This window comes from Limnothrix sp. FACHB-881 (assembly GCF_014698135.1).
Lineage (GTDB): Bacteria > Cyanobacteriota > Cyanobacteriia > CACIAM-69d > CACIAM-69d > CACIAM-69d.
In genome coordinates this window covers 170,825-228,495 of the sequence record NZ_JACJSN010000003.1, presented here as the reverse complement: position 1 = coordinate 228,495, position 57,671 = coordinate 170,825, and the positions used below count along the sequence as shown (strand labels likewise).

Here is a 57,671-nt window from a genome sequence, read left to right as displayed (position 1 = left end):
GCAAAATCCAGAACTGATGGCCCTGTTGCAAGAGCGCAAGACGGATCGATCGCGCTTGAGTTTGGCGGATGCTTACGATCGCCTGGGTCTAGAACAGCCCGAGTCATAAGCTGAGATTCATGAATGATTTTCTAAGGCGGCGCGATCGGTATATGCGTGATAGTTTGGCGGTGCGTTTAGGTGGCATTGCGGCAAATTTGGCGCGGGTCAAATCCTTTGGCAAAAATCCTGATAACGGGCAGCTCATTTCCAGTTTGCTGCGGGAAAGTGGTTGGTTCATTGAATGGGCAGCCCCCGAGACCGATTTACCGGTGGCGATCGAGCTGGTGGCAATTCAGCGGCAGATTGTTCAGTGGTTAGCCGATTGGCCGGTGCTGTGGCCAAATGCCGATCGCCGTCAGGTGGTGTTGGAGCGATCGAGCCTGTGGAGCGAATGGATTCTGGCGCGATCGGGCCTGTTGGACTAGGGGAACGGTCACCAAGCTGAACGATGGTTTTGAGCGATCGGCGGCCGAGCGTTCCGTGAGACTTCGTAAAGGTTCGTTGCAACTCGGGCCAGCAAAACCTAAAAACTTGTCAACAAATCTAACCAAAATAAGGGGATCAACCTAGCGTAAAAACAGAACGCCATTCCTGCGAGGTGCGTTATGACCGTTACCAACGATCGCGAACTCGAAGCCCTAATTGCGCGGGTCAAAGCCGCACAGCGCACCTATGCCACCTTCAGCCAAGAGCAGGTGGATTTGATCTTCAAAAAAGCAGCCTTGGCGGCCAACGCGGCCCGCATCCCCCTGGCCAAGCTGGCGGTAACCGAAACGAGAATGGGGACGATCGAGGACAAAGTGATCAAAAATCACTTCGCCTCGGAATTCATCTACAACAAATATAAAGCCGAGAAAACCTGTGGGGTGATCGAAGAGGACAAGGCCTTTGGCATCCAGCGAATTGCCGAACCCGTGGGGATTTTGGCGGGAATTGTGCCCACCACGAACCCCACTTCGACGGCGATTTTTAAGGCCTTGATTGCCCTGAAAACCCGCAACGCGATTATCTTTTCGCCCCACCCCCGGGCCAAGGACTGCACGATTGAGGCGGCGCGGGTGATTTTGCAAGCGGCCGTGGAAGCCGGGGCCCCGCCGGACATCATTGGCTGGATTGATCAGCCCACCGTGCCCCTGTCGCAGCAGTTGATGCAGCACCCGGATGTGAACCTGATTTTGGCCACGGGCGGGCCGGGCATGGTGCGGGCGGCCTACTCGTCCGGTCACCCGTCCTTGGGTGTGGGCGCGGGGAACACGCCGGCCCTGATTGACGAAACGGCGCACCTGAAAATGGCCGTGTCGTCGATTATTCTCAGCAAAACCTTTGACAACGGCATGATCTGCGCCAGCGAGCAATCGGTGGTGGTGGTGGATGCGGTCTATGAACAGGTGAAGCAGGAATTTCGCGATCGGGGGGCCTATTTCCTGGATCCCGAAGAGAAAGTCCGCATGGGCGCGCAAATCCTGATTGATGGGCGGCTGAACCCGAACATCGTCGGCCAATCGGTGGAACAGATCGCGGCGATGGCGGAGATTCAACTGCCACCGGGCACGCGCCTGATCGTCGGGGAGGCGAGCGTGGTGGGGCCAGAGGAACCGTTCTCCTACGAGAAGCTGTCGCCGGTGCTAGCCATGTATCGGGCGGCGGATTTTGCCCAGGCGGTGGAACTGAGTGAGTCGTTGGTGATGTTTGCCGGGCGGGGTCACACGGCGGTGCTCTACACGTCGCCGGACAACCGCGATCGAATCAAGCAGTTTGAGGATCAGGTGCAAACGGCGCGGGTGCTGATCAACACGCCCTCGTCTCAAGGGGCGATCGGGGATATCTATAACTTCCGGCTTGATCCGTCCCTCACCCTCGGTTGCGGCACTTGGGGCGGCAACTCGATCAGTGAGAACGTGGAACCGCGCCACCTGCTGAACATCAAAACCGTGGCGGAACGGCGGGAAAATATGCTCTGGTTCCGGATTCCGCCGAAAATCTACTTCAAATATGGCTCGCTGCCGGTGGCGCTGCGGGAGCTGGCCGGGCGCGATCGGGCGTTCATCATCACCGACAAACCCCTTTACAACCTGGGGATCACGGCGGGCCTGGAAAGCGTCCTGGATGATATTGGCCTGAAGTACGACACCTTTTACGATGTGGAGCCGGATCCTTGTCTGGGAACGGTGAACCGGATTTTGGAACAGATGCGATCGTTCAATCCGGACACGATCATCGCGATCGGGGGCGGTTCCCCGATGGACGCGGCCAAGATCGCCTGGTTGCTGTACGAGCATCCCGAAATTGAATTCGAGGGGCTGTCGATGCGGTTCATGGACATCCGCAAGCGGGTGTATGAGTTGCCGCCTTTGGGCCAAAAGGCAATCCTGGTGGCGATTCCCACCACCTCGGGCACGGGGTCGGAGGTTACGCCCTTCGCGGTGGTGACGGACGAGCGCACGGGGATCAAGTACCCCCTGGCGGACTATGCCCTTACGCCGACGATGGCCATTTGCGATCCGCAATTGGTGCTGGATATGCCCAAGTCCCTGACGGCCTTTGGGGGCGTTGATGCCTTGACCCACGCCCTGGAGTCCTACGTGTCGGTGTTGGCTTCGGAGTTCACAAACGGCGAGGCTCTGGAGGCGATTCGGCTGATTTTCAAATATCTGCCCTCGGCCTATGAGCATGGGGCGGCGGATCCGAAGGCGCGGGAAAAGATGCACTACGCGGCGACGATGGCGGGGATGGCCTTTGCCAATGGTTTCTTGGGCATTTGCCACTCGATCGCCCACCAAATTGGCGGCGCGTTCCACATTCCCCACGGCCTGGCCAATGCGCTGTTGATTTCCCACGTGATTCGCTACAACGCGACGGATGCGCCCTTTAAGCAGGCGGCGTTCCCGCAATACAAGTATCCGAATGCCAAGTGGCGCTACGCCCGGATTGCGGACTATTTGAATTTGGGGGGCACGACGGAGGACGAGAAGATCGATCGACTGATTGGGGCGATCGAGGCGCTGAAGCAGCAGGTGGGGATTCCTCGATCGATTCGGGAAGCCACGTCAATTAGCGAGGCGGAGTTTTTGGCGAAGTTGGATGATGTGGCCGATCGCGCCTTTGACGATCAATGCACGGTGTCGAATCCCCGTTACCCGATGATCAGCGAGCTGAAAACGCTGTTGTTGCGGGCCTATCACGGAGATTCGCCGCTGTTGTCGGCTCCGGAAGCGCCGGAACCGGTGACGACTCCCTAGGGCCTGGTTAAGCCGTCGCTCGCGAGTGGTTCGATCGGGGCTTGATCGTCCCGATCGTCCTGTCACTGCAACGAAAATCCATATCTCAATCAAGCACCATAAATTGATCTTTAGTCCAATCTGGTTTACAAAAAACCAATTTATTGACTGTATTGGCTACATCTGCTAATGTAGCAACATGGTCAAAAAAGGAAGTCTTTAGGCATGAAATTAGATGCAGTTAGTGAGGTAGCCGCATTATTCGATTCTCAGCCGGGAATGTCAGAACTTAGAGAAGTATCTGCTGAAGCATTTCGAGAGGCTGTGTCATCTGCTTACAAGAAAGTCGCCAATTATGCTGATGGCCGAAAAACAGAGAGCTTTGCCCGAACTGTTAACATGGAGTTGCAAGAGAACGTCTCAGTACTTATCCATCAAGAAAAGTTACAAGAACGTTTTGGCATAGAGATCGAGCGAGAAATGAGGGCCTCCAATCATTGCTATGTAAAAGTAATTCTGGGGAGATTCTGTGCTACGTACCATAAATCACCTGGAAGAAGAAAACTACCTTTATTTGCGAAATACCGAATTGATCTCAGTAAAAATAATCCTCCACTACCTGTGCAGCTAGATTTTCTGAGTCCAGCATTTAATCCGTGGGAGAATAATCAGCGCTGGTCTAAGTTTATCAATGGGAATACTCCGATCTTTGTGCCATTTTCGTACGGGCTAGACTTTCATTTCAGAATGGTATATTTGGAACATCATCTCCCATGCTTCCAGTATAAAAAATCAATCGTTTCTCGTGATATACCCCTGTACAATCCCTTTGAGACCGAGTATATTGACCATCCGGTTAGCCGACTGAAGGATCAAGATACTCAAACTCAGCACATCTCTCCCCCCAAGCCAAGCCGAAAACAACAGCGCCAAGCAGAAGATGCTTAAGATGGCAATTCTATGGTGATGAAAAGAAGAATATTTCAAGGAGAAAAATTGAAGGCTGCTCGTAATATGCGAGGAGTCACTGCCGCTCAGCTTTCTGATTTGATTGGGGTTAGCCGACAGTCTATTTATAAATACGAAAGAGGAGGACAGGAACCCACTCCAGAGACACTTGAGAGGATATGTGTGGCTCTTGAAATCCCAGCTTCCTTCCTACTGAGTGCATGGCTCTATCCGCCAGGAAACAGCGAGATCACCTTCTTCAGATCTTTTAATTCAGCGACTAAGAAGAAGCGAGACATGGCTAGCGAAAAGGCCAACATTCTCAGAGAGATTTATATTTACCTTGACAGCTTCATTGACTTTCCTCCCCTAAATTTGCCAAGTCTTGATGAAATTATTCCTCAGAATTTTGACAATTGGCTAGCTCTTCCAAACGAAGAAGCAAACGCTAGGATTGAGAAGGCTGCAAACGAAACGCGAAGATTCTGGGGGCTAGGGTATGGCCCTATCAGCAATGTCACTTGGCTACTAGAGAATCAGGGAATTCTTATTGGACGTTGCTCCCTTGACTCGAAAGCAGTGGATGCGTATTCCATAATCTGTAAGCTACGACCCTTCATAATCTTAGGGAGTGATAAAGGGTCGTGCGCACGTTCAAGATTTGACTTGGGGCATGAACTAGGTCATATCCTGCTTCACGCAGAAGCTAGGGATCAACATCTGTCAGATGAAGATGTTTTGAATAAGATTGAGCGTCAAGCTGATCTCTTTTCGTCATTTTTCCTGTTTCCTCAGTATGCATTTCTAAATGAAGTCAATCGACCTTCATTGGAGCTTTTCAGGATGTTGAAAGGGAAATGGAAAGTTTCTATTGCCATGATGATTTATAGGTGCAAGAGCCTTGGAGTTCTAACTGATGCTGAGATCGATTCCATGTGGCGCAATTACTCTCGTAGGGGATGGCGTAGGGCAGAACCGTTTGACAACGAAATTCCCTTAGAATCACCCCGTCTTCTGAGTTCAGCGATAGAGATGCTAGTGGAAGAATCAGTGAGCTATCGCTCCAGTATTCCTAGCTACTTGAATCTCTATTCATCTGATATTGAAGAAATTTGTTGTTTATCCGAGGGGTATCTAGAGGATTTACCAGATAAGGTTATTAGCTTGGTAAAGGCTAATAATGATCAGCTTTCCATTAATCTTGATGAAAACCTTGTCAATGCACCAAGTCCTAATCCAAAAGTAACCAGACTATTCGGATAATCCTAGGAGTAGGGTATCTGGGCTTTTGTCCCTGACATGCAGCTAATTGCCTGAACGAAGTTGAATTTTGAGCGAAAATTCTCATGATTGCGAAACCTCACAGTCATCTTCATGGGAGGTAAGCGCTGTCTGAGTAGCTGGTTGGGCTGGATCGGCGATCGCGAGTCGAACCGGTAACTTCAGCGTAAACGTCGTTCCCCAATCGCCCGATTCACAATCGATCGTGCCGCCGTGCTTTTCCACAATCACCTGCTGGGCGATCGCCAGACCCATGCCCGAGCCTTTGCCCACGGGTTTGGTTGTGTAAAACAACTCAAAAATCCGCGATTGTTCACTGACGGGAATGCCCAAGCCGCTGTCGGTGACCGCCAAGCTGACCGAATCCGGGTCAAGGGTGCGGGTGGTGAGCTTCAGGGTCAAGAGCCGATCGGGCTGTTGGCGGAAGGCCTCATCCAGCGCATCGATCGCGTTCGTCAAAATGTGCATTAACACCTGATTGAGCTGACCTGCATAGCACTCGATCAGGGGCAAAGATCCGTAGTCCAACTGCACCACAATGGCCGGGCGGTGAGCTTGGGCACAGAGGCGCGATCCCAAAATGGTGAGCACGCTGTCCAGGCTTTGGGGCAGGTCGATCGCCTTCACCTCCGCCTCATCCAAACGGGCAAACAACCGCAACGACAGAACGATCGCCCGGATGCGTTCCGCGCCCGATCGCATGGAAGCCATCAGTTGCGGCAAATCTTCCCGCACAAACTCCAAATCCAACTGTTCCACGAGCGATCGAATCTCTGGACTGTGGGGGCCATGGCCCGCCTCATACAGCGTCAGCAACTCCAGCAGATGGCTCACCCCCTCCGTGACATGGATTAGGTTGCCGTAGATAAAACTGGTGGGGTTATTGATTTCGTGGGCCACCCCGGCCACCACCTGCCCCAGGAGCGACATCTTTTCCGTTTGGATCAGTTGCGCTTGGGTGCGGCGCAAATCCATCAGGGTTCTGTAGAGGGTGCGGGCTTGGGAGCTGGCAAAATCCGCCGCGTCCGCCAATTCCTGATTGCGTTCGGCCACCCGCTCAATCAACGTATCAAGAGCCTGGGCCAAGGATCCCACTTCGTCTTGGCTGGTGATGCCCACCCGTTGGCTGAAGTCGCCGGTTTCCGCCACCCCTTGGGCCACCGTGGCCGCCCGCACCAGGGGATTGACGATCGCCCGCGTGACTCGCATCGCAATCACCCCCGCCACCGCCGCCGACAGCAACAGGCTCAGGATCACAACGCCTTTTTCCAGACCTTGGGCCTCTTCGAGCAAAACTTCCGCCTGTTCCGCTTGCCCATGGGCCATAATCACCAGCCGGGACAGGGCGCGATCGGCCCCGGCCAGCGCTTTCCACTCCAGGGCCTCCGCTGCCTCTTTGGCTTCCTTTTGGGCGGCCGATTGATTGGCCTCGTCCGCCTGCTGCATCAGCATTTGCTGATTGGCATATTCCTGAAGATCCGCCACGCTTTGATTGGCCAAGTGCAACAGGCGATCGGGGCGATCGGCCAGCCATTGGGGATTTTGCTTGAGATAGGCGGTGAGTTCGTTGGCTAAGTCGCGGGCTGTTTGGATGGCCGCGATCGCGTCCTGCTGGAACAGTTGCCGTTGTGCGACGGGAATTTCATCATCCCCCGCTTCATCAATGGCGAGGCGAGCCGCCTGCAAGTTGCTGCGTAAATCACTGAGTAATTGAACTTGTGTGGTTGCGTCGTGCAATTGGGCCACCCCGCGCCCTTGGAAATGATCCGCCAGGGCGATGCCGGCCAAGGAGCCAACGGCCCCCGTGGCGATCGCCAGGATATAGCCCAACGCAATCTTTTGGCTGAAGTGCCAATTGCTGATGCGTTGTTGCCAATGGCCGAGCCAGCGCGATCGCCCCTTGATCTGGATCTTCATCGTGGAGTGGGACATCGCTGCCGTCGAGTGAGGAGAGGGCAGTGGAAAATTCATTGATTACGAATTTTAGGGCAGCTCCAACCGCAACAGCCCTACGCCGTGGGCTGATTATGCTTGGTTGTAACCTCAATGGATTGATGCAAACCCTGAAAGATGGATAAATTTAACGATTCATGAGGGATGAAACGTGAATTCACTATCTTTTTTGTGTAGTTTTGGAAGGCTAAGGCAGCCGTCAAAGTCGATCCCAATCTATCAGGTGCTTCCTTGAAATGGCGTTAAGAAATGCAATCAAGAATCAACAATATAATCCATCAGTTGATTGCCTAATTGGGTGCGATCGGCAACATGATCAGTATCCAAATGTCCGTATTTGAAGACCTTAAAAGTCGCAAAGTTTACCAAACCCTGACCCTAAAAACCGCAATTCTGGTGACGCTGAATGGGTCATGGCTGCCGCAACTGAAATGTTTCGTCCCAATCGCCCAGTTCGCCAACCGATTCCCGGGGAGTGTGGCGCTGGGTGGAGTCTGGGGCCTGAGCCAAAACCTGAGCCAAAATATATTCCCCAATGCTTCGGTTGGGGTTCGGTGGCCCCACCCCCCCGCGTCTCGGTCGGTAGGCAGTAGGATTAAAAATGATTTTGTAATCGATGCAATACAACCTTGAAGCTTTCAGGCCGCCCAACCGTGCTAAACGCTCTCATTGCTGACTTTCGCATCATCTTCGATCGTGACCCCGCCGCCCGCAATTGGCTAGAGGTGCTTTTTTGCTATCCGGGGTTGCAAGCGTTGATGCTCCATCGGCTGGCCCATTGGCTGCAACAGCACCAATTACCCTTTGTGCCTCGGCTGATTTCCCACATTGGACGACTACTGACCGGGATTGAAATTCACCCGGGCGCAACGATCGGGCAAGGTGTGTTTATCGATCACGGCATGGGCGTTGTGATTGGTGAAACGGCGATTGTGGGCGACTATTGCTTGATTTACCAGGGCGTGACCCTGGGGGGCACGGGCAAGGAAAGCGGCAAGCGCCACCCCACCTTGGGTGACAACGTGGTGGTGGGAGCTGGGGCTAAGGTGCTCGGCAATCTGAATATTGGCGAAAATGTGCGCATTGGGGCTGGTTCCGTGGTTTTGCGGGATGTGCCTGCCGATTGCACGGTGGTAGGTGTGCCTGGTCGTGTGGTCTATCGATCGGGTGTGCGGGTAGATCCACTGGAGCATGGCAAGCTGCCGGACTCGGAAGCCCAGGCGATTCGGGCCCTGCTCGATCGCATCGAAGCCCTGGAGCGGCGGATTGAGGAAATGGAAGCGGAACGGGCCCAAGTGCCGGTGGCCGTGGGTGCGCCGGAGCGCCCTTGCGAAGACTTGACCCTTTGCGATTGGGAACGGATTGCCAAGGTGGCCGCGGAGGTGACGGCGGCCCAACGCCAACTGGGCCAGCTCAATCTTGTGAGTGGTGATGACCCGGCGGGAAAGCGTTGCCGGTTGAGCGATCGGGCCCTGGAAGAGTTCTTTGATGGGGCTGGGATTTAGGGCGAATGATCGGTCTGAGCACTTGGACTGGTTATTGGACTGGTCATCGGGCTGATCATTCGTCTGAATCGTCAGCCTAAATCATTGGGCTAGATCACCAGAAATCTTGCTGTTGTTGGGTTTCGTACCTCAACCCAACCTACAAGACTGGGCCGGTTACTGGGCTGATGTCGATCGCGTTGGGGCCGGATGCCGTCCGGCTGGCGGTCTTGCGCCTTGCTGATTTGCGCCTTGCCTAGGGGATCTGGTGGGGCGGCGGGGCCAGCAGGGGAAGTTCGATCGTGAAGCAACTGCCCACTCCCACTTCGCTGACCACATCCACACAGCCCTGGTGCAGTTCCACAATTTGCTTCACTAGCGCCAAACCCAATCCTGTGCCGTCATATTGGCGATTCAAGGCCCCGTCCACTTGGATGAAGGGCTGAAAGAGCTTGGGTAAATTTTCGGCGGCAATGCCAATCCCGGTGTCGGCTACGGCAATGCGCACGAAGGTTGTGGGTTGGTTGGCGGGCGCGGTGGGGGCTGGGGGCTGCTGCACCAGGCCCTGGAGATGCATTTTGGACAAAGCGCGCGATCGCACGAATTCCGAGGCGGCGGTTAACGATTCGCTGGTCACGGCGATCGAAAGGGTAATTTTGCCCCCTTCCGGCGTGAACTTCACCGCATTGCTCAGCAAATTAATCAACACCTGGCGCAATCGTCGTTCATCGACCCACAGATTAGGCAAGTTTTCTGGGCTGTTGAGGCGCAGTTCAATCCGTTTTTTCGTGGCCTGCTGTTGAATGAAAACCAGGCTCGATCGACACATGGGCACCAAGTCCGTGATTGACCAATCCAACTCCATTTGGCCGGACTCAATCTTGGCCATGTCCAAAATGTCGTTAATGAGTTCCAGCAGGTGTGTGCCGCTTTGGTCGATCGTCCTGAGCGCATAGTCTTGCTGGGGCGTAATTGGCCCAAAAATTTCCTCTTGCAGACTTTCGGTCATCCCCAAAATGGCATTCAGCGGCGTGCGCAATTCGTGGCTCATATTGGCCATGAACTCATCTTTCAAGCGCGTTGCTCGCAACAGTTGTTGATTCGTTCGCTGCAACTGTAATTCCGCCGCTTGGCGATCGGTAATGTCTTGATAGATGCCCAAAACCCCAATCACCGTTCCTGACGAATCCCGGAGCGGAACCTTGTTGGTTTCAATCTGGATCAGGGAGCCATCCAGTTGTTTTTGGGACTCAATGAGATGTAGCTTGGCCATGCCAGACTCAATCACTTCCCGATCGTCCGCTCGGTATAGCTCGGCTTCGCTGACTCCCCAGGGCAAATCGTAATCCGTCTTGCCCACGATCGCCTCCGGTGAAGGCAGCCCCGCCGCCGCCGCAAAGTTTTGGTTGCACCCCAGGTAAACCGAATTGCGATCTTTCCAAAACACAAAGAGCGGAAATGTATTTAAAACCGTTTGCAAAAATTGCTGCGATTCCTGAAGTGCTTTGCGGGTTTGTTTGCCCTCAGTCACATTCCGAAACATGCTGCGAATGGCGATCGGTTTCCCCTCTTGAAAATCGCAGTTGGCATTTCCTTCCAACAAAATTTCTTGGCCATCTTTGCTGAGAAAGCGAGTTTCAATGTCTAAAGAAGCTTCCCCGGCGCAAAGGCGATCTAAATATTGGCGGTAGTCTTCTAAGTCCGCAGGATGGACAACCTGAAAGATCGACAAATCATTTAAATCTTCATCGCCATAGCCCAAGGTTTCTTTCCAAACCCGGTTGACCAACAAGATTTGCCCTTGGGGATCAATTCGTTGAATTAAATCCGTTGCATTGTCAAACAAATCCCTCAGTTGCGCTTCTTGAGCTTGCAGTTCCAAGGTGCGCTGCAACACCCTCGCTTCCAAGTCTTGGTTCAGTTGCTCCAAGGCATCGTTGGCCTGTTTGCGCTGAAGTTCGGCCCCTGCCCGGGAGGCCAACACCCGCAAAAGGGCCATGGCTTGTTGGTGTTTTTCTTCAGAAAAGGGTTGTTGATCTAGGATGCAAAGACTGCCGATCGCTTGTCCTTGATCATCCTGTAAAGCAACGCCCAACAGCCCATTCACTGCCCCAGGAAAGAGGGAACGGGAAATGGAAAAACAGGACTGTCCGCCGGTTTCACAATAGAGTTCGCCATGTTCCAAAATGTAGGAACAGGGTGTGTTTTCTAAGTCCAAATTGGAATTGTCGCCCAGTTGACCATCAACCCAAACACCAAGGGTTTGTAATCGATCACCCCGTAATTCCGTGGCTACCACATAATCCACATTCAGGGCTTCCGCAATATGCCGCACCAAGTTGGGGAAAAACTGTGCTCCGGTTACCGTGGCCGTGCCTTCAATCACTTGATGCAAAGCTTTTTCGGCCTGTTCTCGGGCCATTTCTGCCAAATGTTGATCGGTAACATCCTGCACCGTGCCTTGGGAATAAAGGGGCGTGCCATCCTCGTCATAGGTTGTTTCGCATTGCTCATGGACATATTTAATCCGCCCATCTGCCAACAGCAACCGATGGGTGACGGAATAGGGTTCATGATTGACTAAGTGGCGCTCATAGGCTCGGTCGACCATTTCTCGATCGTCAGGATGAATGGCGGCCATCAAGGCTTCATAGGATGCATCAAATTGCTGTGCATCCACTTCAAAAATCTCAAAAACTTGCTCAGACCAATAGAGCTTGTTGCTTCGTAAATCTATTTGCCAATTGCCGAGCTTGGCAATCCGCTGGGACTCTTGCAGACGATCGCTCAGTTGGCGCAGGTTCTGTTCCGCAGCCTTGCGATCGCTGATATCCGTGACGAATCCCTCTAAAAACAGAAATTTTCCTTCATCGGAATAAACACCGCTACCCCGCTCCCAAACCCACTTTTCTTGAGCAAACTTGGTGAGAATGCGATATTCGCACTCATAGGGTTCTTGCTTTTGAATGGCGGCTTGGACAATTTCCCAAACGCGATCGGCATCTTCGGGGTGAATTTCTTGACCGCAACTGGTGGTGCGATCGACTAAATATTCATGAGTTTCATAGCCCGTGATGGCCGTTACCCCATCGCTAACAAAAAGCGCGGAGTATTCAGGATTATTAGCCACTCGATAAACATAGCCGGGCAAATTGGCCACCAGGGTCGAAAGACTTTTTTCCTGTTCCGCCAGGGCCAGTTCCACTTGTTTGCGAGCCGTAATATCAACCCCTACGCCCAAAACGCCATATTCACCCTTGGCGGGCAGAAAAATCGGTGACTTGTGCCATTGCAGCCATTGAATGTCTGGATTGGTTCCAAATGGATCATCAACTTGGCCGTTGCAGGAATCTGCCCCAGAGGAACCACCAGCCCCCGATAAATTGATTTCCAAGGCAGTTCCTAGGGTGTTGGTTCCTAAGTCAGATTCTGGGGAAGCATCGAGGAGGGCACCATCCTGCTCCACTGAGGCGATCGAGTCTGGCTGAACATCTGACTGAGCAATTTTGCGGCGAATCACCATTTCCTCAGGCAAGAAGAGTTCCTGGCGATTTTCAATGACGAAGCGATTTTCGCTCAAAAACCGAGCATTGGCTTCCGAGGGCCCTAGTAATTCTTCGTCAGTTTTATTCAGCAGTTCATCAACGGTGGTTCCGTAATAATCCGCCATGGCTTGATTGGCGAGCACATACCGACCCTCCCAATCTTTGACGAAAATTAAATTGGGATTGTTGTCAATAACAGATCGTAAAAAGACCTGTTGACGATTAATAAAATCGCGACTGAGGCGCAGCGAAATTTTTGATTTAATACGTTCTTGGTTTTCGCGATGTAACTCCCCGATCGCCTCCTGAAGCTGATTGGTTCGAGATTGAATAATGCTATTTAAGCTGCTTTGAACATTGTGAATTGAAGACTGTACTTCCTTCAGGAAATGCACATTTTTCAGCACGCCCACCCGAATGGCTTGGCAACCATCATCAATAAAGGTTTCCGAGAGCAACATGCTGAGGGCTGGCCGATCGGGCTGCTGGATGGCTAATTCCACATCCCGGCGGTGATAGGGTTGCTGTAGATCGGAGGCGATCGGGGCCTGTTGTTGCACCCAACGGGTCAAAGCGGGCTGGCCCAGGGTGGTGATGGGTTGCCCTTGTAGGTTTTGCTGCTCGATCGCGCAAATTGCTTTTAGCGCGTCATTGGTAAACAGTAATTGCCCACCGGCATCGGCCACATACACACCATCGGGTAAACTTTGAACCGTATGATTCAGCCACTGTAATTGGCGTTGTTGCTGATAGGTTTGCCAGCTTTTTTGTAAGGTAATTGGCAATAGCTTGAGATAGGCTCCAGCGGCATCTTTCACCACATAATCGGCAGCGCCCTGTTGCACCAGTGCCAAGGCCACATCTGCGGCATCCGCTGGAACCATCACCAGCCAGAGAACCGCCTGGGCTTCCATGAGCTGCAAGAGTTCCCGAAAGCTGGGTGCGGCTTGGTCGAGGAGGTCGGGTTGATCCTGCGCGATCGGGGTTACGGGGCGATCGCTGGGCTGGGGGCTGCGATCGGCCAAGTCTTCAGGCTTGTTGGCGGGACAGCTTTCAGTCCCTGCCGACGGTTCCAAGACCGCCTCGATCGGGGGAATCGCACAGCCATTGAGCAACACCATCTCGACCGGTTGCCGACGCAAATGGGCGATCGCCGCCTGCATGGAAGCCACCACATGCCCTTCACCCAGCCAGGGCCAGTGCTGAAAACAGCGAGCAAATTTTAACTGATCCGTTTCATCAGGTTCCAAGACCAATAATTGGCCCAAACAGGGTGATGCATTAGCCGCAGCAACGTTGGTCATTGGATGTAAAGAACGCGGGGATCCATTCCCTTAAACACTGAATCACCATCGGCCGAGCGTTGACCCAGAACCCAGAACGCCAATTTGCAAGATACCTAAAAGGGTTTGAACATCAGGTTTGGATAATGACTGAGAACCATGGCTTGACCATCACAAAATGATCAAAATTTGCTCCATGAGCGTTTGGCTGATCCCTCAGCATTGACTGATCTGACTAGCGGGGCGGTCTGTTGATCGAGGATGCTGAATTTTTCAGTCAACAGAATTTTCTCACGTCTTGAACAAATTAGATCTATGTTTTAGATCTGATTTGAGCTTGGTTGAAATCCGTTTAGGTTCAACCCAAACTCCTGTTCAAATCTTGATCTCAGCCCTAGCCTTAATGCTTGAAGCCTTTTAGAAACCTTCCTTTGTGAACCGCAATTGTTCCGAGAATCCTGCTCTGTTTTTAAAAACTAACCGTGATGATTGAGCAATCGTTGAAAATTCTTGAGCTGGTGGGGTTGATAATTCTATTTAAGCATTCCCTGCGATTCTCCTAAAGTATTCCAAGGGGCAAAAGCGATCAAATTCAATCAAGAAGGATTTGGGTATAAACTATCACTAGAGTATGAATTAAATCATTGACTACTGATCATTATTAATACCTAATTCCATCATTGATTGCTGACAATGTTGCTGGCCGTTGAAGCCGGCCGCCGAAGTTGACCCTATCGCCCTTATAGGGAAAAAGAGGTGAAAGTTGGCTGTTGTGGGGAGCTTTGTAAAACAGCTTCGTAATGTTGGGCGGCTTGGTCCCAGCTAAAGTCGCGCTCCACGTAGGCTCGGGCCGCTTGGGAGAGTTGGGCCCGCAACTCCGTAGATTCCCACAACCGACCGATGGCGGCAATGTATTCAGCGGGTTGGTTGGCCCGTAAGGCTAAGGGCGGTCGGTCGATCGTCAAGCCCTCGAGTCCCCGATCGCTCCCCACCACGGGTACGCCGGCCGCCATGGCCTCAAGGGTTTTGTTTTTGATGCCCAGCCCGGTGCGCAGGGGCACGACGCAAACGGAGGCCCGATGTAGCTCGGCGGCCATGGAATCCACAGGGCCGGTGACCACTACGCCAGGTCGATCGCCCAGGGCCAACACCTCAGCGCTGGGCCGAGCCCCCACAATCCGAAAGGTGGCGGCGGGATAGGTCGATCGCAGCGGTGGCAGAACGGCATTCACAAAAAACTTCACCGCATCGATGTTGTGGGTGGCATCCATTGCGCCCACAAACACCAATTCGTAACCCCCGGGATCTTGATCGCGCAGCGGAAACAGGGCCAAGTCCACCCCGTTGGGAATGACGAAACCGGGCACTTGGGGCGCAAATTGGGCCATGTAGTCCCGATCGTCGGGGGTGGTGGTGACGATCGCGCTGAATTTGTTGGCGTAGCGGCGCTCGTAGCGGGCGAGCAAGGGCAAATACAGCCAATCGCGTGTGGGGTGGGGAGATGCACCCAAATCCAGATGCCCCTTGGCCCAACCGTAAACGGAGCTGTGAACATCCACAATCGATCGCAGCTTAGGATAGCGCTGCTGCCAATCGGGCCGCACATAGATTTCATTCACACTGTGCTCGCAGGTGACCACATCAAAGCGATCGGCCGCAATTTGTTGATCAATCCAAGCCTGCATCGGCCGCGAAAAGCGATGCAACACATTGGGCGGCGTGCCCCTCAGCCAAGATTGCCCAAACCGCTTCACCTTGCGGGCCAACTGGCGTGGACTGCGGCTGGCGGCCGGATCCGGTGGCAGCGGAAACACCATCACCTCCTGAACAGTTGCCCGAAGCGCGGCCAGATGGTCATCGGTGACACTAGGATGGCGCTGGGTGGCAATGGTGACCGCATGGCGCTGGGCCAAGCGGGCCAGCAGGTTGTAAGTCCGAATTTCCGTGCCGCCTTTGCTGGGCGGATAAGGAAAGGTAGAAGAAATGGCTAAAATTCTCATGGCGATCGCCCCGTAATTCCCGTCGCTGCCCCCCATGACCGACGCTTGCTCAAAACCCACCATTCTCGTGACCGGCGGCGCTGGCTACATCGGCTCCCATACCGTTCTAGCGCTTCAACAGGCCGGCTATCCGGTGGTTGTGCTGGATAATTTGGGCTACGGCCACCGCGAGATTGTGGAATCGGTGCTAAAGGCTGAGTTGATTGTGGGTGACATTGGCGATCGGGCCTTGCTCGATCGACTCTTTGCCCAGCGCCAGATTGGAGCCGTGCTACACTTCGCCGCCTACATTGCCGTGGGCGAGTCCGTTGCCAATCCCGCCAAATACTATCGCAACAACGTGGTGGGAACCCTGACCCTGTTGGAAGCCATGGTGGCGGCCCAAGTGCCCCATTTCGTGTTTTCCTCCACGGCGGCTACCTATGGCGTACCCCAAACCCCCAAAATTGCCGAAGATCATCCCCAACAGCCGATTAATCCCTATGGGGAGTCTAAATTAACCGTCGAGCGGATGCTGCGGGATTTTGACCTGGCCTATGGATTGCGATCGGTCATCTTCCGTTACTTCAACGCTGCCGGAGCCGACCCCTCCGGCAACCTGGGCGAAGATCACCAGCCGGAAACCCATCTGATTCCACTGATTTTGCTGGCGGCCCTGGGCCAGCGGGACAACATCGCCATTTTCGGCACGGACTACCCCACCCCCGACGGCACTTGCATTCGGGATTATGTCCATGTGAACGACTTGGCCCACGCCCATGTGTTGGGGTTGGAATATTTGCTGAACGGTGGCGAATCCACGGCATTTAATTTGGGTAATGGCAACGGATTTTCCGTGAAGGAAACGATCGCTGCTGCTCGCCAGGTGACCCAACGCCCGATCGTTGTGGTGGAGCGCGATCGCCGGGCTGGTGATCCGCCCGTGCTGGTCAGCAGCAGCGATCGGGCCCAGGCGGTTTTGGGCTGGCAACCGGAGTACCCAGATTTAGAGGCGATCGTGTCCCATGCCTGGCACTGGCATCAACGCCGCCACGGCACTGAATAACGCCAGCCAGCTTCTATCCAGCCGTTTTTAGTCAGTTACCCAATGAAAGCCGCCCAATTTTTCTCCGTTGAAATCAGATGAAATCAGAGGATAAAAATAGGTCAATGCGGATGAGGCTTGATTTTTTGAAAGAGGCTTATTGGGGTAGAAAACTTTCGTTTAATACCTCAAAAAGTTGGTAGGGACAAGCTTCTGGAAACTGTTCGATCGGTAATTCTGTTTCATCACTGGCTTGCCGACGTGCTCTGGGATAGGCCCAATCTAGGGCCTCAGGTAGGAAATTTTTGAGGCTAGGGGAATCGTCTAATAGGGACTGAATTCGGGTTCGGTGTTCCGTGATGCTTCCTGCCCAGCTTCCCGATCGCATCTCAGGCTGAAATTGCCACTTTAAAAGATGCACAAGAATCACCACCAAATTATGTTTAATGGCACGTTTATCGCTGCGGGCCATTGACTCTAATTCATCTAATAAATTATCCCAATCCACATTGCCGTAGTCACGGCGGCGCAGTTGTTCGATTGTTGCGTCTAACCAAAGGGCGTAATCGCACTCATACAACGTTGCCAAATTGTCCCGGGCCACTGTCATCGCTGTACCTCACGGAAACAAGCAAACTGAGAGGGCAAAAACGTTCACCCTCTCAATTTAGCAGTTCGCCTAAGAAAATGCCTTGACTTCCTTGGGGATCCAATCAAGTCTCGATGGATGATTGATAGTTTTGACTGTCAACTAGACTATCCACCAGACTATCAATCAAACTATCAATCACATGAGCTTGATTGACGTTTGAAGAAAGGAGAACAAGAATCTACGAGCTGGTAGCTTGACACAACAGCAGTCCAAACCATTGCTGTGGATCGCTCCAGGTTTTGACGGTGGTGAGGCCGCGCTCTGCGAGTTGTTGAGGCAAGCGATCGAGCCGGAATTTGCGGGAAAGTTCCGTCAAAATCGACTCCCCGGCTTGGAAGTTGGCGACAAAATCCAGGCGATCGAACTGCACTTGGCAATCGCGGTGACAATGGAGATACATCTCGATTTGCGAGTCTGCGGTGTTATAAACCGCTTCGTGACTGAAAGCATCGAGATCAAAATTGCCCCCAAAACGCCGGTTCAAATGAGCCAGCATGTTCAAGTTGAAGGCGGCCGTCACTCCCTGAGAATCGTTATAGGCTGCCTTGAGGATTTCCAGGTCTTTTTCGAGATCAACTCCTAACAGGAAATAGTCACCGGGCTTGAGCGATTGGGCCACGCGATCGACAAAGCTGTTGAAGTCTGTGGGGGAGAAATTTCCCATCGAACTGCCCAGGAAAAACAACAGGCGCGATCGCTCATTGCTGTGGGCTAAATAGTCCAAGGCCTGGTCATAGGTTCCCAATAGTCCCTGGATCCAAAATTCAGGATATTGCGATTGCAGTTGCACCACGCTGCTGTGCAAAATGCCGCCACTAATATCCACCGGGAGATAGTGGCAAGTGTCGGGGCGATCGGCCCAAAGCGATCGATAGGCATCCAACAGTAAGCGAGTTTTGGTGGAACTGCCGCTGCCCAATTCAATCAGCTCGTGGCTGTCGGTGATTGCAGCAATTTCGGTGGCATAGGTTTGCAAAATCCAAGCTTCTGTACGGGTTGGATAATATTCCGGAAGCTGGCAAATGTCCTCAAAGAGTTGCGATCCCCGATCGTCATAAAAATACTTGGGAGACAACTGCTTAGGGGTTTTGCTCAAGCCTTGGATCACTTCTGCCCCTTCTGGGGTGGCGGGTGCGTGGCTGTGATCCAAAACAATGATCGCCCCCGATCGAATATCCGCATCAACCATTTCAGCGGCGTTTACAGGGTGCGATTGAACAGACGAATACCGGCTTTCTAGTGGCATAAATCACTTGTTCCTTGGGCAATCCGAAAGCCCACATGTTGATAAAAATGAGGTCGAAACCAATTGCGATAGGATGGCAGGGCCATGGAGCCATTAGTGGCCCAAGAACCACCCAGCATCATCCGGTGATCTTCATCAAAAAAAGGCGCTGACTGATCCTTATAAAGGGGATGAGGTTCAAAGCCGGGTAATGGATTAAAAGCATCAGCAATCCATTCCCAAACATTGCCGCGCAAATCCGCAAGTCCTTGGGCGATCGCCCCGTTTGAATTGACCGCTCGGGGTGAGATCCATTGCCAGTGCAAATTGGGAGGCAATTCAGCAATGGGGCCTGAGTTTTGCCCGAAAGCTTGCCCAAAGTCTTGCCCGAAAGCTTGCCCAGAATCTTGATCTAGATCTTGGATGAAAGGGCGATTGAAGTGGGGATCTGTTTGCTGATTCCAAGGCTGGAAATCATGACCTTGCGCAGGGTTTTGTGCCTCTGTTGTTGACCATTGCAATGCACGATTCCATTCCGCCTCGCTGAGCAATCGCACGCCTTCACCCTTCCAGCGACAGAAGGCGATCGCCTCGTGATAGTTCACTTCTGCGGGCCAGGCGAGGGGTAAATCACATTCAAAAAAGGTCGATCGATACCGGTAGTGATCGCCTTGCGGAATCCAAAATTTGGGGTGGGAAGCCTGATGCATTTCGCGCCATTGCCAACCCTCAGCCGACCAGTAGGCTGCGTTTTGGTAGCCACCGGCTGCCACGAATGCTTGATACTCTTGGTTGGTGATGAGGAATTGGCTCGCCCAAAAGCTGGGTACTTCCACTGGGCGGCGACCATATTCACTATCCCAACCATAGGTTTGATCGGTTGGGGATTTTCCGAGGGTGACTGTGCCGCCGGGAATCAGGCGCATGGAATTTTGCGGTGCGGGCAAATCCGTTGGGGCGATCGACCAATCGGCCGGACATCGCAGGCGATCGAGGGGTAATTGGCGCAACAACATCGAAGAGGTTTCAATGTGAATCCGCTGATGCTCGATCGCCATCAACAGGGCCCAAAGGGGATGTTGGGGGTGAATGGGTAATTCAAAATCAACAGTCTGAATCACTTGCTCGATCGTGGCCTTGACCCGATCGCGATAGTCCCAAACAGCCGCCACTTCTGGCCATTGAATCTCGCCAATGACGGCATCTAATTCCGCAGCAGTGTTAGGATCAACCCCGATTTCAAACAACTGCTCATAGTCTGGGTTCAGCCGTTGTGACCACAGGCCAACCCGCACCAACTTATTGACATAAAAAACCGCTGAATGTCCTAAGTAGAAAATCAGCGGGTTGCGTAGGGGATCTGGTCGTAAATAAAAGGTTGCTGGCTCTGCCAAACTGCTTAGCAGCTTATCTTCTAAAGCCCAGGCATCCTGAAAATAATGCAGCAGTTCCTGCGAGCAACAACGGTCTAACCGTGGCACAGTTGGGGCTGAATTCATCCGAATGTCAGCCGGATTGGTTGCAACAGTCATATGGCTAGATCACCATGACGATTTCAAATGATCTGATCTCCAATGGTTTTAGCATTGGGCAATGGCCCGAGCCATCCCTTGAAAATCAAGACTGAATTTTCCCCATTGCGGTCAAAACCGATCCGGAAGGATCGGTTGAGGTCGCTTGCTTTGCAGCGGGTCTTGCCCAATTAGGATTTCAATGAGGCAGGGGCAAAGGTTTGGGGAATTGTGTTCCCATCCTCAGTCTGATTTTGGATCCTGAAGGGGAACTTCAGCAATTCTTCAGCGTTATGGGATCTATTTCTTCACAAAGCGTGATTGAACATTTCTTCACAGAGTGTGATTGAAATTCCCTTGAAGAATCGCTGTCAACAATTCGTTTCACGAGTCATGTCTAAGCATTCCTTCCCAAGGTCGATCGGGGTGGCCAGCAACATCACAGAAAACGATCAGTCGGATCACTCAACTGTAAAAGCCAAACCTAAAATAGTCCACGGTAGCGTATAAAAACCAACAGCGCCGCCCAAGATCCCAAGGCCACTTTCACCGCCACCAAGAAGTTTAAAACCGGTAATAAACCACCGCTGGCAAGGGTTCCCAACTCACCGTGGGGCAATTCATATCCAACTAAGGTGACGACAGCCAAGGCGATGAAAACGAGTACGGAAATTTTTTCCCAGGTGGCGGCTCGCCAGCGTTGATAAAGATTTTGCATCCAATCTGGCGAAGCGGTAATGGTCACTAGGCCGATCGCAGTGCCCCCCGCCACGCCCGCTGCAAAACCACCGCCGGGGCTGAGGTGACCGCGAATTCCTAGCTCGATCGCGACCAGGGCGGCGATCGTGGCTCCTAACCGCGCCAGTACGATCGAGGGTTGATCCACCAAGCGTTGAATTGAGCAGGATGGATTTTCATTGGCTAATAAAAATTGCGATCCCATGATTGCAATTGTAAAAACCACCACCTCAAAAATGGTGTCGTATAACCGATTGCGAAAAATGATCCCCGAAACAGCATTCGGAACCCCGCTATCGGTCACCACTGCCTGCACAATTTCAGCCCCGATCACATCTGGCGCATAGTTGGGAAACAACACCATTTTGCAATAGAGCGCTAAGCCTGCCAGTACATAAATCCACTTAATCATGAGGGTTTGCGCTCCTGGGTAAGGGTGACGTTGGCTGACGAATCAGTTGATAAATTGGCTAATAAATTGGCTGACTGATGTGCTGACTGATAAGTAATGGTGGCCAAGTCTGACAAGGGCTTTTCCCGCATAATTTCGTAGAGCCGTTGAACGCGGGTGATGAGTTGTGGCTTTCCGGAATGGGGCTGAGGCGCTGTTGAGTCTTCAGGGGCACTTAAAAGACTGGATGTGGGCGAATAGATGGCATGAACTTCCCGATCACCCAAGGCTCGCTGGAGTGCCGTCAGGCTGGGATAGGGAACCAATTCAATGCGGAGGTAAAAGGGCTTGAATGTATTTGCTAAACATTCCACCACCGTGGGATCTAATTCCCCATTGGCAGACTCTTGGGTTAAGTCAGGTGCGTGGGTTTCCGGGTCTAAATGCAGTAGATGAGGCGGGGTAACGATGGTTGGATCTTCTAGATATCCTAACTGCAAAACCAAGGACGATCGCACAGCAATTGCATATAGGGTAATTGCCAGTAATGTGCCCATCAGCGCTTCCGTTAGAGACACATCAGCAGCACCCAAAACCGCATAAACAGCCGCCGCCAAAGCGCCCAAAATGCCACGAATCACCAGTGCATGGTAAGGATTCGATTGAAAAATTACCATCGCTGCCGAGAGCGGCAACAGCGCAGTGATCACATAAATTGGCAGGTCATTAACCCAGTTCAACTCATTCATGGTTGGTCTCCGCTGGTGGAGCAGTAGGCCAAAACATAGCCCAACATAGTGTTCCAAACGGCCAAACAAATCATGGCCAAAATGAGCAATGGCCACTCATTGGGAATCTTTAATAACAATCCAAACACGATCGCCAAAGATCCCAAGGTGTCCGACACCGATAAGCCGTGTAATTTAAAAAGCACCGATCGGCGGGTGAGTAATTGGGTTGTGCCCCAAAACCAAAACACCATCCCGCCCACTAAACAAAGATTGCTGATGCCGTCAACCAAAGGCAGTTCTGTCCAGGTCATGTTTAGGCTTCTCCCATTCGTTTCAAAACGTTAGCCAACAGCATTAATCCAGCATTGCCCACGCTCAACACAATCACGGCTACGACCCCGATCGACCAATCATCTCGCTGCACTGAAACCAGCAAAATGGCAATTGAAACCTTGCTGGAAACACTCGACAGGGCCAACATCTTTTGCCAAACGTCTTCTTCTGTGCAGGCTTTATAAATTGGAATTAACAAAGCCAGAATGGCAGCAATCAAAATGGCATTGGTCATGGTGAATTGAGCAACCTGAGTCAGGAAGTTGAGCAGTCACGGCGAAGCAATCAAGTCCTAGGGATCAATTTTGTGAACGGCATAGCCGGTTTCTTTGTCGTATCGGCAAACGATGGTTTTGGGGGTGAAGGTAATGAGAAAGATGTCCAAAAAAATTAGTTGGGTCGATCGCCGCTGAGGAACCTGTTCCCAAACAATGCTTTCCCGACGATGGGGACGGAACATAATTTCAATGGATTCGATATAGGCCATGGGAATGGCGGTCACGATCTTCCAGAAAACGGTGAGCCAATCTTTGAGGCGATCGGGCGCAAAGGATTGACGCGGCAAAAGCACAGCAACCACAATCCCGATCGCGAGGTTGACCCCACTGCCATCGGCTGTTAGCAACAACCAAATCAGAAGGCGAAATAAAATAATTGCGAGCCGGCCGATCTTTACCATGACAATGCCATCCAAAACAGCACAACAGACGTTAAACTCATGGCCCCCACCAGGTGATCAAATTCTTCGGCCACCTGAGGTAATTTCACAGTGCTTTGACGAATCACAACCCAATAGATTAGCCAGCCTGCGGCAATGGTTAAACCGGCCTTGCTGGCACTATCCACCGTATAAGCCGCTCCATAAAAACCATTGGCGAACACTAAACTTCCTAGTAGCAAACTCACAGCAATCCAAAGCCCAGACTTGGGAGCTGTGGCGGCTGCTTTGAGTTCTAAATTAGCGGCACTCGTGCCAGAAAAATTGAGGTTTTGAGTAGCCAAATTTGATGTGGCTAACGTTGAGCTAGCCATGACGGCCACTTCGGGTTTCGGTAGAGCATGGGCAGTGATTTGACCTGCTCCTTGGTCACCGCTGACGGCTTTGTCAAGGGATGGGAATCCATTGGGTTTGAGGAAGATGAATTTCGCAAAAGAAATGGCTGTCCCGATCGCGGCTGCGTTCATCAGCATGGTTTGCCAAGGTTGCAGTTCTTTCAGGGTTAAGGCCTTGGCCGCAAAACCAGCCAAAAGGGGCAATCCAGAAATTGACAAACTAGCCAGCAGCAACCCAACCCAAAGGGTGCGATCGATCGTTTGGCTCTTTAGAATCTTGAAGTTGCGGCTGGGCAAAGAACCCGCCAATAAAAACAAACAGGACTTCACCAAACCATGGGTGAGGGCATAAAATCCACCGACCAAGGGCGCGGCCAAAACAAACCCCAACTGCGAAATGGTGTGAAAAGCCAACATTCGCTTGGTGTCCTTTTCAAACATGGCGTAGCTAACCCCTAAAAGGGCTGTTGCGACCCCAAAAATTCGGACAATTAAATCCAAATCATCAGATACGAAAGCGCAGCGTAATAAAGGCAAAATACTGGCTTTAATGGCAATTCCCGAAAGCAGGGCTGAAACGGAGGTTTCTGATTCTGAGTGGGTGAGCGGTAGCCACAAGCCGGAGATAAAAACCCCCCCTTTCACCAGCAGTCCCAAAAAGATGAGGGCGATCGCCTCCGGTGGAGCCTTGGCAAGACCTGCTAGGGCAAAAGAATGTTGATGTTGATAAACAGAAACTGCCCCCACCAGGTAAAACAGCATGGCAGCATTGCTAATGAAGAGATAGCGCAGGGCGACCCAAATGGAGCGATCGCTGCGGGGATAGGCAATGAGCAAAAAAGCCGCAATGCCGCTAACCTCTAGGGCAATATAAATACTGACTAAATCAGCACAAATAAATGCCGCATTGAGGCTGCCATGGAGCATTAACAATTGGCTGTAGAAAAAAGCTTTTTTGGGGCTTTTCCAGGAATAGCACAAGACTGCGAGGGTGACGATCGCATTGGTCAAAATGAAAAAAGCTGCCAAGGAATCGGCAACCAAAGTCACCCCAAACCGATCCAAGAGGGTTAGCGGCAAGGGAGCATTGGCGGTTAACAGTAGCCCGGCATAAACCGCTGAGGTGACGGCGACCAGCAGGGACAAGACTCGATCGAGCTTGGGCAGCAGGGCAATTACAAACCCCACCATCAGGGAAAAAACAACCCAGCCAACGGTTAAAGGTTCCAAGATAGAAGATGCAAGCATGGTGGCTTCTGGGGGTGGTAAATGAGCCATCAAGGGGCTATTAGCGACTCAATCTAGGGGAGGACTAGCTCAGTGCGCGATCGCGCCATCTGAACCATCGTTGAGCCATTGAAGATGCTGAGAATTGACGGAGTTTGGGCAAGCAACGCCACTCAACTCAGCAAGCATTTGTGGGGTGATGGATGGTCAACGGGACAGTTGACCAAGGGGTGAATTCAGACTTAACTCAAAGTTAATTGGAACTTAAACCTGAACCCGTAGGCGACCCAATTAAGAGCCATGAAACCAGGATTAACTCAGATGAGTTACTTGAAACTAATTTCAACAAAATTAACTGAAAATTAGTTGCTAGTTGATCTGGATAAATCCCTGATTGAGGATCGATTTAAAAACCAGTGAACGGCCTATCGCTGATTGTTTTTTTCAATTTCAGCCGTTTCCAGGGTTGGGTTATCCCGCGCTAACTTCATCACGCCCACCAGCATCAGTGCTTGGATGGAAAAGCCAATCACAATCGCCGTCAAAATCACCGCTTGGGGCACTGGATCTGCATAGGTCACATCACGGGGAGGTGATTGCAAAATGGGTGTAAATAGACCCGATCGCGCCGCTATGAGCACATAGTAGGCAATGACACCTGTGCTCATGACATCCATTGAGACAATTTTCATGACTAGATTTTTCTTTAAAACCATCCCGAAAAATCCTAATAAAATAGTGGCAAAAATAAATCCTTCTAACATGGCTCATTACTCTATGGTGAAGGTCATTTGAATCAGCAATTCTGAAAGCAAACCAATGCAATGAAAGATGACTTAGGACAGATTGAACAGATTGATTAGAGCAAGTTGCACAGATTGCTAAGACAAAACAATCCGATCATATTCTGACGGAATGCCTGGGCAAAGAAGTTGGAAATGTCCAGGGCGATGAAAAACGGCTTGGGCCTACTTGGCTCATTCAAATTAAATAGGGTGTTGTTGTAACCAAATGATCTGATTACTCTTTTTTAGTACTGACTTAACGACTATACTATGGAGCGCTTGAGGATTGATCGCCTTGGTCAATTAGAGACTGACATAAAAACTTAATTGTTTGATTGAATTTTCCTATTTGAATCTGGATCAATGGGTGCTGTTTGGAAAGGGGCAGGGACAGGAAGCACGCCACCGCAATCAATAGGGCGATCGAGTGGCCCATTGCAGCCTGCTCGATCGCCCCAGTGGCGCTCAGTGCCCAGTGATATGAAGTTTGTTGAAGCTTGATTGGGTTTGACGAGATTTGATCGCCCCCTATTGCAGCTTCACCTTGCCCTTAATCGAAATCTTGCCGTCACTCTCCACATTCCAAACGTCGTAGTTCCCCACCACGTCGCCGTTTTCGTCAATGTCCACGTTGCCGCTTGTGCCCTGGTAGTTAATCTTCTTGCCCGCCTTCAGCAACTCCAGCCCCTTGCAGACATCGGTAACCGCTTCCCCGTCGCCGCTAGACACTTCCCGAATCTTGCTTTGGATCCCTGTGCCCGTGTTTTCGCCGGCCGCTTGGGCTGCCAAGGCCATCAACATCACCGCATCCCAGGTTTGGGGCACAAAAGCGGCGGGGGCCTTGTTCAGCTTTCGTTGCACCAACTCCGTCAGGGCCGTGAGGCTTTCACCGTCGGCTCCGGGCACTGTCCCGATCGCCCCGGCCACAATCGGTTTCCCATCGGATCCCATCCCCACCTGTTTCGCCAGGTCGTCCGTTTTCATGCCGTCCGTCAGCATGATTTGCACCCCCTTGCTCAGGCCCTGCTCATAGGCTGCCTTCAACAACAGGGCCCCGCTTTCCACATAAAGAATGGCCGCCACCGCGTCGGGTTTTTGGCTGAAGGCCGCATTCACCTCCGACTCAAAGGTGGCCGCCTTGGGGTCATAGCGGGTGGGTTTGGCTTCGTTGACCACCGTGCCGCCCAGTTTTTTGAACGCGGCGATGAATTTTTGCTCAAAGCCCACGCCGTAATCGTTATTAATCACGATCGTGGCAACCCGCTTGTGGCCCCGCTCAAAGGCCAGCTTGGCCAGTGCTTCGGCCTGGTAGGTGTCCGGCGGGGCCGTTCGGGCCCAAAATCCTTGGAATTCGCCTTTTTTCGCCCGTTCCGTGAATACGGGGCTGGTGCTGCCGGGCGAAATCATCATCACCTTGTTGCGCACGGCCACATCCACCGCCGCGCCGGAAACACTGCTGGCAAAGGAGCCAACCACCCCGGCCACCTTGTCCACTTCCACCAGCTTGGTCATCCCTTCCACGCCCACGGTCGGATCCGTTTGGTCATCGGCCAGCACCAGGCTCACGGGTTTGCCGTTCACGCCCCCGCAGGCGTTAATGGTTTCCACAGCCAGGGGCAAAACCTCTGACATGGGCTGCCCGATCGACTGTAAATCGCCTGTGGTGGGCAGCAGGGCCCCCAACTTCAGCCCATCGGCAGGCGCAGCGGCTTCCGGGCTGCCTCCGGCGGGGGATGCGTTGGGCTGTCCGGCACAGGCTCCGAGCAAACTGGTCAAGGCCGCCACGGCCATCAGGGCGGGCCAGGTGCGACGCGGCTGTCTGGCTCGCGAGGTCAATTGTGGTTTCATGGGGTCGTGATGCTCGGGCATCGCAGTCATGGTCATTCACTCCTCAAGAATTGGAAAACCCAATGCGGCCTAGTCTTAGCCCGTTCTGGCTCGATCGAGCAAATCGATCGCCCAGGAGTCTCGGCCCTGAGTTTGCTCCTGGGTTGATCAAATTAATTGATCAGATTAGTTGATCGAATGAGTTGATCAAATCAGGGGCCGGTTTGAAGCCCAGGCGGATTTAATCTCTCAATCTAATATTCCGGCTCGATCTCTGAAACTGATCCCTAGAATTCATCTCTAGAACTCATCTCTGCAATCCATGAGTGTTCCATGCGCTCATGCATCTCAATGATTGCCCCTGAGGGATGCCTGAAAAGTATCTTTGGAGACTGGCAAAGCACCCATAATCGTGGATGCAAGGCATTGCAGCCCTTTAGCTCCGTCGATCGACCACGGATTAATTTTGGCTGTTTAGATTTGGCTGTTTAGATTTGACTGTTTGGAGATCCGCTCAGGCTGATGGATCTTTAAGAATATTTTTTTAAGAATATTTTTTTAAAAATATCTGCGAGTGATGACTATCCTGATCGCGCTTGAACAGTCATTGGCAGCTATTTGCCATTCTATTGATAATGGCTCGGCCTTGATGGTTCGGCCTTGAACTCAGACCCTAGCTCAAAGCCTGTTCAGAACGGAGAGAGAGGGATTCGAACCCTCGGAGAGTCTAAACGACCCTCAACAGATTAGCAATCTGCCGCTTTCGACCACTCAGCCATCTCTCCAGAAGGCGCTGTGTTGACAACGCGAGCTACATAGTAGCAGAGTTTTTTTGATTCTGTGAAGGGTTTTGGGAACAGTTTCAATTTTTTTGTTTTCAGGGAGCCATGACCAGCCGCGATCGTGGTGAGTCAGTTTCGGGGCGCGGTGTTCTCAGCGGTGGCCGCAAAGGATTGCTTGTGGGGGAGATCGGGCGATTCGGCCCCTCGGTGGTTTGTGTAAAAGTTAAGGAATATGTAAAAGTTAAGGAATATTATGAAGTGCTAGGCTCAAATTAGGCAGCTCACGGCGCGATCGCTCCCGCTGTATCGGGGTCTCAAGCATCAGCCAACCCTAACCCTCAGCCAGCCCCTTCGTTAGACCAAGCTGCCATACGCTAGCGTCTAAATCCCTAAACACTTCTCAAAACATCTGAATCAACCAGCTAGGCTTCCTTCTCTATGACAATTAATACCGCCCGTCTATCCATTTTTGTGGATGGCAACAATATGTTTTATGCCCAGCAAAAGAATGGCTGGTTTTTCGATCCTCGGCGGGTTCTTGAATATTTCACCGAACCAGCTAATGTGCAATTGATTAATGCCTTTTGGTATACGGGGCTGAAGGATCCTCAGGATCAACGGGGATTTCGGGATGCATTGATTAATCTGGGCTACACGGTTCGCACCAAATTGCTGAAGGAATATTACGACGACAAGTCTGAGCGCTATTCCCAAAAGGCGAACCTGGACATTGAAATCGTGATTGATATGTTCAACACCGTGGATCAATATGATGCAGTGGTGTTGTTCAGTGGGGATGGAGATTTTGAGCGGGCGATCGAGCTGTTGCGCTCCAAAAACACCCATATCACCGTGGTTTCCACCGAAGGGATGATCGCCCGGGAACTGCGCAACGCGACCGATCGCTACATTGACCTTAACGACATCCGCCGCAAAATCGAAAAGTCGGATTATTAACCGATGACTATTCATCGGGACTTCAGCGATCACTGACTGTGGGCGCACGGCGGTGCGCCCCTACCTGGTTGAATTGTCCAGAGCTTTGAGGGGTGGACTCGGTACGCCCATCCCATTGACTGATTACAATCCCGATCGCCCCTTGCGCGATCGGCAACCAAAATCGTTAGAATAAACCCCATGGGCGCAACCTAAATTTAGCGTTGCGCTTTTGCATTTTTGGTTGTCCCTTATGAATAGTTGTCCGCATTGGTCGCGGCCGATTCCTCGGAGGTAAGTTCATGACCGCTCAGTCTGCTGGCCCGGTAATTAATCCCGATCGCGTTTTGATTTTTGACACCACCCTGCGCGATGGCGAACAGTCGCCCGGCGCATCGCTGAACGTCGAAGAAAAGCTAACGATCGCCCGCCAGCTAGCTCGACTGCAAGTGGACATCATCGAAGCCGGCTTTCCCTTCTCCAGCCCCGGGGACTTCGATGCCGTCCAGCGGATTGCCGCCGAAGTGGGAACCCCCAACGGCCCGACCATTTGCGGCTTGGCCCGCGCCCGCAAGGAAGACATCCAAACGGCGGCCGCAGCTCTGAAGGAAGCGTCGAAGTGGCGGATCCACACCTTCATTGCCACGTCCGACATCCACATGAAGTACAAGCTCAAAAAAGAGCGGCCGGAAGTAGTGGCGATCGCTGAAGAAATGGTGGCCTACGCCAAGAGCTTCACTAACGATGTGGAATTTTCGCCGGAGGATGCGGGTCGCAGCGATCCGGAATTCCTTTATGAAGTGCTGGAACGGGCGATCGCCGCTGGGGCGACCACGGTGAACATTCCCGATACTGTGGGCTACACCACCCCTGATGAATTTGGCGTGCTGATTCGCGGCATCAAGGAAAACGTGCCGAACATTGATCAGGCGGTGATTTCCGTCCATGGTCACAACGACCTGGGCTTGGCGGTGGCCAACTTCCTGGCGGCAGTCCAAAACGGCGCACGTCAGTTGGAATGCACCCTGAACGGCATCGGTGAACGGGCGGGCAATGCTTCCCTGGAAGAGTTGGTGATGGCGCTGCACGTGCGGCGATCGTTCTATAACCCGTTCTTTGGGCGATCGCCCGAGTCGGAAGAACCCTTGACCGGCGTGAACCTGAAGGAGATCTACCGCACCTCGCGGATGGTCTCGCAACTGACGGGGATGATCGTCCAGCCGAACAAGGCGATCGTCGGGGCCAACGCCTTCTCGCACCAGTCCGGCATCCACCAAGACGGGATGCTGAAGAACAAGCTGACCTACGAAATCATCGATGCTCAAACGATCGGGCGCACGGAAAACCAAATTGTCTTGGGCAAGCTGTCGGGCCGCAACGCCTTCGCCACGCGCCTGAAGGAGTTGGGCTTTGACCTGACCGAAACGGAATTGAACAAGGCCTTTGTGCGGTTCAAGGACGTGGCGGACAAGAAAAAGGAAGTGAGCGATCGGGATTTGGAGGCGATCGTCAACGACGAAATTCGCCAAGTGCCGGAACTCTACCGCCTGGAGCATGTGCAAGTGTCCTGCGGCGATAAGTCCTGCCCCACGGCCACGGTCACGGTGCGGATGCCCGACGGGAGCGATCGCACCGATGCGGCCACCGGCACGGGCCCCGTGGATGCGGTTTACCGCGCCATCAGCCGGATCGCCCAAATCGACAACGACTTGATTGAGTTCTCCGTCCAATCCGTCACTGAAGGGATCGACGCGATGGGCGAAGTGACGATCCGGATTCGCCACACGGACACGGTGTTTTCGGGCCATTCGGCCAACACCGACATCGTGGTGGCTTCCGCCCAAGCCTACGTCAGCGCCCTCAACCGGTTGGCAGCGGCCCTGCAAACGGAAGGGAAGCGCAATCCCCAAACGGAAACGGTCTCGATCGGGTAAGTCTTGCCCCATGAGTCCCTAATTTCCTAACTGGGGGCGATATTGGGGCGATCGATTGGGGGGGGCAGGTTCAGCGCCTGACCCCCAGCCAAACCAAAAGAAAAAACGAGGATACCGCTAGGGTTCCCTCGTGTTGCCGCAAATTTAGTGAAGTCTATCGGATCCCGATCGCCCCAATTGATGCGCTAGGGCGATCGCCCGACTTTCTCCAAAGACTGAAAAAACTGAAAAGCTGGGAAGCTGCCAACGGGGATTCCGAGGAATCAACCGCAGCCTTGGTTCAACCGCCCGCGACGGCCGGCACGATGCTCACCTCATCGCCGTCGGCCAGGCTGGTGGCTTGGCCATCCAGGAATCGGATGTCTTCGCTGTTCACGTAGACATTCAAGAAGCGGCGGAGTTTGCCTTGCTCATCGCAAATGCGCTCCTTAATTCCTGGACAGCTTTCTTCCAGGGAATTGATCATCGCGTCGATCGTGTCGCCGCTGCATTCGATTTCGGCCCGATCCTCGGTGAATTTTTGCAGCGGGGTAGGAATCAAAACTTTAATGGCCATGGTCGTGCAGATTCAGAAACTCAGAACAACGCAAAAAAAAGGGCAGGCGATCGAATCAATACATCGAGTCGTGACAACGAATCGTGATTGCGAGTCGTGACGACGAATCATGATTGCGAACAATCAACAACAGTCAAAAGCAAACCCGCAAACAGCAGGCATGAATCGCCCGAGATTGGCCCTAGCCTCACCCCAGTGGGATTCGGTGGTGGGGTTCGGTCGGCCGCCGCTTGGGCTGGCCAGGTCAGTGGACAGACTCCCCATGGGCAAGAGCCATGAGCGCGTGACCAACTCCCGCGCGGTGGGGGTGATTCACAACCCAAGCCGCGAATCACCCGGTTTTTGGGAAAATCCCTAGACCAAAACCTGTTGCCACTCCAGGCGATCGAGCGTGCGGGCCCGATCCCAAGCACGCTCAAAGCTATCCAGCTTCGGATCAATTTCCAACGGTTGACCCGCGTGGCTTTGAACCGCCTCTTGGGTTTTCAGACCGTTGCCGGTGATGTAAACCACCGTGGTTTCGTCGGGGTTAATCTTGCCCGCTTCCACCAACTTCTTCAAGACGGCGATCGTCGTACCGCCAGCGGTTTCCGTGAAGATGCCTTCGGTTTCCGCCAGCAGCTTGATGCCTTCCACGATTTCTTCATCGGTGGCGGTTTCAATGTGGCCGCCGGTTTTGCGGGCTTGCTCCACCGCATAGATCCCATCAGCGGGGTTCCCGATCGCGATCGACTTGGCGATCGTGTTGGGCTTCACAGGGGCAATAAAGTCCCGCTCTTCCTTGAAGGCCGTGGCGATCGGGTTGCAACCCTCCGCCTGGGCCCCGCTACACTTCACAGGCTTCGATTCCACCAAGCCCGTGGCGATCAGCTCTTGGAAGCCCTTGTGGATTTTCGTGAACAGGGAGCCAGAAGCCAACGGAGCCACAATGTGATCCGGCAGTTGCCAACCCAACTGTTCCGCCACCTCAAAGCCCAAGGTCTTGGAACCTTCAGAGTAGTAAGGACGCAAGTTGATGTTCACGAAGCCCCAGCCGTAGCTGTTGGCCACTTCCGAGCAAAGACGGTTCACTTGGTCATAGTTACCGCGCACCGCCATCACGGTGGGGTTATAGATCAACGTGCCCAACACCTTGCCCGATTCCAGGTCAGCGGGAATGAACACGCAGCATTCCAAACCCGCGTGGGCTGCGATCGCTGCTGTGGAGTTAGCCAAATTGCCGGTGCTGGCGCAGGAAACCGTAGTGAAGCCCAGCTCGCGAGCGCGGGTCAGGGCCACGGACACCACCCGATCCTTGAAGCTCAAGGTGGGCATGTTCACCGCGTCGTTCTTGATATAGAGGTTCTTGAGACCCAAACGACGAGCCAGGCGGTTAGCCTTCAGGAGGGGAGTCATGCCCGTGCCCACGTCGATCGGGTCGCTGCCTACGGGCAGAAAATCTTTGTAGCGCCAGATGGAGTTCGGGCCGGCCGCGATTTTTTCGCGCGATACGTTGCGGGCGATCGCCTCGTAGTCATACTTCACTTCCAGCGGGCCAAAGCACAACTCGCACACATGCATGGCGGTGGCTTCGTATTCAGCACCACATTCTTTGCACTTCAGGTGCGTAAAGTGGCCGCTGTGGCTATGGTGGCCATCGGCTGGGTGGCTGTGCTGATGATCGGGCGATTCGGTGGCGGTGCGGCGGGTATCGAGAACTCCAGTCATGGGGCGGTTTCGCTCCTGTTTTGCGGCAACGGGATTAGGGAGTATCCCATCGAATGCAAAAAGCGTATCACGGGTTACAAGGGGGCTGCAAACAATCCCGATTAAAAAAGTCGGGATTTGTTTTACACCCGTTTCAACGCCCAAAACCCGGATCTGTAAAGGGATATGTCGATCGCCCGCCATCGGTTAAGCTATCGATCGCACCTTGCTACAAAATTTTTATTTTTCTTAAGAAACTGTGATGGTCATCGGGCGGAGGGGGCGTTGGTGGCAGCGGTGGGCATGGATATCGGGCTGCACCGTGGCGGTAACCCTTGTGGGGGAAGGGTTTTTATCCAGTGTTTCCGCCGAGGATTTTTCTGGTGTCTCCTCACGGCCGATCGCCCGGTTCCAATCGGCTGTGATCGAAGTAATCCAAGCTAGTGCGACTCAACTCGGTGCGATTCAACCCGGTGCGATCCAATCCGACATGACTCGGCCCAGTGCAGTCGTGGGTCAATTTGAAGCGGCCCCTTGCCCATCGCTGCTGCGCACCGATGCCCTGGCCCGGTTGGGCGATCGGTTGCGCTGTGGCTTTGTGACCGTGCCGGAGCGCCACGCCAACCCCACGGGGCCCACGATTCGCCTGGCCGTGGCCCAAATTCGCAGCGATCGCCCCCAGGCCCAACCGGATCCACTGGTGATGGCCCAAGGGGGGCCCGGCGGTTCCACCCTGATGCTGCTGGAACCTTGGTGGGAAGCCATCGCCGCCACGCCGGGCCTGAGCGATCGGGACTTGGTGCTGATTGAGCAACGGGGCACGCAATTTTCCCAGCCCTATTTGTTTTGCCAGGAAATCTACGAGGTCGATCGACAGATTGCGCCCCAACTGCCCCAGCTCAGCGAGGAAACCATCAACCAAAAAACCCTGGCGGCCTATGGGGCCTGTCGCGATCGACTCTTGGGCCAGGGGATAGACCTGGGAGCCTATAACAGTTGGGAAAATGCTGACGATATCCCGCTGGTGATGTCTGCCCTGGGCTATGGCCGCTTCAATTTCTATGGGGTGTCCTACGGGACAATGCTGGGCCAACACCTGATGAAGCGCCATCCCGATCGACTGCGGAGCGTGATCTTAGATGCGGTGGTTCCCCTAAACACCAACTACATCACCGAATCCTTGCGCAGTCACGATCGGGCCCTGCGGCAACTGTTTGAACAATGCCGACGATCGCCCGTTTGCCAGCGGGAATATCCCCGCCTGCAAGAAACCTTCCAAGCCGTGGTGGCCCAACTGGAGCGCCAGCCCATCACCACCGAAGGCTTTGACGCGATCGCCTATGTGGATGCGCAATTGCAAGCGGGGCGATCGGGCCGAGTCCTGGCCGACAATGGTGAGCAATTTTGGCGCACCGTGGCGATCGACGGCGATGGGCTGGTTAACCTGGTCATTTCAGCGCTCTACGACAGCAGCTTAATTCCGCAACTCCCGGAATGGCTGCGCGAAATGCGATCGGGCGACTGGTCTTCCCTCACGGAGCTAGCGTCCGATTGGTTCAGCCCCCTAGCCGACGGAATGCAACAATCGGTGCTTTGTGCTGAAGAAGCCGGATTCACCACCCCCGGAACCACCGACTTGGGCAGCATTCTGCCGGAATTGCGCTCCCTCAGCACCGATCCACAAGAATTTCTAGACAGTTGCCGCCTCTGGCCAGTCCCCACCTTGGGCCCCGAAGCCAACCGCCCCGTGCGCACCAACATTCCAACCCTGTTGCTGTCGGGCAACTTAGATCCGGTCACGCCGCCACCCTTTGGCAATCAGGTGGCAGCCGGTCTGCCCCACGCCTATCACTACACCTTTCCCGGGTTGGGCCATGGGGCCTTTGCCAGCAGTGATTGCGCCAACCGCCTGGTTCGCGATTTTTTGCGCGATCCAAACCAAGCTCCCGATGGGCGTTGTGCGGCTCAGGTGCAATTTATGCCCCAAGTGCCGATGATTCCTGCCCTGCACGCGATCGCGGTGTGGGGCACTCGAGTTCGATCGCTCGTCCCCTTGGGCTGGCAGCGAGATTCGATCTTGACCAACCTGTGGCGATCGCCCGAAACAGAACCGAATGAAGGCCGCATCAGCTTCATGTGGGTGGTGGGCGAAACCGGCCCCCAAGCCTTGCGACGGTTGGGGCTGACCGTGCCCTTGACCGCCCAAGGATCCCGGCAGGTGGGCGGGCGCACTTGGCAGCTTTATGCCAGTCCCCAAAGCCCGGTGCAGGTGGCCGCCACCACCGAAGGCCAGGATACGTATCTCATCGCAGTGGAAAGCTTGCGCCAGCGATCGCGCCAAGCCATTTTGCAAGGGGCGATCGCCGGGTTTCAACTGGTCCCGGCCATTGCATTGCCGCCCAAGCCATAACCCTGGACTGATTAACTGATTAGTACCGATTAATTAGGCCTGAGCCTCTGAGTGCCAGCTCCTGAGTGCCAGCCCATGGGTACTAACTCATGGGCACTAACTCATGGGTGTAGGCGTAGGGACAACGATCGCAGGAGCCGGCCGGCCCCGCCGCGCCACCTCCACAAACTGGCTAACCCGGTTCGGGTCGATCGGCAAATCCCGCCGGCCTCGCCGCTTCAGGGAACTGGCCACAATTACCCCATCCGCCACTTCCAGCAGTTGCGCCACATTGTCATAATTAGCCCCGCTGCCCACAAAGATCGGCGTATCTCCCGCCGCAGCCTTGGCTAATTCCAAATCTTCGATGTTTGGGGGGCTACCAGTGGCCCAGCCCGACAAAATGGCCCCATCGGCCAAGCCACGTTCGATCGTGTCCTGTACCGCCACCGTTAAGTTGGGCGACCCGATCGGGCGAGCATGTTTCACCAACACATCCGCCAAAATCTTGACATCACTGCCCAGTTCTCGCCGGTAACGCAGGAGCTGGTGGGCCTGGCCTTCAATCAATCCCTGATCGGTGGCCATCACCCCCGACAGCACATTGACCCGAATAAAGTGCGCCCCGGTGCAAGATGCGATCGCAATGGCCGAATGGGCATCATTGCGCAACACATTCACCCCGATCGGTAAAGTCACCAAATTTTGTAAATGGTGAACCACCAGCGTCATGGCACTCACCACCGCCGGATCAACCGCATCTTTCGGAAAAGGGGCATCAAAAAAATTTTCCACCAAAATCGCATTCACCCCACCGGCAGCCAGCGCCACTGCTTCCTGTTCAGCGCGCTCAATAACTGCCTTAAGGCTCAGTCCCCACCGCGCAGAACTCGGCAGCGGCAACAAATGGACGACTCCAATGATTGGCTTAGGATGTTTAAAGACTCGATCTAGATCCACGCAAAGACCTGAAAACTCGGCGAAACACAGCGGCGTTGCTAGCACCCCCCATTCTATCGAGCTTAGGGATCCCAGTCGGGTCAAATTTTCGGGCAAATTTTGAGGCAAGTTCTCGGGCGAGTTCCCGGGCAAGTTTTCGGGCAAGTTCTCGGGCAAGTTTTTGGGCGCAGGGTGCGCCGTCGATCTTCGTTCATTTCTGAGTCGGGTCTGGGGTGGTGTTTGGGGTGGTGTTTGGGTTGCCTCCCTGTCCGCTATTTGCAGAGTGATTTCGACCCCATCTACCCCTGTAGTTAATGCTCATAAACTCATGCTCAGAAAATCCTCAATTCCAAGACCCCTCGGCCAGAGCAGGGCAAAACCTGCCTAGGAGGCACAAGTATCTTGAAAACGCAATATTCCACCGTGCGAGATGCGAGAGCTTATCCCACTCTCCCCTGATAGCTACGAACTCATGTCTAGAAAATATTCATATAAGAAATACATTTTCGAGGCTAAGATGAAGGCCGAAGATTGTTTAGTACAGAGAGATTGGTGAATTGATTCCTCAAGACTTTTTGAGACAAATTGCGAAGGAGCATAGTGTCTCGAATACCGAGCTGGATGTGCTGGCCGCAGCCATCAATGGTGAGCCGATGAATGCCATTGCCCAACGCCTAGGAATCCGCCCAGAAGCGGCCCGTAAGCGCTTGGGTGAAGTGTATAAAAAGTTTCATATTGCTGGTGCTGGGCCAGGAAAATTGGCCAAGCTTCAGCAGATTTTGGTGTCTCAGTATCAAACCCGCCAAACACAAGGGCCGATCGTGGCAATTCCGGTCACCCCCGAAGTGGAAGTGGGCGAGTTGCCGCCGCAGTATGACTGGGGAGAAGCGCCGGATATTTCGGCTTTCTATGGTCGTGCGCAGGAGCTGACTGCCCTGCAAACCTGGATTTCTCAAGATCACTGCCGCGTGGTGGCCTTGCTGGGGATCGCGGGGATCGGTAAGACGGCGTTGGCGGTTCGTTTGGCTCGATCGCTCGAAGAGCAAGACGAGTTTGAGTTCATCATTTGGCGATCGCTCCGCCATGGGGTTTCGCCCCGCGAGGTGATTGGCCGGTTGGTGCAAACCCTGTCTCGCAAGCGCCAAACCTATCTGCCAGACAGTGCCCACAACCGCATTACGTTGTTGATTGACTATCTGCGTCAACACCGCTGCTTGTTGGTGTTGGATGGGGTGGAGTCGGTACTGCGCCAAGGGGATATCTCCGGACAGTACCGCGACGGGTTTGAGGACTATGGTGAATTGCTGCGCCGGGTGGGCGAAGAGTCGCACCAAAGCTGCTTGCTGCTCACCAGTTCCGAAAAGCCCCGTGAGGTGGCTCGCCTAGAGGGCAATACGCTGCCGGTGCGGGTGTCGCAGTTGGGCGCGTTGGGCCCCGATGAAGCGGGTGAAATTTTCCGCGACAAGGGCTTGCAAGAGGAAAAACTCTGGAAGGAGTTGATTGATTTGTATCGGGGAAACCCGCTCACCTTGAAGATTGCTTCGACCACGATTCAAGAACTGTTTGGCGGTCGGGTGTCGGAGTTTTTGAAGCAATCGACCCTGGTGTTTGGGGATATTCGCGATTTGTTGCAACGCCAGTTTGATCGCCTGTCGGATATTGAACGGGCGATTGTTTATTGGTTGGCGATCGAACAGCAACCTCTGTCTTTGAGCCAACTGCGCGACAAAATTTCGATTCCGTTCTCGCAACCGGAATTAATCGAAGCGTTGGAATCCCTGGGCCGGCGATCGCTGATTGAGCGTGGCGCGGCCGGTGGGGCCATGTTTGGCTTGCAACCGGTGGTCTTGGAATATGTGACCCAAGAGTTTACCGATCGAGCTTGCTATGAATTGCAAGACCTGTTGCGCACGCAAAAGATCGATCGCCTGGATCTGTTCCGTACCCATGCCCTCGAAGCCTCTGAGGGTAAAGACACGGGGCCGATTCTGCCGGCCGTTAAGGATCGGCTGCGGAAGCTGATTCGCAACGATCGCCAGCTTGAAGGTCAGCTCGATCGGGTGTTGGCCGTTTTGCAAGCCAAGTTCCCCCTCGAAGTGGGCTATGCCACCAGCAATGTCCAAAGCGTTTTGGATTCGTTGCGGTTGGATCTGCCTCCGGTTGAAGCCTAGGGGCCATTGTCATCGGCTGGCGCGAGGCTGAAACGATTAAGTTCTGGTGCGCCAGTCGCTGTAATTAAGGACTTGAAGTCCCTTCAGACCGTTGATTAACCTTCACCTCCCTTCTCCTCCGTTTGCTTGGAGCGTTGGGGGGTGAATTTTTTGATCGTGACTGGGAATGGGCCCTTTGACCAACGCTCAGGAGGCCGCCCCGGTTTGACCGTAGCCCGCTTGGCCGTAATAGGCGCTGTAATCCATATGTAAGCGAGGATTCAGCAAATCTGAGACCGGGTGATTTTGCCGCAGATGTTCCTCCACAATCCTGGACACATCCGCTGGCTCGACCCGGGCATACCAAGTTTCATCGGGCACAATTCGCACACTGGGGCCTAAATGGCACTGGCCATGGCAATCGCTGGCGGTGACGGTGACCCCCGCTGGCAAGGCGGCGCTCTGGAAAGCAGCCAACACCGCTCCCGATCGATTGCGGTAGCAGTGAACGTTTTGGCAAATCAGGATCGATCGCCCATTTTCCCCTGCACCCAACTCGGCCGCAGGCTGGTTTTGGGACTGGAGTTCAGAATCAGCGGCGTTGGTCATAGCGGTAGCCGGGGTGTGCTTGGGTGTGCTTGGTGTGGATTTGGGTGTGGATTTGGGTGTGGATTGGGGCGCAGAGTGTGTCACGGGCGGCTTTCGAGGGTGTGGAATGAATGGGGTCAGAAGTCTGGCCAGGAGTCGAGACCGCCATTTCTCTGATTATGATGGTTCAGAGGCGAGTCGGAGGCGAAGGCAACCCCCATGGGCGATCGGACGGCCATCCCTTGGCTGTATCTGTGGCAAGAAACCCGGCAAGGCCTGCGACGGGGCGGCTGGATGAACTGGGCCGCCGTGGGTACGGTGGCGGTGTCCTTGTTTTTGTTTGGCATTAGCTTGCAGGGCACTTGGTATCTCGATCGGGCCCTGGCCAAACTGGGGAGCCAGCTCGAAATTTGCGTGTATTTGCAACCCGGGGCCCAAACCGCCGCCGTTGCCCGATCGATCGCCCAGCTCGAAGGCGTGGTGGCCGTGCAAGTGATTCCGAAAGATCAGGCCTGGCAAGACCTGGTTCGGGATTTGGGCATTTCGGATATTGCCCGCGCCACCCAACAGTTGGAAGGCAACCCCCTCACCGACGAGCTAAAAGCCCAAGCAGCCCAGGCCGAGCTGACTCCCCAACTGGCGGCCACCATTGCCCAATTGCCCGGCGTAGATGCGGCCCGGTACGCGGCGGAAGTGGTGGTGCGGCTGCGGGAACTGGATTGGGGGCTGAAGGTGGTGGCCACGGGCACGATCGTCCTGTTGGTTTCCGCCGCGATCGCCACGATCATCACCGCCATTCGGTTGGTGGTGGCCGCCCGTCGTCAAGAAATTGAAATTGCTCAACTGGTGGGGGCAACCCCTGTGTGGATCTATCTGCCCTTTATTCTCCAAGGGGCCGTTTTTGGAGTCCAGGGAGCCTCGATCGCCAGTTTGGCCGTCATGGCCTTGCAACAGTCCCTCGGCTCCTTGCTGAACAGCCGCTTGGGATTGGTGCAACTGCTGGCCCGAGACTTGCCCCTCACGGGTTCTGACTTGCTATTGTTGCTTTCGATTTTGGTAGGGTTTGGCTGTTCCGTGGGCCTCTTGGGCAGCTACGTGGCCGTGCGTCGCACCACCAGCGACTTGGCCATCAGGGGCGCGGAGTTTGAGGTTTAGTCCGAAATTTCGATCGACCCCAAGCAGCAAAACCGTTGATTAACCCCAATTCCGAAACTCAGGTCTGAGGAGGCTTGTTTGATGTTGCTTTCACACCGCTTGGCCCCCTTGGGGTCTTTTGCTCGGGTGCGCCATTGGCTCGATCGCGCGTTGGTGGGTTGCTTGGCTGGGGCGATCGCCCTAACGCTATGGTTTGTTGGCCCCAATGCCGCCTGGGCCTTGGGTGGCCCTCAGCCGGCCTTGAATGCCCCGGCTCCCGATTTCACCCTGCCCAGCAACAGCGGTGATGGCATGATTTCGCTGCAAAATTACCGAGGTCAGTGGGTGGTGTTGTATTTCTATCCCAAGGATTTCACCTCTGGCTGCACGATCGAGGCCCAGCGGTTCCAGCGCGACTTGCCCCAATATCAAGCCCGTAACACCCAAATTTTGGGAGTCAGCGCCGATGATGTGGACAGCCACGCGGAATTCTGTGATGCGGAGGGATTGCGTTTTCCCCTGTTGGCAGACACCGACGGGGCCGTCAGCCGGGCCTATGGTTCCTGGATGAATCCCATGTCCATGCGCCATACCTATCTGATCGACCCGGAAGGGATGCTGCGCGATCGATTCTTGAAGGTGCGGCCGGTGGTTCACAGCGCGGAAGTGCTGGAACGGCTGGATCAGTTGCAGAAAGTCGGCTGATTGACGGCTGGGGCGATCGAAGTAGGGTGGAATTGGCCGAATTCATAGATTGAATTCATCAATTGAATTCATAACCTTGAGCTGAGGAGTTGCGATCGCGGTGGCTGTTCCCTCTTGTTCCCTGTCGATCATGGTGGCCCGCACGGACTTGCCATTCATGATGCACACCATTCCGCACCTGGTTCGGAGTTGCAACTTTCCCTTTGTGGAGCGGGTGCTGTTTGTGGATACGGCTCCCCTGTCTGGCGATAAGGTGCAGCGGCCGGGCCTGGGGACGATCGAGCAATTGCGGGCCGCCTGCCAAGAACTGCTCGATCGCGGCATTGTCGATCGGCTCGCAGACATGGACTATGGCCAACGGCCCCAGGTTTACCGCAAGCACTTCGGTTGGCCCCTGCCCCACACCCACAACTGGAAGGGCTACCCCATTTTTGGCAGTCTCTACGCCCTCGAAGCGATCGCGGGTGACTACCTGCTGCACTTCGACAGCGACATGATGCTTTATCAAAAGCCCGGCCATGATTGGATTTCCGAAGGGGTGGAACTGCTCAAGGCTCGGCCCGATGTGATGTCTGTGCGGCCACTGACGGGGCCGCCGGCCGATGCCATGCATCAGGTCAAACCCTTCACCCAAGACCCCGATGGGTTTTATCGCTTCAAATTTTTCAGCAGCCGCGCCTTTTTGATCGATCGCCGCAGGTTTGACCAACTCTTGCCCTGGCCCATTTTGTGGCATCGATCGCCCCGGCCCTGGTTCGATCAGCTCCCCACCGCCCTGCGCACCGCTCTGTATGGAACCACCGGGCGCGGTCGCCTAGACTCCTGGGAATTAATGGTTTCCAAGCGGCTGGAACTGGGCCCCTGGTGGCGGGCGGTGCTGCCGTCCACCGATGCTTGGACGGTGCATCCCAACCTCCGATCGCCCGAATTTTTAGCCGCCCTGCCGCAAATTCTGGCCAAAATCGAACAGGGTTGGTATCCCCCGGAACAGGCAGGCCAATATGACTTGCAGATTCAGCCCTGGTTGGCGGCCTTGGCTACCGAGAATTAGCCACCGGAATTGGCTCGATCGCCCCGGTAGTCAGTTCTTGAAGCGTATTGTCCGGGCCGGACTTTCGGAACCAAGCCTTATCATTAGGCTCAGGTGTGGTGTGAACAAACTTGAAGGAGTGTCATGCTGGCTAAGAGTCCTTCCGTTGCCAGCCGGGCCGGGCGATCGACCTCCCGTCGAAGCCTCGGGCCTGCCGTTATCAGCAACCTGAATGCGGACTTTGTTAAACGACTGTTTGACATCGTTTTTTCCCTGTTTGTACTGACTGTTTTTTCGCCGCTGTATCTGCTGCTGATTGCCCTTGTGGCCTTCAGTTCGCCCGGCCCCGTTTTTTATACCCAAAGTCGCGTCGGCAAAAACTTTCGCCGTTTTCGGTGCATCAAATTTCGCACCATGGTGGTGAACGCCGATGAAATGCTAGCCGCCATGATTGCCAAAGATCCCGCCTTGCAGGCCGAATATGCCGCCACCTGCAAGCTCAAGCGCGACCCCCGCATCACCTGGATTGGTCGCTTTTTGCGGGTGACCAGCTTGGACGAATTCCCCCAGTTTTTAAATGTATTGCTGGGGGATATGAGTGTGGTGGGGCCGCGGCCGTTGGTTCCCGAAGAATTGCCCATGTATGGTCGTCACATCCATAAGGTGCTGACCGTGAAGCCGGGAATTACTGGACTATGGCAAGTGTCGGGACGCAACGATATTCCCTACGATCGCCGCATTTCGATCGATGTGTACTATGCCAGCGCTCGGAACCTTTGGCTTGATATTTGGATCGTGTTAAAGACCCTCTGGGTGGTGGTGGCCACCAAGGAGAACGGCGCTTACTAGGCCCTAGCGTCCTCGATCCATCAGCAATGACCCGCAACGATCGCCCGCAACGATGCCCTGCGGTTGGTGGCGGCCTTGCTCGATCGTCATGGATAATGGCGACGGTTCGATCGCGCTTGGGTTGCGGTGCTGTTCTCCCTTCAGGTTCGATCGCCCAGCCCAGACGATCCCAACCTCCCTTCAGTCGTAAACCCTGTCCCTAATGACGCAACCCAAGCGCGCCCTAATCACCGGCATTACCGGCCAAGACGGCTCCTATCTGTCGGAACTGCTGCTCCAAAAGGGCTATGAAGTTCACGGCATCATCCGCCGCACCTCCACCTTCAACACCGATCGGATCGATCACCTCTACGAAGATCCCCACAACGAAGGTGTGCGGCTGTTTCTGCACTACGGCGATCTGTGCGACGGCTCCACCCTCCGCCGGATCCTCGACAAAATTCAGCCCCACGAAGTCTATAACCTGGGGGCCCAGTCCCATGTGCGGGTGAGCTTTGACGAGCCGGAATATACCGTGGATGCCGTAGGGCTGGGAACCTTGCGGATTTTGGAGGCCTTGCGCGAAACCCAACAACGCACCGGCCAAGAAATTCGCTATTACCAAGCTGGCTCTTCCGAAATGTTCGGCAAGGTGCTGGAGGTTCCCCAAAAGGAAACAACCCCGTTTTATCCCCGCAGTCCCTACGCCTGCGCCAAGGTCTATGCCCATTGGCAAACGGTGAACTACCGCGAGTCCTACGGGCTGTTTGCCTGCAATGGCATTTTGTTTAATCACGAGTCGCCCCGCCGGGGTGAAACCTTCGTGACCCGCAAGATTACGCGGGCCCTGTCGCGAATTTTGGCCGGAACCCAAAAGAAAATCTTTATGGGTAATCTCGATTCCAAGCGCGATTGGGGCTATGCCAAGGACTATGTGCGGGCCATGTGGCTGATGTTGCAGCAGGAACAACCCGATGACTATGTGGTGGCCACCAATGAAACCCACTCGATCCGGGAGTTTTTGGATGTGGCCTTTGGCTATGTGAATTTGGACTGGCAGCAGTTTGTGGAGTTTGACCCGCGCTACTTGCGGCCGGCTGAAGTGGATCTGTTGATTGGGGATGCGGGCCGGGCGAAGGAAAAGCTGGGCTGGGAACCGTCGGTGACCTTTGAGGAATTGGTCAAGATCATGGTGGATGCGGATCTGCGGGCGATCGGGCTGGAGCCGCCCGGAGAAGGGGAGGCCCTGATGCATCGAGAAGCGGCCACCGTGCGCCAGGATTCACCGATTACGGTGGACTTGGGTGGCTGATGCGTGAAAACCAGGGGGCTTTGGCCCAAGCACCCCAATCATCAGTCCAATCATCAGTCGTGGGGGCAAGGGGCTTTAGCTCCTTGTCCGTGTTTGTCTGCGTTTGTCTGCGTTGATCGCTGGGGCACACAGGGTGGCTAGTTGCGGCTGCTCAGAGACCTGCTCAAGCTTCCCGATCGAGCCGCAACTCGTGAATATTCCAGAATGCACCGCCGAGGGCATTCACCTTTAGCCCTTGGATTGTGTTCCGCACGGCCACCAAAGAATAGGGCGTGATTAGGTGGATGAAGGGAAGATATTGCTGGGTTAACTGCTGGGTGCGGGCATAAAGGGCGCGGCGCTTGGTTTCATCTAGCTCCTGGGAGGCTTGGGCATAGAGGCGATCGATCTCCAATTCCCAAGGGGCAAATTCCTGGCCCACCAGTTGCTTGCCGGGATCCGGCGTTTGGTTAAAGGCATGGAGCCGGCCCGTGACCCGCCACACATTGGAACCGCCGTGGGGTTCAACACCGCCGGTAAACCCCAGCAAATGGCATTCCCAATCCAAACTATCGGAGAGTTTGGAAACCAAGCTGCCAAAGGCGATCGGCTGAAGATCAACCTTCATTCCCAGTTTGGCCAGGTCTTGGGCGATTTGTGCACCCATGGCTTCGCGAATTTTGTTGCCTGCGTTGGTGATCAGGGTGAAGCGCACTCGGTTGCCGGCCGCGTCGAATAATTCACCATTGCGATTTTGGAAGCCGGCCTCGGTCAGCAGTTGGCGCGATCGCTCCGGGTTGAAACCATAGGTCAGCAGCCCCTGTTCCGGCGAGAGGTAATAGGGGCTTTGGCTGGCGATCGGGGAATGTTGCAGTTGCCCCAGCCCCCGAAAGATGCTGTCGATCATGGTTTGGCGATCGATCCCGTGGGCCACCGCCTGCCGAAATCGCAAATCATTAAACCAAGCAGACTTGACCGGATCAACGAGAGGTTTGCCGTCCCGTTGGCCTTTGTTCAAGTTGAAGCAGATGAACGAAGTGGTCAAGGTGGGGCCAGCGTTGTAAATCGTGAAGTTGCCGCGTTTTTCCTCCCGCTTCAGCAGGGAAAAATAGTCGGCGGTGACGCTGATCGAGTCCAAACCGCCCGATCGAAATTGCAAGAGGGAGGTGTCTTGGGATTCCACAATTTGCCAAACCCACTCTTCGATGTAGGGCTGGGGCGCATTGTTTGGCCCCTTGCGCCAATAGTGGGGATTGCGCTCAAACACCAGCCGTTGACTGGTGACATATTCCTTGAGTCGGTAGGGGCCATTGCCAACAATTTGGCTGGGCGGAGTGTCCACGCCCCAAGTGGTCAAAAATTGCGGCCGGCCGTCGGTTCCCTTGGTTTTGAGAGTGGGGCGCAGGCGATGGGCGGGCAAAATGCCCACGCCCAAACTCCGCAAAAAGGGAGCAAAGGGTTCCGGAACGCTGAATTCCACCTGGAGCGGGCCCAGCATTTTCACTTGGGGCAGCGCATTGCTTTGGCCCACCCGCAACACGTCTCGAATACCCGTGGGAATTGCTTCATTGAAGAAGACTTCATTGAAGGTGAAGGACACATCATCGGCAGTGAGGGGCGCACCGTCCGACCAACGCAACCCCGATCGCAGGGTGACAACGATCCGCTGGCCGTTGTTGCTCATTTCCCAGCCTGCGGCCAGGGCCGGTTCCACCTTGCCGGTTTCTGGATCTTCTTCCACCAGGCCTTCGTAGGTGATGCCGAAAATGTTGGGCGATTCTTCGTTAATGGCGTAGTTGAAGGTTTTGGGTTCGCTGAGGATGCTGGTGACCAGTTGTGATCGCCCGCCACCGCCCGTGCTGCCCGATCGCTCACAACCCCCGATCGCCGCGATCGACAGTCCCCCCAAGGCCCACAGCAACCGCCGCCGAGTTAGCCCCACCGTCCAATCCGTTAACGTTGCCATGTTCCTTGTTGCTTTGTTCTGGATCCGAACCGCTGCCTAACCTTGATGCAATGGCCTAGATGCAATGGCCTATGAAACGGCGGCTTCGGGTTTGGCAAAAATCATCCGCCCGGCGGAAGTTTGCAGGGCGCTGGTGACCACCACCCGCAATTCACCGCCCAAATAGGAGTTGCCATCTTCAACCACCACCATCGTCCCATCGCTGAGATAGCCCACCCCTTGGGCCGGTTCCTTGCCTTCCCGAACAATTTTTAGCTCAATGCTGTCGCCGGGCAGGTAGGCGGGGCGCAGGGCATCGGCCAGGTCATTGACATTCAAGACCGGGACGTTTTGCACCGTGGCCACCTTATTCAGGTTGTAGTCCGTGGTCAGCAGTGCGCCGTTGATTTCTTGGGCCAGTCGCACCAGTTTGGCATCGACGGTGGTGATGTCTTCGTAGTCGGCGGAATGGATCGTGAGTCGATCGGGATAGGCCTCACGCATTTGCTGCAAAATATCCAGACCCCGCCGCCCGCGCGATCGCTTTTGGTCGCTGGCGGAATCGGCAATGCGCTGCAATTCCTGCAACACAAATTGGGGCACAATCAAGCGCCCTTCAATGAATTTGGTTTCCAGCAGGGCCGTCAGCCGGCCGTCAATGATGCAACTGGTGTCCACCACCTTGGCGGCGGCCGGAGCCAGGGTTCCTTCACTGACCAGGATGGATTCAACGCTGTTGGGGTTAATTAACCGCAGGAACGATCGCCCGTGGGTGTCGGCCAACGATACGCCCGTGACCGCAAACAGCACACTGCCCAACACCGCCACGAGGGGTTTGATGAAGGCCAGCTCCCAAGGAAACGGCAGCAGATACAAAGGAGCCAACATCAAGTTGGCCATCAACAGCCCCAACACCACCCCACCCGATCGGGTCAGCAGCCGATCGGGGGGCATTTGGCGCACCTGGTTTTCAATGCGTCGGTAGGTGGTTTGGCAAGCCAGTCCCAGCACCAAGCCAATCAGGGCCCCAAAACCACCCGTGGCAAAGCTGAGACCTTCGCGGTTGGTGACTTGGGCCAGGGTTTGGGCGGGCAAAAAGTCAATGCCGAAAAAGCCAATGCCCGCACCGGCGATCAGAAATGAAAGGATAATTACGGTGTCAATCATGGTCATCGATCGAGTGGACGATCGCCCGAGTCATCGCGACCATTGCTCAGAGCATTGCTTGCAGGCGGTGGATGCAGGAACGATCGCGGTGGCTAATTCCAGGCTCTTCGGTGGGTGGGGGCTGAGTCGAATTGGGATTGGTCGCGGTGGTTGCTTCTGATCGGTCGCCCAGGGGCGGCGATTCAGAACGATTGCGCCCAATTCTTGACAGAATTTGATGAGTATTATAGCCCCGTGGCTTGGTGGCTTTGGCTGAAACCCAGGGCGGTTAACCGATCGAGCCAGCAAATCGAGCTAGCGAATCGAGCCAGCAAATCGGGCCAGCAAATCAAACGAGCTAAGGCACGCGATCGCGCCAGCCGATTTCCACAAGCCGATCGAGCTAACCGGCAACAGCGACCCAAAACACCGACCCGAAACGCCGACAGAATCCCATGAGTCATCCCGTCGCCCTGGCCCCGCCCCGGGCCGCCTATTTGCACATTCCCTTTTGTCGGCGGCGTTGCTTTTATTGCGATTTCCCCATTTCCGTGGTGGGGGAGTTCAAAACCTTCCGCGATCGCCCCGACCAACCACCGGAACCCGCCACAGGTCGCAACAGCCCCCAAATCATTGAATACTTGGCAGCCTTGGAGCGGGAAATCACCCTTGGGGCCGATCGCGCCGCCGCAGACCAACCACCCTTGGAAACCGTCTTTTTTGGGGGCGGCACGCCGTCCCTGCTGGCCCCCGAACAGGTCGATCGGCTCTTGCAACTGCTCGATCGCCGCTTTGGGTTGGCTTCCCAAGTGGAAATTTCCATGGAACTCGATCCGGGCACGTTCGATCGCGCCTGGTTGGCGGGCTTTTTGGCGGCTGGGGTCAACCGCATTAGCCTGGGGGTGCAAGCCTTTCAGTCGGAATTGTTAGCCGCCTGCGGCCGATCGCATGGAGTCCAAGATATTGAACAGGCTGTGGCCCTTTTGCAGGCGGCGAGGGTCAAAAATTGGAGCCTAGATCTGATCTCGGGATTACCCAATCAGTCGATCGACCAGTGGCAAGCGTCCCTCGATCGGGCTGTGGCCTGTGGCCCGGCGCACCTGTCGGTTTATGACCTGATCATTGAGCCGCAAACCGTGTTCGATCGACGCTACCAACCGGGCGATCGGCCCCTACCCTCCGATGAACAAACGGCTCAAATGTATCGGATGGCTTCCCAAACCCTCCAGGCAGCGGGTTTTCAGCACTACGAAGTTTCCAACTATGCCCAGTCGGGCTTTCAGTGTCGCCACAACCGCACCTACTGGGAAAATCGCCCCTACTACGGTTTTGGGATGGGAGCCACCAGCTACGTGGCCGGGCAGCGCTTTGGCCGGCCCCGCACCCGAGCTGCTTACTACGATTGGCTGAACAACGGCGCAATTGAACCACCCGCTTCACCTCAATCTGCGCCCGATCGATTGGCAGAAACGCTGATGTTGGGGTTGCGGTTGGCGGAGGGTTTGGCCTTGGAACCCCTGCGCCGAGAATTTGGCACGGTTTGGGTCGATCGGGTGTTGCAATGCCTCGATCGATTTGTGGCGGAGGGTTGGGTGGTGCGATCGGGCGATCGGCTTGCTCTTGCAGAACCGGATGGTCTGCTATTTTCTAACAGCATTCTGGCGGAAATTTTCAGCACCTTGGAACAGGAACCCTCGCAATGACTCATTTACCTAAACATGACCAAATGTATGCTTCAACCATCGAAGCACTTAAGCTTCTGGGTGGTTCTGGCACGATTCAAGAAATTTATGATCAAGTTTGCGAACTCGAAGGATTCACGGAAGAACAACAAAATATTCTTCATAAAAATGGGCCACAAACTTTAATTGCTTATCGATTGGCTTGGACAAGAACGTATCTTAAAAACTATGGCGCAATTGAAAGCAATGAGCGGGGAAATTGGTCACTCACTGCCACTGGATGGCAGCTCACGCCAGTCACTATCAACCGAACTATGATTAATTCAGCTTCCAAAAAGCGAGTGAATCATCATGCTGCTCAAGACCAGTTAGTCACTGAATCAGACATGGAAAGTTTTGATGAACTGGTCGGTGATACTCAAGCGCCTGCTCTTCTTTTGAACTCAGATCAATGGATTGAAAAATTACTGGAAGTATTACAAAGTCTTTCCCCGGATGCCTTTGAGCGTTTGTGTCAGCGAATTTTACGAGAATCTGGATTTACGAAGGTTCAAGTTACAGGGCGAAAAGGGGATGGAGGAATTGATGGCGTTGGTGTTTTGAAAATCGCGCTCCTCAGCTTTCAGGTTTTCTTCCAGTGCAAACGATATAAAGGTTCTGTTGGCCCTGGTGAAATTCGAGATTTTCGAGGATCCATGATTGGTCGTACCGATAAGGGTTTATTTCTAACAACTGGAACTTTCACTGTTTCTGCTAAGCAGGAAGCAACCCGCGATGGTGCGCCAGCTTTGGATCTAATTGATGGAGAAGAGCTATGTAGGCTATTGGTGAAGCTACAATTGGGTGTGAAAACCAAAACAATTGAAGTGGTAGAAATTAATCAAGATTGGTTTAAAAACCTTTAACTTGATCAAGTTCTTGGCTAAAATTGAACTTTCAACTGGTTAAAACAATGGTTGCTGCTTACTCCTACTTCAGCCCCGAGGAATATCTCAACCTAGAAGCCAATAGCCCCATGCGCCATGAATATCGATCGGGCTTGGTATATGCCATGGCCGGTGGAAGTGATGTTCATGACTTGATCAGCCTAGCGCTGGTGAGCCTGCTGCGATCGCGCCTGAAGGGGCAAGGCTGCTTCGTCCACTCAGGCAACGTGAAAGTGGGGCGAAATCATGATTTTTTCTACTACTCTGATGTGTTCGTTACTTGCGATCCACGCGATCGGGACAATCGATATATGAAGTGCTATCCCTCATTGATTGCTGAAGTGCTATCCCCTTCCACGGAGCGGTTCGATCGGGGAGCTAAATTTGAAGACTATCAGCAACTAGAAACCCTAAAAACTTATCTTTTAATTGCCCAAGATCAAATGCAAGTGGAAGTGCGCCAGAAAAATTCATTCGGCATCTGGGAAACGGAGAAATTTGGCCCAGCCGATCGATTCCAAATAGTTGGCTGGAATTTGGAAATTTCGGTGCTGGACTTATACGAAGATGTGCAATTTCTTGGCATCTGAGGCCATTTTCGCCGTGATCGTCATTTCCGAACGCTTCCTGGCTCGTCGGACAGCGGCGAACCAGGAAAAGTCCGGTTGAGGGTGACCCGGCTAGGCGATTAGGTTTTTGAGGGATTGGTGAATTTCCTGGGTGACGGATTGCAGGGTGGCGCGGCGATTGGCTTTGTAGTCCGCTGCGCGATCGCTCACCCAAATTGGGTCAGCAACCCGTAACCAAACCGCTTGTTTGCCCAGTTGCGGGGGCTTGCTGGTGTCGTCTCCCTGAATCCAGGTGGTGACGCGCCACAAAATCAGTAGGGTTTCGGCAAACCGTTCGGCGGTGGGTTTTTCGCGCACATAGCGGCCCGTGACGGCGGTGAACCGTTCCACGAGGCGCATGTGTTGCATTCGGATGGTGGCTTCGGCGGCCACCCAGTTGGCCAAACCGCGCTCCACTGGGCAGCGCGATCGCCCATCATCGCAGTAGATCCGATCCCAGCCGGCCTGTTCCAACCGCCGGCAACGCTCTTCAACCGTGCCAGTGTTGGTTACGCCAAAATAGGCTTCCCCCACCCGCAATGCCGTATCCAAGAGATTTTTCAGCCGTTGGCCCATGCGTTCGTTGGGGTCGGGCAAGTCCACGATCGGGAGGGTTTGTTGATAGAAGGTTTGATAAAACTGCTCCACCAAGTCCAGGAGCCGATCGCCCAACAGGTATAACCGCAAGTAGCGACCTTCTTCGGGGCTGGTGGGGGCGGTAGTTTTCAGGGGATTCGTGAGGCCAAGGCTGGTTTCGATCGTGTCGATGAGCCGATCGATCTCGGCCCAAGGGGGCGAAAGGTAGGTGTATTGAATCCCGATCGGGACAATGGCCACCCGCTCCGATCGCCCGGCCGATCGCAAATCCTCCACCGTCCAAAAGGCCATTTGGGCCACGCCCGGCTCCAGGGGGCTAACCACTTCGCTGTGGCTGTTGGTTGCGCCTTCCGGGGCCGCCGCCAATGGAAACCGCCCGTTCAGCAACAGATCGCGAGCCGTTTTTAGCCCGGGGCGATCGAGCTTGCCCCGCTGCATTGACGTGCCCCCCAAGTGGGAAAACATCCAGGCCACCGCATCCCCCGCCCAAAGGGGAATGCCCCGATCGTAAATAAAGTGCGTGTGCGGCCAATCCGGAAGCCGAATGCCCCGATCGCGCGCTACCTGGGGCACTGCCTCCCACAGCAAGTGGGACATCACGAACGGGTCATTGGTGCTGGGATGCCGAAAAGCCAAAATAAAGCGGAGTTTGCCCGCCTGGAAGTCGCGAAACAGTTCCGCCAACGTTTCAGCATTTTCCGTATGGAGTTTTGCGATGCCCTGTTGGCGAATCAACCAAGGAAAGATCCAACGCGCCAACCGATGCACCCAAGGGGTGTAGTTGGGCGGAATGAATTCCAGAGTGGGCTGAATGCCGGAAGCGGATGCGGCGGGCATAGGGTTAATCAACAGTTGGTAGAGTGGTTACGAGCAATCAACGGCCACCAAAGCCGCCTTGGCCTTGCCCAGTGGGGTTCAAGGCTTTGGAATCAACAGCATAGGCCCGATCGCCCCAGCACAATCGCCATCGGGTGTCTGTATTTTGGCCGGTTGTGCCCAAGGAAAACACGATTGGTGACCGCCTGGCCAGTTGTCTATTCAGGAGCGTGGGGATGAGCGAAGCAGCGGTGCGACCGGCCAAAATTACGCGAGTGTTGCCCGGATCAATTGCCCAAGAGGTGGGGTTTGAAGTGGGCGATCGGTTGGTGGCCATCAATGGCCAAAAACCCCGAGATTTGATTGATTACAACTTCCTCTGTGCCGATGAGGTGTTGGAGTTGGAAGTGCTGGATCAGCACGATCGCACCCACCTGGTTGAAATTGAAAAGGACTATGACGACGAGTTGGGCTTGGAATTTGAAGCGGCCCTGTTTGATGGTCTGATTCAGTGCAATAACCGCTGTCCCTTTTGTTTTATTGATCAACAGCCGCCCGGTAAGCGTGCATCGCTTTATTACAAAGATGATGATTATCGGTTGAGTTTTCTCTATGGCTCCTATCTCACCCTCACCAATTTGACGCAGCGGGAATGGGATCGCATCGAGCGGCTGCGGTTGTCGCCTTTGTTTGTTTCGGTGCATTCCACGGAGCCAGAGGTGCGATCGCGCCTGCTGAAAAATTCTCGGGCGGGCGAGATCATGAACCAGTTAGCTTGGTTTCGCGATCGGCGCTTGCAAATCCATGCTCAAGTGGTGCTCTGCCCTGGCATTAATGACGGGGTGCATTTGGAGCGAACCATTCATGATTTAGCCGGCTTTTATGGATCGCCTGCGGGCCAAGCCGGGCCCAGTCGGCGGGCTATGCCGGCCCTGGCTGACCAAGCCGCGATCGGGGGTGGCTGGGCCATTTCCGAAAATGTGACGCTGTTGGCGGGGCGATCGCCTGGGGCCGATTTGGGGGCGATCGAATCTGAGCGCGATCGGGTGGCGGTGATCGATCGCCTCGACGGTTCAGAAGCGGCAGAGTCGGATCTGTCTGACCCAAATGTTTTTGACCCAAATGCGTTCGATCCAGATGTTTTCGATCCAAGTGTGTTCGATCCGCGATCGCAGCCCATGGGCCTAACGGATTGGGATTCAGAGGAGGATCAGGCCGATGGGGATGATCAGTGGGATGAGGCCGATGGGTTCGATCGGGCCGCTTGGGATGATCAACACCCCAACGAGCTAGGTGATGATCTAGATGGCGACCAAGACGAAGTGGAACCCCATCGCCCAACGGTCACCTCCGTGGCGATCGTGCCAGCGGGGCTAACGCAATTCCGCCCGGCCGATGATGAGCTACAGCCCGTCACCCCCGCCAAAGCCTGCGAAGTTATTGCCCAGGTGCGATCGCTCCAACAAACCTTTCGCCAAACCCTCGGTTCCACGTTCGTTTGGTTAGCCGACGAGTGGTTTCTGATTGCGGGTCAGGATTTGCCGGAAATGGTCGAGTACGAAGATTTTCCGCAAATTGACAACGGCGTGGGTTCCATTCGGCTGTTTGTGGATCAGTTTGAGCGGGCCCTGGCGGCGAACCCGGTGCGTGCAACCCCCTTTCCCCGTCGTCTCACCTGGGTGGTGGGGAACACGGTGGAGCGGCCCTTCAGTGGTTTGGTGCGCCAGCTCAATCAAATTTCGGGGCTAACGGTGCAGTTGGCGGCCCTGAATTCGGACTATTGGGGCCAAACCATGACCGTTACCGGCTTGCTGACGGGCCAGGATTTGGTGCAAAAGTTGGCGGGCCAAGATTTGGGGGATGCGTTGCTGCTGCCGTCGCTGATGTTGCGCCATGGTGAACAGCGCTTTTTGGACGATATGACGGTGCAGGAGGTGAGCGATCGGCTGCAAGTCCCGATCGTGATTGTCACCAGTGCTGAAGCGGTGATTGAACAAGCGGTGGCCGCCGCTTGGCCCCAAGCGATCGCCCCCCAAGCGCCCAGTGATTTGCTGGCGTAGGAGTTTCGGGACTCGGGGGAGCGAGCCGGCCGATTCTGTAGGCCAGCCGCTAGACTAACCAGTATGCTTTTTGAGGCACAACCTCGATTCGATCCTGGGTCGATTCTCAGTTTGATCTCAGTTCGATCGAGTATCCACTGCGCAAGGCCATCCAACCGACGCTGGCAACCCCCACAGGGAGTAATCAATCCCTGAACTTTCGGGCCCCGAACTTTCGGGAGTTGGCAGCGTCTGCTGGTGACGATGCGAGCAATAGGCGAGTAATTGAGTAATTTACGAACTTTGCACCAGTGGCAGCCGTCAAAACAGCCGGTTTTAGGCGTGAGGAGCGAAGCAAGTTTTGGTTATGAAGATTGCCCATCGAGCGATCGCCACGGGTTTAGGGGTTACCGTCGCGTTGTGTTGTCTGTGGGCGGATGCCGCCCGCGCCGAGTCGGTGGAAGCGGATGCGGCCGCCACCTTGGCTGAAGCTGATCATGTCATAGCCGACAAGTCCCCTACTTCGCCACCGGATTCAGCCGCCGCGACTGGTTCGGAATCTGCTGAATCCGCTGAATCGCCTCATTCGCCTGTTAATTCGCTGAATTTGCCGAAGCCAGCTAAACCGGCCAAACCGGCTGTGGGTGTGGTGGCCACCGCAGTTCCGATCGCTGCCGAGCGTCATCAGGAGTTGATCGCCCAAGAATCAGCCAGCCAAGAGCAAGCCAGCCAAGAGCAAGCCAGTCAAGAGCAAGCGCTTGCAGCAGCCTCCCCCAGGGCCGACGCTTTCGAGTCGATCGGGGGAGACTCAGCTCCCGTGGCCCAGGCGAATGATAGTTCCAGTAATCCCGATCCGTTCGGAAATGTGCCCTCAGCGCCTGGTTCCTTGGGCGATCGGCCTGAAGGCAACACAGAAGCGGATGAGCTGGTGATCCAACGGCTGGAATCTGACCCAAACCCGCTGCAATTTCCCACCCTGCCGGAAGAAGTGCGGATCTTGCTGACCCAGCCGATTACCCTTGAGCAGGCCCTAGAAATTGGCCGTCGCAATAACCGAGACCTGCGCCAGGCCTACCTCAGCATCGAAAGCAGCCGGGCCCAACTGCGCCAGGCGATCGCCGCTAACTATCCCCAATTGCGGTTCTCCTCTTCCCTCACGGATTCGCTCACGGCCGGCAGTCGTTTGAATCTGTTGTTGCAAAACCGAACCGCTCGCCGTCTCGGCAATTTTGGGGGCCAGGTAGATATTGACACCCAAGATCAGTTCACCTGGAGCAGCGCTCTGGAACTGAGCTACAACATCTACACTTCGGGACTGCGGCCCGCGAACATTGCCGCCGCCCAAGCCCAGTTGCGAGCCACTGAGTTGTCCCTCGAAGCCACCTTTGAGGATTTGCGACGCGACATCACCGATAGCTACTACCGGCTGCAACAGGAAAACGAGCAGCTCAAAATTGACCAATCGGCGGTCAAGTTTCGGGAGCAAAGCGTGAAGGATGCCCAAGCTTTGGAAAAGGCTGGGTTGGGAACGCGGTTTGAGGTGCTGCAAGCGGAAGTGGAATTGGCCAACGATCGCCAGTTGGTGGTGCAAACGCGCGATCGACAAACCCAGCGCCGCCGAGAACTGGCCCGGCTGTTGAGTTTGCCGGAGGCGATCGATATCCAAACCGCTGACCCGATCGCCAAGGCGGGAGAATGGACGTTGCCCCTCGAAGACAGCATCGTGTTGGCCTATCGCAACCGGGCAGAAATTGAACAGCAACTGGCCCAGCGAGAACTGAACAGCGCCCAACGGCGGGCCCGGTTGTCTCAGTTGGGGCCCCAGCTCAGTGCCTTTGCTCGCTATGAGTTGCTGGATGTGATTCAGCCCGATGACGACTTCAGCTTGGTCAGCGGCTATTCCACGGGCTTACAGTTGCAATGGACGCTGTTTGATGGCGGAGCGGCGCGGGCCCAGGCACGTCAGGAGTCGGTGGCGATCGAGCAGGCCGAAAACGGTGTGGGTCGGGCGCGCGATCGAATTCGGTTTGAAGTGGAAGTGGCCTACTCCAACCTGCAAGCCAACGCTGAAAACATTCAAACTTCCCTCAAGGCGATCGAGTCAGCCCAAGAGGAAGTGCGCTTGGCGCGGCTCCGGTTCCAGGCCGGCGTGGGCACACAGACCGATCGACTCAACGCAGAAACCCGCCTCACCCGGGCGCGGGGTAACGTGCTGATTGCGATTATTGGCTACAACCGCGCGTTGGCCGCCCTCAACCGTGCCGTCAGCAACCTGCCGCCGGGTACGATTCAACCGGTTCCGGAACCGATTCAACTGCCTGAACTGGTTGATGCACCGACGGGCCCTGCTACTCCGTAGGGGGCTTGGTCGGCCCGCGTCTGCATTCCAACGGATCGGGATCGATCGAACTGGAATGGCCTGCTTTGAGCGGTCTTGCGTTTTGGGGGGCGATCGGGCCGAGGTCGGTTTTTTCGACTCTCTGCCACGATTGCTCCTGAGGCACTCGCATTAAACTGGGGTAGCTCAACAAACTGCAACATCTTGCAATGATCTTGCAATCTTTCACCGATTGCCTTTGCTTTCATTGCGTTTGTTGCATCTGTTGCTGCATCTGTTGTGTCCCTTGCTTGCAGCACTGCACCTGTGTTTGGGCGAAGCAGTGGCATTGGTCGTGGTTTTTGCCCCTTCTCGATCGCCCTGCCCACCACACGAGTTCCCAGTTTTCAGCAAAGACCCACAATTCCCCCTGAGCTACGCCCCGTCAGCGAGTCCCTTTCCCAACACCCTATGGGCACTATTCACTTCGTTAACGAAAACAAGGACGTAATCGCCGCCACCGGTTCCAACCTGCGAATCAAGGCGATCGAGAACGGCATTGATATCTATAAGCTGTACGGCAAAATGATGAACTGCGGTGGCTATGGCCAATGTGCCACCTGCGTTGTCGAAATTGTGGAAGGGATAGAAAATTTGTCCGATCGGACGGATTTTGAAAATCGCACCCTTCGCAAGAAGCCCGACAATTACCGTTTGGCTTGCCAGGTGTTGGTGAATGGCCCCGTGAGCGTGCGTACTAAGCCCTAGTATTAATGCCAGTGCTTGTGTAATTTCTAGGCCGAACAGAACTCTAGAACTCGACAATTACCGAAGGTGACAGCGCTTTGTTGTGTTGTTCCTTCGGTTTTTGCGTTGGGAATGGTTGATTGTTCCAACGCAACGGCCCATCTGCCCTGAAACAGTGGCACTTGCAACGGATTCTGTTGTGCAATTGCAATTGAGTAGATTAATCAGGCATGTAGATTGTTTCGGGGGCTAATGATAGGGGGGTGAATTGTCATCCTTCTCGCCGTAAGCAGACAAGCATTCCCGAGTCTCCCGATTTGGGTTTTCTGCTTCATAGCACGCGCTTTCTGAGACTTGCTTTTCGGGTCTTACGGTCACTCCACAGACTGACACCGCTAGCCCAGCGGCCAACTACATTCTAACAAGTCCTAAAGGGCGGGGTTTCAGACTCCGTTTTCAAACGATGAAGCGGCGGAATTTTCTGGGGTTGTTGGGCCTGGGTGCTGGTTCTGCGGTGGCCCTGGACTGGCAAAAAGTTTGGGCAAATCCGGGAACTGCAAGTGCATTGCGCCAGGCGATCGCTGCGAAGTTTCAGCCCATTCCCTTTGCAATTCCTTTGGATTTTGAAGGAGCCTCGATCGCGGAGCAA

Annotated in this window: 46 protein-coding genes, 1 tRNA gene and 1 pseudogene (2 of these 48 running past the window's edge); 25 read left to right on the top strand and 23 right to left on the bottom strand. The window is 54.5% G+C overall.

The window, feature by feature from the left end:
• The 5 genes from H6G52_RS05025 to H6G52_RS05005 form a co-directional block, all read left to right on the top strand.
• Positions 1-109: the 3' portion of a hypothetical protein gene (locus tag H6G52_RS05025; RefSeq protein WP_099531626.1), read on the top strand. Its footprint begins 173 nt before the window's first position; 109 of the gene's 282 nt are visible here — the last part of the coding sequence; the start codon falls outside the window, past its left edge; the stop codon is at positions 107-109.
• 10 nt (positions 110-119) lie between these two features.
• Positions 120-467, top strand: a complete 348-nt coding sequence (locus H6G52_RS05020; RefSeq protein ID WP_190526831.1) for a hypothetical protein — start codon at positions 120-122, stop codon at positions 465-467.
• Positions 468-647: 180 nt separating this feature from the next.
• Positions 648-3,281, top strand: coding sequence for a bifunctional acetaldehyde-CoA/alcohol dehydrogenase (gene adhE, locus H6G52_RS05015; protein ID WP_099531624.1), 2,634 nt, complete (start codon positions 648-650; stop codon positions 3,279-3,281).
• 204 nt (positions 3,282-3,485) lie between these two features.
• A complete protein-coding gene (locus H6G52_RS05010) occupies positions 3,486-4,208 on the top strand; it encodes a hypothetical protein (protein WP_190526829.1) in 723 nt (240 codons plus the stop codon).
• Between the two features lie 12 nt (positions 4,209-4,220).
• Complete coding sequence (locus H6G52_RS05005) at positions 4,221-5,471, top strand: helix-turn-helix domain-containing protein (protein ID WP_190526827.1); 1,251 nt, start codon at positions 4,221-4,223, stop codon at positions 5,469-5,471.
• A gap of 81 nt (positions 5,472-5,552) precedes the next feature.
• Here the strand turns inward: H6G52_RS05005 and H6G52_RS05000 are convergent, their stop codons facing one another.
• Positions 5,553-7,406 carry a sensor histidine kinase gene (locus H6G52_RS05000; protein ID WP_190526826.1) on the bottom strand — a complete coding sequence of 618 codons (1,854 nt, stop codon included), beginning with the start codon at positions 7,404-7,406 and terminating at the stop codon, positions 5,553-5,555.
• A gap of 689 nt (positions 7,407-8,095) precedes the next feature.
• Between H6G52_RS05000 and cysE the strand changes: the two genes are divergently transcribed.
• On the top strand, positions 8,096-8,947 hold the full coding sequence (cysE, locus tag H6G52_RS04995) for a serine O-acetyltransferase (RefSeq protein WP_190526824.1): 852 nt from the start codon (positions 8,096-8,098) through the stop codon (positions 8,945-8,947).
• A 235-nt stretch (positions 8,948-9,182) separates the two neighbouring features.
• On the opposite strand, the gene H6G52_RS04990 is transcribed toward cysE, so the two are convergent.
• Positions 9,183-13,775 (bottom strand): PAS domain S-box protein, encoded by a 4,593-nt coding sequence (locus tag H6G52_RS04990; protein ID WP_190526822.1) that lies wholly within the window; start codon positions 13,773-13,775, stop codon positions 9,183-9,185.
• A 719-nt stretch (positions 13,776-14,494) separates the two neighbouring features.
• A complete protein-coding gene (locus tag H6G52_RS04985) occupies positions 14,495-15,754 on the bottom strand; it encodes a glycosyltransferase family 4 protein (RefSeq protein ID WP_190526932.1) in 1,260 nt (419 codons plus the stop codon).
• A 34-nt stretch (positions 15,755-15,788) separates the two neighbouring features.
• Here H6G52_RS04985 and galE point away from each other — a divergent pair, with 34 nt between their 5' ends.
• Positions 15,789-16,799, top strand: coding sequence for a UDP-glucose 4-epimerase GalE (gene galE, locus H6G52_RS04980; protein ID WP_099531619.1), 1,011 nt, complete (start codon positions 15,789-15,791; stop codon positions 16,797-16,799).
• A gap of 136 nt (positions 16,800-16,935) precedes the next feature.
• Here the strand turns inward: galE and H6G52_RS04975 are convergent, their stop codons facing one another.
• The 12 genes from H6G52_RS04975 to H6G52_RS04920 form a co-directional block, all read right to left on the bottom strand.
• Positions 16,936-17,388, bottom strand: coding sequence for a DUF29 domain-containing protein (locus H6G52_RS04975; RefSeq protein WP_190526820.1), 453 nt, complete (start codon positions 17,386-17,388; stop codon positions 16,936-16,938).
• A 220-nt stretch (positions 17,389-17,608) separates the two neighbouring features.
• Positions 17,609-18,619: an L-histidine N(alpha)-methyltransferase gene (gene egtD, locus H6G52_RS04970; RefSeq protein ID WP_190526930.1), complete on the bottom strand. Its 1,011-nt coding sequence runs from the start codon at positions 18,617-18,619 to the stop codon at positions 17,609-17,611.
• A gap of 47 nt (positions 18,620-18,666) precedes the next feature.
• Complete coding sequence (gene ovoA, locus H6G52_RS04965) at positions 18,667-20,187, bottom strand: 5-histidylcysteine sulfoxide synthase (protein WP_190526818.1); 1,521 nt, start codon at positions 20,185-20,187, stop codon at positions 18,667-18,669.
• Positions 20,188-20,650: 463 nt separating this feature from the next.
• Entirely contained in the window at positions 20,651-21,313 is a 663-nt protein-coding gene (locus tag H6G52_RS04960) for a Na(+)/H(+) antiporter subunit B (RefSeq protein ID WP_099531672.1), read from the bottom strand.
• Positions 21,313-22,044 carry a hydrogenase subunit MbhD domain-containing protein gene (locus H6G52_RS04955; RefSeq protein WP_190526817.1) on the bottom strand — a complete coding sequence of 244 codons (732 nt, stop codon included), beginning with the start codon at positions 22,042-22,044 and terminating at the stop codon, positions 21,313-21,315. The genes H6G52_RS04960 and H6G52_RS04955 overlap by 1 nt, the downstream gene beginning before the upstream one ends.
• Entirely contained in the window at positions 22,041-22,337 is a 297-nt protein-coding gene (locus H6G52_RS04950; protein ID WP_234406442.1) for a monovalent cation/H(+) antiporter subunit G, read from the bottom strand. The genes H6G52_RS04955 and H6G52_RS04950 overlap by 4 nt, the downstream gene beginning before the upstream one ends.
• Positions 22,338-22,339: 2 nt before the next feature.
• Entirely contained in the window at positions 22,340-22,594 is a 255-nt protein-coding gene (locus H6G52_RS04945) for a hypothetical protein (protein WP_099531615.1), read from the bottom strand.
• Between the two features lie 57 nt (positions 22,595-22,651).
• A complete protein-coding gene (locus H6G52_RS04940; protein WP_190355600.1) occupies positions 22,652-23,038 on the bottom strand; it encodes a Na+/H+ antiporter subunit E in 387 nt (128 codons plus the stop codon).
• Positions 23,032-24,642, bottom strand: a complete 1,611-nt coding sequence (locus tag H6G52_RS04935) for a cation:proton antiporter (protein WP_206753602.1) — start codon at positions 24,640-24,642, stop codon at positions 23,032-23,034. Before H6G52_RS04935 ends, H6G52_RS04940 begins: the two co-directional genes overlap by 7 nt.
• Positions 24,643-25,064: 422 nt before the next feature.
• Positions 25,065-25,403 carry an NADH-quinone oxidoreductase subunit K gene (locus H6G52_RS04930; RefSeq protein ID WP_190526815.1) on the bottom strand — a complete coding sequence of 113 codons (339 nt, stop codon included), beginning with the start codon at positions 25,401-25,403 and terminating at the stop codon, positions 25,065-25,067.
• A 549-nt stretch (positions 25,404-25,952) separates the two neighbouring features.
• Positions 25,953-27,272 (bottom strand): ABC transporter substrate-binding protein, encoded by a 1,320-nt coding sequence (locus H6G52_RS04925; RefSeq protein ID WP_199309273.1) that lies wholly within the window; start codon positions 27,270-27,272, stop codon positions 25,953-25,955.
• A 674-nt stretch (positions 27,273-27,946) separates the two neighbouring features.
• A tRNA-Ser gene (locus H6G52_RS04920) sits at positions 27,947-28,036 on the bottom strand.
• Between the two features lie 102 nt (positions 28,037-28,138).
• On the opposite strand from H6G52_RS04920, the gene H6G52_RS04915 reads away from it, so the two are divergent.
• The 3 genes from H6G52_RS04915 to H6G52_RS04905 all read left to right on the top strand — a co-directional run bounded on the left by H6G52_RS04915 (position 28,139) and on the right by H6G52_RS04905 (position 30,903).
• Positions 28,139-28,309, top strand: coding sequence for a hypothetical protein (locus H6G52_RS04915; RefSeq protein WP_190526814.1), 171 nt, complete (start codon positions 28,139-28,141; stop codon positions 28,307-28,309).
• Positions 28,310-28,471: 162 nt separating this feature from the next.
• Positions 28,472-28,990, top strand: coding sequence for an NYN domain-containing protein (locus H6G52_RS04910; RefSeq protein ID WP_099531612.1), 519 nt, complete (start codon positions 28,472-28,474; stop codon positions 28,988-28,990).
• 281 nt (positions 28,991-29,271) lie between these two features.
• Positions 29,272-30,903 carry a 2-isopropylmalate synthase gene (locus tag H6G52_RS04905; protein ID WP_190526813.1) on the top strand — a complete coding sequence of 544 codons (1,632 nt, stop codon included), beginning with the start codon at positions 29,272-29,274 and terminating at the stop codon, positions 30,901-30,903.
• 280 nt (positions 30,904-31,183) lie between these two features.
• On the opposite strand, the gene H6G52_RS04900 is transcribed toward H6G52_RS04905, so the two are convergent.
• Positions 31,184-31,459 (bottom strand): MoaD/ThiS family protein, encoded by a 276-nt coding sequence (locus H6G52_RS04900; protein ID WP_099531610.1) that lies wholly within the window; start codon positions 31,457-31,459, stop codon positions 31,184-31,186.
• Between the two features lie 354 nt (positions 31,460-31,813).
• Positions 31,814-33,166: a threonine synthase gene (gene thrC / locus H6G52_RS04895; protein ID WP_099531608.1), complete on the bottom strand. Its 1,353-nt coding sequence runs from the start codon at positions 33,164-33,166 to the stop codon at positions 31,814-31,816.
• Positions 33,167-33,467: 301 nt separating this feature from the next.
• Between thrC and H6G52_RS04890 the strand changes: the two genes are divergently transcribed.
• Entirely contained in the window at positions 33,468-35,555 is a 2,088-nt protein-coding gene (locus H6G52_RS04890) for an alpha/beta hydrolase (RefSeq protein WP_190526812.1), read from the top strand.
• A 96-nt stretch (positions 35,556-35,651) separates the two neighbouring features.
• Here the strand turns inward: H6G52_RS04890 and btpA are convergent, their stop codons facing one another.
• Complete coding sequence (gene btpA / locus H6G52_RS04885; RefSeq protein ID WP_099531668.1) at positions 35,652-36,494, bottom strand: photosystem I biogenesis protein BtpA; 843 nt, start codon at positions 36,492-36,494, stop codon at positions 35,652-35,654.
• A gap of 554 nt (positions 36,495-37,048) precedes the next feature.
• Between btpA and H6G52_RS04880 the strand changes: the two genes are divergently transcribed.
• A complete protein-coding gene (locus H6G52_RS04880; protein ID WP_190526811.1) occupies positions 37,049-38,644 on the top strand; it encodes an NB-ARC domain-containing protein in 1,596 nt (531 codons plus the stop codon).
• A gap of 186 nt (positions 38,645-38,830) precedes the next feature.
• On the opposite strand, the gene H6G52_RS04875 is transcribed toward H6G52_RS04880, so the two are convergent.
• A complete protein-coding gene (locus H6G52_RS04875) occupies positions 38,831-39,232 on the bottom strand; it encodes a ferredoxin (protein ID WP_199312166.1) in 402 nt (133 codons plus the stop codon).
• 198 nt (positions 39,233-39,430) lie between these two features.
• Here H6G52_RS04875 and H6G52_RS04870 point away from each other — a divergent pair, with 198 nt between their 5' ends.
• The 5 genes from H6G52_RS04870 to gmd all read left to right on the top strand — a co-directional run bounded on the left by H6G52_RS04870 (position 39,431) and on the right by gmd (position 44,220).
• The gene (locus tag H6G52_RS04870) at positions 39,431-40,366 is read left to right on the top strand and encodes an ABC transporter permease (RefSeq protein WP_190526810.1); all 936 of its coding nucleotides are present in this window, start codon (positions 39,431-39,433) and stop codon (positions 40,364-40,366) included.
• Between the two features lie 81 nt (positions 40,367-40,447).
• On the top strand, positions 40,448-41,050 hold the full coding sequence (locus H6G52_RS04865) for a peroxiredoxin (RefSeq protein WP_190526809.1): 603 nt from the start codon (positions 40,448-40,450) through the stop codon (positions 41,048-41,050).
• Between the two features lie 100 nt (positions 41,051-41,150).
• A complete protein-coding gene (locus tag H6G52_RS04860) occupies positions 41,151-42,101 on the top strand; it encodes a hypothetical protein (protein ID WP_099531603.1) in 951 nt (316 codons plus the stop codon).
• Between the two features lie 123 nt (positions 42,102-42,224).
• Complete coding sequence (locus tag H6G52_RS04855; protein ID WP_099531602.1) at positions 42,225-42,929, top strand: sugar transferase; 705 nt, start codon at positions 42,225-42,227, stop codon at positions 42,927-42,929.
• Positions 42,930-43,131: 202 nt separating this feature from the next.
• Positions 43,132-44,220, top strand: coding sequence for a GDP-mannose 4,6-dehydratase (gene gmd, locus H6G52_RS04850; RefSeq protein WP_099531601.1), 1,089 nt, complete (start codon positions 43,132-43,134; stop codon positions 44,218-44,220).
• Positions 44,221-44,383: 163 nt separating this feature from the next.
• Here the strand turns inward: gmd and H6G52_RS04845 are convergent, their stop codons facing one another.
• From H6G52_RS04845 to H6G52_RS04835, 3 genes are all read right to left on the bottom strand, one after another.
• Complete coding sequence (locus H6G52_RS04845) at positions 44,384-46,165, bottom strand: ABC transporter substrate-binding protein (protein WP_190526808.1); 1,782 nt, start codon at positions 46,163-46,165, stop codon at positions 44,384-44,386.
• A gap of 69 nt (positions 46,166-46,234) precedes the next feature.
• Positions 46,235-47,311 (bottom strand): PIN/TRAM domain-containing protein, encoded by a 1,077-nt coding sequence (locus H6G52_RS04840; RefSeq protein WP_190355591.1) that lies wholly within the window; start codon positions 47,309-47,311, stop codon positions 46,235-46,237.
• A 224-nt stretch (positions 47,312-47,535) separates the two neighbouring features.
• The gene (locus H6G52_RS04835; protein WP_190526806.1) at positions 47,536-47,754 is read right to left on the bottom strand and encodes a hypothetical protein; all 219 of its coding nucleotides are present in this window, start codon (positions 47,752-47,754) and stop codon (positions 47,536-47,538) included.
• Here H6G52_RS04835 and hemW point away from each other — a divergent pair.
• Genes hemW through H6G52_RS04820 form a run of 3 tightly spaced genes read left to right on the top strand, consistent with a single transcriptional unit; the run spans position 47,746 to position 50,488 of the window.
• Positions 47,746-48,993 carry a radical SAM family heme chaperone HemW gene (gene hemW, locus H6G52_RS04830; protein WP_190526804.1) on the top strand — a complete coding sequence of 416 codons (1,248 nt, stop codon included), beginning with the start codon at positions 47,746-47,748 and terminating at the stop codon, positions 48,991-48,993. The genes H6G52_RS04835 and hemW overlap by 9 nt on opposite strands.
• Complete coding sequence (locus tag H6G52_RS04825) at positions 48,990-49,877, top strand: restriction endonuclease (RefSeq protein WP_190526802.1); 888 nt, start codon at positions 48,990-48,992, stop codon at positions 49,875-49,877. Before hemW ends, H6G52_RS04825 begins: the two co-directional genes overlap by 4 nt.
• Before the next feature lie 47 nt (positions 49,878-49,924).
• The gene (locus H6G52_RS04820; RefSeq protein WP_190526800.1) at positions 49,925-50,488 is read left to right on the top strand and encodes a Uma2 family endonuclease; all 564 of its coding nucleotides are present in this window, start codon (positions 49,925-49,927) and stop codon (positions 50,486-50,488) included.
• 90 nt (positions 50,489-50,578) lie between these two features.
• Here the strand turns inward: H6G52_RS04820 and H6G52_RS04815 are convergent, their stop codons facing one another.
• On the bottom strand, positions 50,579-51,940 hold the full coding sequence (locus H6G52_RS04815; RefSeq protein WP_190355588.1) for a 1-acyl-sn-glycerol-3-phosphate acyltransferase: 1,362 nt from the start codon (positions 51,938-51,940) through the stop codon (positions 50,579-50,581).
• A gap of 215 nt (positions 51,941-52,155) precedes the next feature.
• Between H6G52_RS04815 and H6G52_RS19025 the strand changes: the two are divergent.
• From H6G52_RS19025 to H6G52_RS04790, 5 genes and pseudogenes are all read left to right on the top strand, one after another.
• Positions 52,156-52,803: pseudogene (locus tag H6G52_RS19025) on the top strand (PDZ domain-containing protein); the annotation flags it as partial.
• 39 nt (positions 52,804-52,842) lie between these two features.
• Entirely contained in the window at positions 52,843-53,979 is a 1,137-nt protein-coding gene (locus H6G52_RS19020) for a DUF512 domain-containing protein (protein ID WP_190526926.1), read from the top strand.
• A 346-nt stretch (positions 53,980-54,325) separates the two neighbouring features.
• Positions 54,326-56,317: a TolC family protein gene (locus tag H6G52_RS04800; protein WP_190526798.1), complete on the top strand. Its 1,992-nt coding sequence runs from the start codon at positions 54,326-54,328 to the stop codon at positions 56,315-56,317.
• 429 nt (positions 56,318-56,746) lie between these two features.
• Entirely contained in the window at positions 56,747-57,043 is a 297-nt protein-coding gene (locus H6G52_RS04795; protein WP_099531595.1) for a 2Fe-2S iron-sulfur cluster-binding protein, read from the top strand.
• Between the two features lie 442 nt (positions 57,044-57,485).
• Positions 57,486-57,671, top strand: the 5' portion of a protein-coding gene (locus tag H6G52_RS04790; protein WP_190526796.1) for a PhoX family phosphatase. It continues 2,016 nt past the right edge of the window; 186 of the gene's 2,202 nt are visible here — the first part of the coding sequence; it begins with the start codon at positions 57,486-57,488; its stop codon lies off the right edge, out of view.

What these genes read in the sequence shown, in the direction of transcription:
- H6G52_RS04930 (WP_190526815.1), bottom strand. Translation starts at nt 25,403, where the DNA reads ATGTTAGAAGGATTTATTTTTGCCACTATTTTATTAGGATTTTTCGGG.
- H6G52_RS04975 (WP_190526820.1), bottom strand. Translation starts at nt 17,388, where the DNA reads ATGACAGTGGCCCGGGACAATTTGGCAACGTTGTATGAGTGCGATTAC.
- galE (WP_099531619.1), top strand. Translation starts at nt 15,789, where the DNA reads ATGACCGACGCTTGCTCAAAACCCACCATTCTCGTGACCGGCGGCGCT.
- H6G52_RS04955 (WP_190526817.1), bottom strand. Translation starts at nt 22,044, where the DNA reads ATGAATGAGTTGAACTGGGTTAATGACCTGCCAATTTATGTGATCACT.
- H6G52_RS19020 (WP_190526926.1), top strand. Translation starts at nt 52,843, where the DNA reads ATGCCGGCCCTGGCTGACCAAGCCGCGATCGGGGGTGGCTGGGCCATT.
- H6G52_RS04925 (WP_199309273.1), bottom strand. Translation starts at nt 27,272, where the DNA reads ATGAAACCACAATTGACCTCGCGAGCCAGACAGCCGCGTCGCACCTGG.
- ovoA (WP_190526818.1), bottom strand. Translation starts at nt 20,187, where the DNA reads ATGACTGTTGCAACCAATCCGGCTGACATTCGGATGAATTCAGCCCCA.
- H6G52_RS04840 (WP_190355591.1), bottom strand. Translation starts at nt 47,311, where the DNA reads ATGATTGACACCGTAATTATCCTTTCATTTCTGATCGCCGGTGCGGGC.
- H6G52_RS05020 (WP_190526831.1), top strand. Translation starts at nt 120, where the DNA reads ATGAATGATTTTCTAAGGCGGCGCGATCGGTATATGCGTGATAGTTTG.
- H6G52_RS04915 (WP_190526814.1), top strand. Translation starts at nt 28,139, where the DNA reads ATGACCAGCCGCGATCGTGGTGAGTCAGTTTCGGGGCGCGGTGTTCTC.
- H6G52_RS04870 (WP_190526810.1), top strand. Translation starts at nt 39,431, where the DNA reads ATGGGCGATCGGACGGCCATCCCTTGGCTGTATCTGTGGCAAGAAACC.
- H6G52_RS04835 (WP_190526806.1), bottom strand. Translation starts at nt 47,754, where the DNA reads ATGACTCATGGGATTCTGTCGGCGTTTCGGGTCGGTGTTTTGGGTCGC.
- H6G52_RS04940 (WP_190355600.1), bottom strand. Translation starts at nt 23,038, where the DNA reads ATGGTAAAGATCGGCCGGCTCGCAATTATTTTATTTCGCCTTCTGATT.
- H6G52_RS04905 (WP_190526813.1), top strand. Translation starts at nt 29,272, where the DNA reads ATGACCGCTCAGTCTGCTGGCCCGGTAATTAATCCCGATCGCGTTTTG.
- H6G52_RS04815 (WP_190355588.1), bottom strand. Translation starts at nt 51,940, where the DNA reads ATGCCCGCCGCATCCGCTTCCGGCATTCAGCCCACTCTGGAATTCATT.
- H6G52_RS04945 (WP_099531615.1), bottom strand. Translation starts at nt 22,594, where the DNA reads ATGACCAATGCCATTTTGATTGCTGCCATTCTGGCTTTGTTAATTCCA.
- H6G52_RS04795 (WP_099531595.1), top strand. Translation starts at nt 56,747, where the DNA reads ATGGGCACTATTCACTTCGTTAACGAAAACAAGGACGTAATCGCCGCC.
- hemW (WP_190526804.1), top strand. Translation starts at nt 47,746, where the DNA reads ATGAGTCATCCCGTCGCCCTGGCCCCGCCCCGGGCCGCCTATTTGCAC.
- H6G52_RS04865 (WP_190526809.1), top strand. Translation starts at nt 40,448, where the DNA reads ATGTTGCTTTCACACCGCTTGGCCCCCTTGGGGTCTTTTGCTCGGGTG.
- gmd (WP_099531601.1), top strand. Translation starts at nt 43,132, where the DNA reads ATGACGCAACCCAAGCGCGCCCTAATCACCGGCATTACCGGCCAAGAC.
- H6G52_RS04985 (WP_190526932.1), bottom strand. Translation starts at nt 15,754, where the DNA reads ATGAGAATTTTAGCCATTTCTTCTACCTTTCCTTATCCGCCCAGCAAA.
- H6G52_RS04900 (WP_099531610.1), bottom strand. Translation starts at nt 31,459, where the DNA reads ATGGCCATTAAAGTTTTGATTCCTACCCCGCTGCAAAAATTCACCGAG.
- adhE (WP_099531624.1), top strand. Translation starts at nt 648, where the DNA reads ATGACCGTTACCAACGATCGCGAACTCGAAGCCCTAATTGCGCGGGTC.
- H6G52_RS05010 (WP_190526829.1), top strand. Translation starts at nt 3,486, where the DNA reads ATGAAATTAGATGCAGTTAGTGAGGTAGCCGCATTATTCGATTCTCAG.
- H6G52_RS04950 (WP_234406442.1), bottom strand. Translation starts at nt 22,337, where the DNA reads ATGACCTGGACAGAACTGCCTTTGGTTGACGGCATCAGCAATCTTTGT.
- H6G52_RS04875 (WP_199312166.1), bottom strand. Translation starts at nt 39,232, where the DNA reads ATGACCAACGCCGCTGATTCTGAACTCCAGTCCCAAAACCAGCCTGCG.
- H6G52_RS04820 (WP_190526800.1), top strand. Translation starts at nt 49,925, where the DNA reads ATGGTTGCTGCTTACTCCTACTTCAGCCCCGAGGAATATCTCAACCTA.
- H6G52_RS05000 (WP_190526826.1), bottom strand. Translation starts at nt 7,406, where the DNA reads ATGAAGATCCAGATCAAGGGGCGATCGCGCTGGCTCGGCCATTGGCAA.
- thrC (WP_099531608.1), bottom strand. Translation starts at nt 33,166, where the DNA reads ATGACTGGAGTTCTCGATACCCGCCGCACCGCCACCGAATCGCCCGAT.
- H6G52_RS04825 (WP_190526802.1), top strand. Translation starts at nt 48,990, where the DNA reads ATGACTCATTTACCTAAACATGACCAAATGTATGCTTCAACCATCGAA.
- H6G52_RS04845 (WP_190526808.1), bottom strand. Translation starts at nt 46,165, where the DNA reads ATGGCAACGTTAACGGATTGGACGGTGGGGCTAACTCGGCGGCGGTTG.
- H6G52_RS05005 (WP_190526827.1), top strand. Translation starts at nt 4,221, where the DNA reads ATGGTGATGAAAAGAAGAATATTTCAAGGAGAAAAATTGAAGGCTGCT.
- H6G52_RS04990 (WP_190526822.1), bottom strand. Translation starts at nt 13,775, where the DNA reads ATGACCAACGTTGCTGCGGCTAATGCATCACCCTGTTTGGGCCAATTA.
- H6G52_RS04800 (WP_190526798.1), top strand. Translation starts at nt 54,326, where the DNA reads ATGAAGATTGCCCATCGAGCGATCGCCACGGGTTTAGGGGTTACCGTC.
- egtD (WP_190526930.1), bottom strand. Translation starts at nt 18,619, where the DNA reads ATGGTTGATGCGGATATTCGATCGGGGGCGATCATTGTTTTGGATCAC.
- H6G52_RS04910 (WP_099531612.1), top strand. Translation starts at nt 28,472, where the DNA reads ATGACAATTAATACCGCCCGTCTATCCATTTTTGTGGATGGCAACAAT.
- H6G52_RS04855 (WP_099531602.1), top strand. Translation starts at nt 42,225, where the DNA reads ATGCTGGCTAAGAGTCCTTCCGTTGCCAGCCGGGCCGGGCGATCGACC.